The organism is Xanthomonas pisi DSM 18956, from assembly GCF_001010415.1.
Lineage (GTDB): Bacteria > Pseudomonadota > Gammaproteobacteria > Xanthomonadales > Xanthomonadaceae > Xanthomonas > Xanthomonas pisi.
In genome coordinates this window covers 1-45762 of record NZ_JPLE01000008.1, presented here as the reverse complement: position 1 = coordinate 45762, position 45762 = coordinate 1, and the positions used below count along the sequence as shown (strand labels likewise).

At 65.3% G+C, this 45762-nt stretch carries 40 protein-coding genes and 1 pseudogene; 22 read left to right on the top strand and 19 right to left on the bottom strand.

Annotation, left to right across the window (positions count from 1 at the left end):
* Positions 1 to 610: 610 nt before the first annotated feature.
* The 9 genes from Y887_RS01690 to ccmA all read right to left on the bottom strand — a co-directional run bounded on the left by Y887_RS01690 (position 611) and on the right by ccmA (position 7732).
* The gene (locus Y887_RS01690; protein WP_046962707.1) at positions 611 to 1624 is read right to left on the bottom strand and encodes a tetratricopeptide repeat protein; all 1014 of its coding nucleotides are present in this window, start codon (positions 1622 to 1624) and stop codon (positions 611 to 613) included.
* Complete coding sequence (locus Y887_RS01685; RefSeq protein ID WP_046962704.1) at positions 1624 to 2058, bottom strand: cytochrome c-type biogenesis protein; 435 nt, start codon at positions 2056 to 2058, stop codon at positions 1624 to 1626. The genes Y887_RS01690 and Y887_RS01685 overlap by 1 nt, the downstream gene beginning before the upstream one ends.
* On the bottom strand, positions 2055 to 2657 hold the full coding sequence (locus Y887_RS01680) for a DsbE family thiol:disulfide interchange protein (RefSeq protein WP_046962703.1): 603 nt from the start codon (positions 2655 to 2657) through the stop codon (positions 2055 to 2057). Before Y887_RS01680 ends, Y887_RS01685 begins: the two co-directional genes overlap by 4 nt.
* Positions 2650 to 4587, bottom strand: a complete 1938-nt coding sequence (locus Y887_RS01675; protein WP_046962702.1) for a heme lyase CcmF/NrfE family subunit — start codon at positions 4585 to 4587, stop codon at positions 2650 to 2652. The genes Y887_RS01680 and Y887_RS01675 overlap by 8 nt, the downstream gene beginning before the upstream one ends.
* A 324-nt stretch (positions 4588 to 4911) precedes the next feature.
* Positions 4912 to 5370 carry a cytochrome c maturation protein CcmE gene (gene ccmE, locus Y887_RS01670; protein WP_046962701.1) on the bottom strand — a complete coding sequence of 153 codons (459 nt, stop codon included), beginning with the start codon at positions 5368 to 5370 and terminating at the stop codon, positions 4912 to 4914.
* Positions 5367 to 5537: a heme exporter protein CcmD gene (locus tag Y887_RS01665; protein ID WP_046962700.1), complete on the bottom strand. Its 171-nt coding sequence runs from the start codon at positions 5535 to 5537 to the stop codon at positions 5367 to 5369. Before Y887_RS01665 ends, ccmE begins: the two co-directional genes overlap by 4 nt.
* A complete protein-coding gene (gene ccmC, locus Y887_RS01660; RefSeq protein ID WP_046962699.1) occupies positions 5534 to 6283 on the bottom strand; it encodes a heme ABC transporter permease CcmC in 750 nt (249 codons plus the stop codon). The genes Y887_RS01665 and ccmC overlap by 4 nt, the downstream gene beginning before the upstream one ends.
* Positions 6284 to 6395: 112 nt before the next feature.
* Positions 6396 to 7091 carry a heme exporter protein CcmB gene (gene ccmB / locus Y887_RS01655; RefSeq protein ID WP_046962698.1) on the bottom strand — a complete coding sequence of 232 codons (696 nt, stop codon included), beginning with the start codon at positions 7089 to 7091 and terminating at the stop codon, positions 6396 to 6398.
* A complete protein-coding gene (gene ccmA / locus Y887_RS01650) occupies positions 7088 to 7732 on the bottom strand; it encodes a heme ABC exporter ATP-binding protein CcmA (RefSeq protein WP_046962697.1) in 645 nt (214 codons plus the stop codon). Before ccmA ends, ccmB begins: the two co-directional genes overlap by 4 nt.
* Positions 7733 to 7928: 196 nt before the next feature.
* Here ccmA and Y887_RS01645 point away from each other — a divergent pair, with 196 nt between their 5' ends.
* Positions 7929 to 9077, top strand: a complete 1149-nt coding sequence (locus Y887_RS01645) for a pyridoxal phosphate-dependent aminotransferase (RefSeq protein WP_046962696.1) — start codon at positions 7929 to 7931, stop codon at positions 9075 to 9077.
* A 145-nt stretch (positions 9078 to 9222) separates the two neighbouring features.
* On the top strand, positions 9223 to 10023 hold the full coding sequence (locus Y887_RS01640; protein WP_046962695.1) for an amidohydrolase: 801 nt from the start codon (positions 9223 to 9225) through the stop codon (positions 10021 to 10023).
* A gap of 86 nt (positions 10024 to 10109) precedes the next feature.
* On the opposite strand, the gene Y887_RS01635 is transcribed toward Y887_RS01640, so the two are convergent.
* Entirely contained in the window at positions 10110 to 10880 is a 771-nt protein-coding gene (locus tag Y887_RS01635; protein WP_245879425.1) for a glutaminyl-peptide cyclotransferase, read from the bottom strand.
* Between the two features lie 162 nt (positions 10881 to 11042).
* Here Y887_RS01635 and Y887_RS01630 point away from each other — a divergent pair, with 162 nt between their 5' ends.
* Positions 11043 to 11480, top strand: a complete 438-nt coding sequence (locus Y887_RS01630; protein ID WP_046962693.1) for a hypothetical protein — start codon at positions 11043 to 11045, stop codon at positions 11478 to 11480.
* Between the two features lie 345 nt (positions 11481 to 11825).
* Here Y887_RS01630 and Y887_RS01625 read toward each other — a convergent pair whose 3' ends face one another.
* From Y887_RS01625 to Y887_RS01615, 3 genes are read right to left on the bottom strand one after another with little or no spacing between them, the layout of a single operon-like run.
* A complete protein-coding gene (locus tag Y887_RS01625) occupies positions 11826 to 13463 on the bottom strand; it encodes a pseudouridine synthase (RefSeq protein WP_046962692.1) in 1638 nt (545 codons plus the stop codon).
* Complete coding sequence (gene scpB / locus Y887_RS01620; protein ID WP_046962691.1) at positions 13456 to 14658, bottom strand: SMC-Scp complex subunit ScpB; 1203 nt, start codon at positions 14656 to 14658, stop codon at positions 13456 to 13458. Before scpB ends, Y887_RS01625 begins: the two co-directional genes overlap by 8 nt.
* A gap of 13 nt (positions 14659 to 14671) precedes the next feature.
* The gene (locus Y887_RS01615; protein WP_046962690.1) at positions 14672 to 15577 is read right to left on the bottom strand and encodes a segregation and condensation protein A; all 906 of its coding nucleotides are present in this window, start codon (positions 15575 to 15577) and stop codon (positions 14672 to 14674) included.
* 366 nt (positions 15578 to 15943) lie between these two features.
* Here Y887_RS01615 and Y887_RS01610 point away from each other — a divergent pair, with 366 nt between their 5' ends.
* The 10 genes from Y887_RS01610 to Y887_RS01565 all read left to right on the top strand — a co-directional run bounded on the left by Y887_RS01610 (position 15944) and on the right by Y887_RS01565 (position 29967).
* On the top strand, positions 15944 to 16243 hold the full coding sequence (locus tag Y887_RS01610) for a YciI family protein (RefSeq protein WP_046962706.1): 300 nt from the start codon (positions 15944 to 15946) through the stop codon (positions 16241 to 16243).
* Positions 16240 to 16509, top strand: a complete 270-nt coding sequence (locus Y887_RS01605; protein ID WP_046962689.1) for a BolA family protein — start codon at positions 16240 to 16242, stop codon at positions 16507 to 16509. The genes Y887_RS01610 and Y887_RS01605 overlap by 4 nt, the downstream gene beginning before the upstream one ends.
* A 402-nt stretch (positions 16510 to 16911) precedes the next feature.
* Positions 16912 to 17934: a LacI family DNA-binding transcriptional regulator gene (locus Y887_RS01600; protein WP_046962688.1), complete on the top strand. Its 1023-nt coding sequence runs from the start codon at positions 16912 to 16914 to the stop codon at positions 17932 to 17934.
* Between the two features lie 103 nt (positions 17935 to 18037).
* Positions 18038 to 21025: a TonB-dependent receptor gene (locus Y887_RS01595; protein ID WP_046962687.1), complete on the top strand. Its 2988-nt coding sequence runs from the start codon at positions 18038 to 18040 to the stop codon at positions 21023 to 21025.
* A 102-nt stretch (positions 21026 to 21127) separates the two neighbouring features.
* Complete coding sequence (locus Y887_RS01590) at positions 21128 to 22747, top strand: glucoamylase family protein (protein ID WP_046962686.1); 1620 nt, start codon at positions 21128 to 21130, stop codon at positions 22745 to 22747.
* A gap of 3 nt (positions 22748 to 22750) precedes the next feature.
* Positions 22751 to 24115 (top strand): sugar ABC transporter substrate-binding protein, encoded by a 1365-nt coding sequence (locus Y887_RS01585; RefSeq protein ID WP_046962685.1) that lies wholly within the window; start codon positions 22751 to 22753, stop codon positions 24113 to 24115.
* A complete protein-coding gene (locus tag Y887_RS01580; protein WP_074052444.1) occupies positions 24112 to 24996 on the top strand; it encodes a carbohydrate ABC transporter permease in 885 nt (294 codons plus the stop codon). The genes Y887_RS01585 and Y887_RS01580 overlap by 4 nt, the downstream gene beginning before the upstream one ends.
* Positions 24993 to 25829 carry a carbohydrate ABC transporter permease gene (locus Y887_RS01575; protein WP_046962684.1) on the top strand — a complete coding sequence of 279 codons (837 nt, stop codon included), beginning with the start codon at positions 24993 to 24995 and terminating at the stop codon, positions 25827 to 25829. Before Y887_RS01580 ends, Y887_RS01575 begins: the two co-directional genes overlap by 4 nt.
* A gap of 26 nt (positions 25830 to 25855) precedes the next feature.
* Positions 25856 to 28993 (top strand): discoidin domain-containing protein, encoded by a 3138-nt coding sequence (locus tag Y887_RS01570; RefSeq protein ID WP_046962705.1) that lies wholly within the window; start codon positions 25856 to 25858, stop codon positions 28991 to 28993.
* Between the two features lie 134 nt (positions 28994 to 29127).
* A complete protein-coding gene (locus tag Y887_RS01565; RefSeq protein WP_425445628.1) occupies positions 29128 to 29967 on the top strand; it encodes an endonuclease/exonuclease/phosphatase family protein in 840 nt (279 codons plus the stop codon).
* A 117-nt stretch (positions 29968 to 30084) separates the two neighbouring features.
* On the opposite strand, the gene Y887_RS01560 is transcribed toward Y887_RS01565, so the two are convergent.
* From Y887_RS01560 to ykgO, 6 genes are all read right to left on the bottom strand, one after another.
* Positions 30085 to 31317, bottom strand: coding sequence for a TraB/GumN family protein (locus tag Y887_RS01560; protein WP_046962682.1), 1233 nt, complete (start codon positions 31315 to 31317; stop codon positions 30085 to 30087).
* Complete coding sequence (locus Y887_RS01555; protein WP_046962681.1) at positions 31310 to 31837, bottom strand: GNAT family N-acetyltransferase; 528 nt, start codon at positions 31835 to 31837, stop codon at positions 31310 to 31312. The genes Y887_RS01560 and Y887_RS01555 overlap by 8 nt, the downstream gene beginning before the upstream one ends.
* A 4-nt stretch (positions 31838 to 31841) precedes the next feature.
* Positions 31842 to 32726 (bottom strand): carbon-nitrogen hydrolase, encoded by an 885-nt coding sequence (locus Y887_RS01550; protein WP_046962680.1) that lies wholly within the window; start codon positions 32724 to 32726, stop codon positions 31842 to 31844.
* A 112-nt stretch (positions 32727 to 32838) separates the two neighbouring features.
* A complete protein-coding gene (locus Y887_RS01545) occupies positions 32839 to 33873 on the bottom strand; it encodes an agmatine deiminase family protein (RefSeq protein WP_046962679.1) in 1035 nt (344 codons plus the stop codon).
* 229 nt (positions 33874 to 34102) lie between these two features.
* Entirely contained in the window at positions 34103 to 34444 is a 342-nt protein-coding gene (locus tag Y887_RS01540) for a hypothetical protein (protein ID WP_046962678.1), read from the bottom strand.
* A gap of 211 nt (positions 34445 to 34655) precedes the next feature.
* On the bottom strand, positions 34656 to 34781 hold the full coding sequence (ykgO, locus tag Y887_RS01535; protein ID WP_005913193.1) for a type B 50S ribosomal protein L36: 126 nt from the start codon (positions 34779 to 34781) through the stop codon (positions 34656 to 34658).
* A 172-nt stretch (positions 34782 to 34953) separates the two neighbouring features.
* On the opposite strand from ykgO, the gene cmk reads away from it, so the two are divergent.
* The 9 genes and pseudogenes from cmk (at position 34954) to Y887_RS01490 (ending at position 45523) form a co-directional block, all read left to right on the top strand.
* Complete coding sequence (cmk, locus tag Y887_RS01530; protein ID WP_046962677.1) at positions 34954 to 35637, top strand: (d)CMP kinase; 684 nt, start codon at positions 34954 to 34956, stop codon at positions 35635 to 35637.
* Positions 35638 to 35820: 183 nt separating this feature from the next.
* Complete coding sequence (gene rpsA, locus Y887_RS01525) at positions 35821 to 37506, top strand: 30S ribosomal protein S1 (protein WP_016903550.1); 1686 nt, start codon at positions 35821 to 35823, stop codon at positions 37504 to 37506.
* An 86-nt stretch (positions 37507 to 37592) separates the two neighbouring features.
* Entirely contained in the window at positions 37593 to 37904 is a 312-nt protein-coding gene (locus Y887_RS01520; protein WP_046962676.1) for an integration host factor subunit beta, read from the top strand.
* Positions 37905 to 37971: 67 nt separating this feature from the next.
* A complete protein-coding gene (locus tag Y887_RS01515) occupies positions 37972 to 38277 on the top strand; it encodes a lipopolysaccharide assembly protein LapA domain-containing protein (protein WP_005992290.1) in 306 nt (101 codons plus the stop codon).
* 6 nt (positions 38278 to 38283) lie between these two features.
* A complete protein-coding gene (lapB, locus tag Y887_RS01510; RefSeq protein ID WP_039409755.1) occupies positions 38284 to 39462 on the top strand; it encodes a lipopolysaccharide assembly protein LapB in 1179 nt (392 codons plus the stop codon).
* A 266-nt stretch (positions 39463 to 39728) separates the two neighbouring features.
* Positions 39729 to 40680, top strand: a pseudogene (locus Y887_RS01505) (MraY family glycosyltransferase).
* Between the two features lie 13 nt (positions 40681 to 40693).
* Positions 40694 to 42601, top strand: a complete 1908-nt coding sequence (locus tag Y887_RS01500) for a polysaccharide biosynthesis protein (protein WP_046962675.1) — start codon at positions 40694 to 40696, stop codon at positions 42599 to 42601.
* Complete coding sequence (gene galU / locus Y887_RS01495; RefSeq protein WP_046962674.1) at positions 42601 to 43494, top strand: UTP--glucose-1-phosphate uridylyltransferase GalU; 894 nt, start codon at positions 42601 to 42603, stop codon at positions 43492 to 43494. Before Y887_RS01500 ends, galU begins: the two co-directional genes overlap by 1 nt.
* Positions 43495 to 43666: 172 nt before the next feature.
* Positions 43667 to 45523, top strand: a complete 1857-nt coding sequence (locus tag Y887_RS01490) for a monovalent cation:proton antiporter-2 (CPA2) family protein (RefSeq protein ID WP_046962673.1) — start codon at positions 43667 to 43669, stop codon at positions 45521 to 45523.
* Positions 45524 to 45762 lie beyond the last annotated feature (239 nt).

Below are 45762 nucleotides of genomic sequence, written 5' to 3'. Positions count from 1 at the left end.
GTGATGCCGGGCTTCGGAGCGGCGGATCTGCGGCTTGGTTGCAGTGCCCTTGCGCGCCCACCATCGCGGGACACGCTGCAAGGACGTCCCTGTAAGCTCTTACGCGGCATCCATGCCGCGTCAGGTCCCGCGACGGTGGGCGCGCAAGGACCAGTCGGAATGGTCGGTGTGCAAGTGAAAGCAATGCATGAACCGCTTTGCCAATCGGACACTTCGATTGCTTTCCTTGTTTTCCTGCAATAGCGCCGTAGTAGCAAGCCCACACGACATGTGCTGTGACCGCTTTGGGTTGGCTGCCGACCAACTGTCTGGTGCGGGGTCCTTGCCGATTGGGGGACCGTGGGGCGGCATGGATGCCGCCATCGAGTCCCCAGTGACGGGTTCACGGCGTGTCCCGCGAGCGGTGAGGGCACCGCGCACTCGACCTGCGCGGCTTGAAACCATCCAAATGACGTTGACAGCGGCCGACACAACGAAGGCGCAGCCGCTACTCGGTGCTGCGCGTAACACTTCAATTCCTTCGCGGCGTCCACAGCTGCGACTGCGCGCTAGGTTTTGTAGCCGCTCTGCGTCCATTGGCCCAAGCGTCGCAACGAAACGTGGCGAGCACTCAGCGCCCGATCACCAACTCCACTGGCGCATCGGCAGGCAGTTCCACCATTACGGGTACGCTTTCCACATCATCGGCCTGGCGCATTGCATTGCCGCTGCGCGACACGCGTGCCAACACCTGCACCTTGTCCAGCGACGACAGCGTGCGTGTCGGCATCGGGCTGTCGCCATCGTCCAGGGTGATGGTCAACGGCAATTCGCTCAGCGCGTGTTTTTCCACCGCTACCGGCATCGGGGTGTCTGCTGCGCGGGCGATGACGAAGACGCTGGTATCGCCAGGCAAGCCGGCGCGTTTGGCAAGTTCGGCATCCAGCGTCACGCGCACCTGGAGGCGTTTGCCGCTGGCTGCATCGGTTGCAGGCGCCGCCGGTGCCTGGATCGGTTCCAGCTTGGCTTCCTGTCGCGCAGCGTTGATCTGTTCGAGCAGACCGGGCCGGGTGGCGGCATCGACCACGCTCAGCAACGGTTCCCAGGTTTCGCTGGCCTTGGCCGGTTCACCGGCCTGGCGCTGCACCACACCCAGAAACCAGCGAGCGCGCTGATGGTCCGGCTGCACCGCCAGCGCGTGTTCGAGCAGGCGCATGGCCTGCGGGTCCGGGCGCCCGCTGTCGTCGGCGAGCATGCGCGATTGCGCTGCCGCCACCAGCACGTCCGGCTCGTCCGGGCGCAGCGCCACCGCACGCGCAAACGCATCGCTGGCCTCGGCGAATTTCTGCTGGCTGGACAGCGAGCGCCCCAGCAACACCCAGCCTTCGGCCTGCTCGGGGTTACGCGCCAGGGCGCTGCGCAGTTGCACGATGGCCTCGTCCAGGGTGCGTGGCGTGACCGGTCGGTCGGCCACCTGCTCGATTGCCGACGGTGTGCCGACCAGCCAGTACAACGACGCGCTTGCCGCCAGCAACAGCAGCGCCACACTGGCCGCCAGGCTGCGCGTCTGGTGCCACAGCGGGCGCAGCGCCACGCCGAAGGCGAGCAGCGCGATCACGGCAACCGCCAGGACGAAGCCGACCATCACCACTCCTGCTCATCGGCGGGCAACGCGGGCGCGGCAGCGCTGCGTCGGCGCACCACCAGGACAACCGCGGCCGCCCCCAGCAGCAACACCAGCAGCGGGCCGAACCACAGCAGCCAGGTGCGCGATTCCACCTGCGGGCGATACAGCACGAACTCGCCATAGCGGGCGACCAGGAACTGCCGGATCTGCGCATCGCTGCGGCCTTGGTGCATCAAGGCCAGCACCTCGCGGCGCAGGTCCTGCGCGATCTGCGCGTTGGAATCGGCCAGCGACTGGTTCTGGCACTGCACGCAACGCAACTCGGCGGTCAGCGTGTGGAAGCGCGCTTCTTCGGCCGCCGAGCGGTACTGCAGCGGCGCCGGGTCGCCGACCGGTTGGGCCAGGGCCAGCCAGGGCAAGAGCAGCAGCGTCAGCAGCCAGGCGCGCTTCATGGGTTGGCGTGCAGGTCCGGGGCGGCGCTGGGCGAGCGCTCGATCTTGCTCAGCACCGGAATCAGCTGGGTGTCGATGATGGATTGGGTGAGCATGCCGCTGTACTTCCAGCGCACCACGCCGCGCCCGTCGACCAGAAAGGTTTCCGGTGCGGCGGCGATGCCGAAATCGATCGCGGTACGCCCGTCTTTATCGGCCACCACCAACAGATACGGATTGCCCAGTTGTTCGAGCCAGCGCAAGGCATCGGCGCGCTCGTCCTTCCAGTTGTAGCCGATCACGCGCACGCGCTTGGTCAGCGCAAAGCGGCTCAGCACCGGATGTTCTTCGCGGCAGGCCGGGCACCAGCTGCCCCACACGTTGATGATGTACGGGGCGCCGCGCAGCTCGCGCGCATACACCACGATGCTGGGGTCGTGCAGCAGCGGCAGCGCGAACTCCGGTGCCGGCTTGCCGATCAGGGCCGAGGGCAGGGCATCGCGATCGTCCTGACCGGAGCGCACCACCGCGTAGACCAGCAGCGCTGCCAGCGCTAGCAGCAGCACGATGGCGCCCACGAGTACCGCAGTGGGCAGGCGGGGCGAACGTGACTCAACCATCTTGGATCTCCGGAGAACGACGAAAACGCCGGTCGGCCGCAGTGACCAGGCCACCGAGCGCCATCAGCAGCGCCCCCAGCCAGATCCAGCGCACGAACGGTTTGAGGTGGACGCGGACCGCCCAGGCCTGATTGCCCAACGGTTCGCCAAGGGCGACATACAGGTCGTCGAATGGACCGGGGCGGATCGCCGCCTCGGTCAAGGTCTGTCCGCCGCTGGCATAGCGCCGTTTTTCCGCATGCAGCACGCCCACCGGCGCATCGTCCTTGAACACCTGCAGGTTGGCGCGGTCGGAGACGTAATTGGGCCCGCGCAGTTCTTCCAGGGTGTCGAAATGCAGCGCGTAGCGGCCGATCTGCACCTGCTGGCCCGGCGCCAATGCGACCTCGCGCTGCAGGCTCAGCGACTCCACCAGCAAGGCGCCGGCCAGAAACACCGCAACGCCCAGGTGGGCCAGCACCATGCCCAGCATTTCGGCAGTGAACTTGCGCCCCTTGGCCGCGCGACGGGTCCACAGGAAGCGTGCCGTGCCAAGCATCACCCATGCCGCACCGGCCACGCCGATGGCGGCTTTCAGCTGGCCTTGCGGCGCCATGACCCAGGCCAGTGCGCCTGCGGCAAGCGCCAGGCCTGCCCACGGTGCCAGCAACGCCAGCGGCCGCGAGGCCTGTTCGCGCTGCCAGCGCGTGAGCGGGCCGAACGGCAGCAACGCCACCAGCGGTGCCATCAGCACCACGAACAAGGTGCCGAAGTAGGGCGGCCCGACCGACAGCTTGCCCAGGCCAAGTGCATCGGCCAGCAAGGGATACAGCGTGCCCAGCAGCACCATGGCACAGGCGCAGGTAAGCAGCAGGTTGTTCAACAGCAGCAAGGTTTCGCGCGAGCTGCCGGCAAATGCGCGGAGCGGGTCGTTGCTGGCGGACATGCCCGGCGCGCGGATGGCATACAGCAGCAATGCGCCGCCGACCACCACCAGCAGGAACACCAGGATGAACAGCCCGCGTGACGGGTCGGCGGCAAACGAATGCACGCTGGTCAGCACGCCCGAGCGCACCAGAAAGGTTCCCAGCAACGACAACGCAAAGGCGGCAATGGCCAGCAGCAAGGTCCAGCTGGCGAAGCTGCCGCGCTTTTCGGTGACCGCCTGCGAATGCAGCAAGGCGGTGCCCACCAGCCACGGCATGAAACTGGCGTTTTCCACCGGGTCCCAGAACCACCAGCCGCCCCAGCCCAGCTCGTAGTACGCCCACCAGCTGCCAAGTGCGATGCCGACGGTGAGCATGGCCCAGGCCACATTGGTCCACGGTCGCGTCCAGCGCAGCCAGCGCGCATCCATGCGGCCTTCCAGCAACGCAGCGATGGCGAAGGCGAACGGCACCGCAAAGCCGACATAGCCGCAATACAGCATCGGCGGATGGATGATCAGCCCCGGGTCCTGCAATAGCGGATTCAGATCGGCGCCTTCCAGCGGCACCGGCAACAAGCGCGCGAACGGATTGGAGGTGAACAGCAAAAACGCCAGGAAGCCGATGCTGACCAGCGCCATCACCCCGAGCACGCGCGCCACCACCTGCGCGGGCAACTGCCGCGACCACAGCGCCACCGCCCCGGTCCACAGCGCCAGCACCAGCGTCCACAGCAGCAATGAGCCTTCGTGCGCACCCCACACCGCCGAGTAGCGATACATCACCGGCAGCAGGCTGTTGGAATTCTCGGCGACATAGCGCACCGAAAAATCCTGCACCAAGAACGCATGCGTCAGCAGCGCGAAGGCCGCAGCGATCAGGCCAAGCTGCACCAACGCCGCCGGGCGCGCCACCGCCATCCAACTGTTGCGCCCGCGCTGCGCGCCGGCCAGCGGCAATGCGGCCTGCACCAACGCGACCAGCAAAGCCAGCACCAGCAGGAAGGTACCGAGCTCAGGCAGCATGGAGAACTCGCGAATGGCAGCAGAGCATCGCAGCGCGGTGCCGGGAACCGGCAATCAAGCGCCGGAGAAGGCCGGATACAGGGGCGATAGCAAAACACGTGCTGCCAGTCGTCGCGCCGTGCCTGCTGTTGGAATCCGCCCCTGCTGTCGTCGTGCCAGGTTCTTTGGTCTGCGCGCCCATGCAGCGACGTGCTGCCGGGCGCAAGCAGAGCGAGAGCATCAATGGCCGGCAAGCCGGCACCGGGGCACGATCCGCGCCGATGCGATGCGGCTCGATTGCCTGCGTTTGCCGGTCTTCCTGTCGGCCGCCACCGCATCCGAACGTCACTGCATCACCTTGCCCGGGGCCACCTGATGCTTGCGATGCGCGCTGCCCATCTTGTCGGCTACTTCCTTCGGCATGTAGGTCTCGTCGTGCTTGGCCAGCACGTCTTCGGCCACGAACACGCCTTGCTGCATGCGACCGGTGGCGACCACGGCCTGACCTTCGCGGAACAGGTCCGGCAGGATGCGGTCATAGCGCACCGGTAGCTGCGCATCGCCGTCGGTGACGCGGAACTGGGCTTCCAGCGAGCCGGAAGCGCGTTTGAACGAGCCTTTCTCGACCATGCCGCCGAGCCGGAACCGGGCGTGGTCGCCGGCGTCGCCGCGCAGCACCTCCGACGGCGTGTACAGATACGCCACGTTGCGCTGCAGGGCCATCGCCACCAGCGCGGTCGCCAGCCCGGCGGCCAGCACCAATGCCAGCACCAGCCACAGCCGGCGGCGGCGTTGCGGGTTCATCGGGTCAGCTCCACATCGCTGGGCACGCTGCGCTTGCGCTCGCGCAGGCGGCGCGCCTGCGCGATCTTCAGGGCGCGACGCACCTGCCAGCGGCCGGCGATCAGGTCCCACAGCAGCACCAGCACGAACACCGCGTAGGCAGCGATCACATAAGGCAGATAGCTCATGCCGCGCCCTCGGCGTCGCGCACGATCCAGGCCTTGCCGGCCTCGCGGCGCAGGTTGTCGGCGCGCGCGCGGGTGAGCAGCGACCCTGCGAACCAGAACTTGGTGCCGATCACCATCAACCACAGCGGCAGCAGCATGCTGGCATCGATGGTGGATGGGCCGAGCAGACGAATGCTCTGGCCCTGGTGCAGCGAGTTCCACCACACCACCGAGTAGCGGATCACCGGCAGCAGCGCCACCCCGACGATCGCCAGCAACGCCGCCGCACGTGCCGCCTGGCGACGGTCGTCGATGGCGTGATACAGACCGATCACGCCCAGATACAGAAACAGCAGGATCAGTTCGGTGGTCAGTCGCGGGTCCCAGTCCCACCAGGCGCCCCACATCGGCTTGCCCCAGATGCTGCCGGTGAGCAGCGTGATCACGGTGAATGCCGCGCCGATCGGTGCGCAGGCCATCGCCAGGATCTCGCACACCTTGATGCGCCAGATCAGCGCGATCGCCGCGTACACCGCCATCAACCCGAACACGAACAAGCTCATCCACGCGCTCGGTACATGGATGTACAGAATGCGGAAGCTGTCGCCCTGCTGGTAATCGGCCGGCACCGCAAACAGCGCCTGCCACATCCCTGCGCCCAGCAACACTGCGGCCAGCGCGTAGCACCACGGCGCCCAGCGCGCGGTAAATCGGTCGAAGATCGGAGGAGAGGCGACTTGATGGAACCAGCGGACGACGACATTCATGCGATGGCGATGGCTCTTGGCATGGCGATGGCTTCTTGCATGGAGACAGCTCTCGGGACGACACCGCCGTACGACCTACGGTGTCCCATCAACGGCGCATCTGCAACAGCGATCAGCTGAGCGAAATCCGGATCGCCGCCGCTGCCGCCAATGGCGCCAGCACGATACCGATCACCAATCCGGCGCCCAGCAACAACAACGCACCCACCGCATCCTGCCCTTGCCCGCTGGCCGCAACGCTGCCGGCGCCGAACACCAGCACCGGCACATACAGCGGCAATGCGAGCAACGCCACGAGAATACCAGAGCGTTTCATCGTCACCGTCAGTGCCGCAACCACGGCGCCGAGCAGACTCAATAAGGGTGTGCCCAGCGCCAACGATGCCAGCAGCACCGGCAGTTGGTCATGTGGCAGGTGCAGCAATTCGCCCAACAACGGTGTCACTGCGATCAATGGCAGCGCGCTGGTCGCCCAATGCAGCAGCACGCGCACCGCGATCAGCCACGCCAGCGGTACCGGTGCCAGCAACCATTGTTCCATCGAGCCGTCTTCCACGTCGCTGCGGAACAGTGCGTCCAGCGACAACAGGCCGGCCAGCAGCACCGACAGCCACAGCACCGCCGGTGCCGCCTGCGCCAGCAGGTCGGGGCGGCCGCCCAGGCCCAGCGCAAACAGCACCACGATCAGCAACGCGAACAATGCCGGCTGCAGGGCATCGCTGCGACGGCGCCACAGCAATTGCAGATCGCGGCGCAGCAGCGCGCGCGCGGCCTGCAGCAACGAGGGTTGTGGCGACGGCGCGCTCATGCCGCAGCCTCCAGGGTGAGCATGCGGGTGCGCACCGGCGGGGCCGCATAGGCGCCATGGGTGGTGACCAGCGCTGCGCCACCACCGCGCAGATGCGCGGAGATCATCCGGTTGACCAGGGTGATGCCGTCCAGGTCGAGGTTGGCATAGGGCTCGTCCAGCAGCCACAACGGCGCAGGCGACAGCCACAGTCGCGCCAGCGCCAGGCGCTTGCGCTGCCCGGCCGACAACTGCCGCACCAGGGCATCTTCGTAGCCGGCCAGCCCGACGATGGCCAGCGCGCTGCCGGGCATCTGCTTGGCACGCCGGCCATGCAGTCCGCACAGGAAATGCAGGTTCTCCAGGGTGCTCAGATCGGCCTTCAGCCCCGGCAAATGGCCCAGATAGGCCATGAAGCGGCTGCGGTCGCCGCGCCGGGCGGTCTTGCCGTCGATCTGGATCTGGCCCTGTTCCACATGCAGCAGGCCGGCCAGCACGCGCAGCAAGGTGGTCTTGCCGGCGCCGTTGTCGCCCTGCACGAGCAGGGCCTCGCCGGCATCGACATGGAAATCCAGCGGGCCGAACACCGGCTCTTCATTGCGGCTGAAAGCCAGCGCGCGCGCCGCCAGCAGCGGCGGCGCAGTGTGCAGCGGTTCGATCATCGGCGCAGCGGGCTCCCGTCGCAGGACGGCATAAGGAAGGACGGACAGGGCGCGCATTGTAGCGACGATGGCCGCGGCACGGGCGCACCGCAGCGGCGCGATGTGTCCGGGAACGCTGTTTTGCGCCAGGCCTGGCGCACCCGCGCGGCCGCTTTGCGTACACTCGCGGTCCCCGATTGCTGACCGGACAGGCGCGATGCCCCTCACGACCAAGCTGCCCAAGGTGGGCACCACCATCTTCACCGTCATGTCGCAACTGGCGGCCGAGCACGGCGCGGTCAACCTGGGGCAGGGCTTTCCCGATTTCGCGGTGCCGCAGCGCCTGGTCGATGAGCTGGAGGCGGCCATGCGCGCCGGCCACAACCAGTACCCGCCGATGACCGGCGTGGCGGCGCTGCGCCAGGCCATCGCCGGCAAGGCGCAGCGCTGCTACGGCGCGCAGGTCGATGCCGATAGCGAGATCACCGTCACCAGCGGTGCCACCGAAGCGATCTTCAATGCCATCCACGCGGTGGTGCGCGCAGGCGAGGAGGTCATCGTGCTGGACCCGGCCTACGACTGCTACGAGCCGGCGATCGACCTGGCCGGCGCGCGCGCGGTGCACGTGGCCTTGCACCCGCAGACCTTCGCCATCGACTGGCCGGCCTTGCGCGCGGCGATCACACCGAAGACGCGGCTGTTGATGATCAACTCGCCGCACAACCCGTCGGGCGCGATGCTGTCTGCCGAGGATATGCAGCGCTTGACCGAGCTGCTGCGCGGCACCGACATCTTCCTGCTGTCCGACGAGGTCTACGAGCACATCGTGTTCGATGGCCGCCGCCACGAATCGGTGCTGCGCTGGCCGGAATTGCGCGCGCGTGCGTTCGTGATTTCCAGCTTCGGCAAGACCTATCATTGCACCGGCTGGAAGATCGGCTACGCCATCGCGCCGCCGGCACTGAGCGCCGAGTTCCGCAAGGTGCACCAGTACAACACCTTTACCAGCTTCGGCCCGGCCCAGCATGCGTTCGCGGCGATGATCCGCGACGAGCCCGAGCACGACGAGCAGCTTGGCGCGTTCTATCAGGCCAAGCGCGACCGTTTCCGCGAACAGTTGCTCACCACGCGGCTGACGCCGTTGCCGGTGCCCGGCGGGTATTTCCAGCTGGTCGACTATTCGGCGATCAGCGATCTGCCCGACACCGAATTCGTGAAGTGGCTGACGGTGGAGAAGGGCGTGGCCGCGATTCCGCTGTCGCCGTTCTACGAGCAGGCACCAGCCGGTCAGCGACTGGCGCGGCTGTGCTTTGCCAAGAACGATGCGACGCTGGATGCGGCGATCGCGCGGTTGCAGCAGCTCTGACGCGCTGGGATTCGGGAATCGGGATTGGGGATTCGTCACGGCGGTTGGTCGTTTGTTGACGAGTTCGCAGAGTGCCGATGACAGGAAGCCACCCGAGACCCGCCGTTCGAATCCCCAATCCCCACTCCCGACTCCCGAGTTTCCAATGCACGATCTGCGCATCTCCCTGATCCAAGGCGACACCCGCTGGCATGATCCGGCCGGCAATCGCGACTATTACGGTGCCTTGCTGCAGCCGCTGGCCGGGCAGACCGATCTGGTGATCCTGCCGGAGACCTTCACCAGCGGGTTTTCCAACGAGGCCATCGACAAGGCCGAAGGCATGGATGGGCCGACCGTGGAGTGGGTGCGCGCGCAGGCGGCGCGGCTGGGTGCTGCCGTCACCGGTAGCGTGCAATTGCGCACGCCCGAAGGCGTCTTCAACCGGCTGCTGTGGGCCACGCCGGACGGAGCGCTGCAGTATTACGACAAGCGCCATCTGTTCCGCTTCGGCAACGAGCATCTGCGTTATGCGGCCGGGCGCGATCGCCTGTGCGTGGAATGGAAGGGCTGGCGAATCAATCCGCAGGTCTGCTACGACCTGCGATTCCCGGTGTTCTGCCGCAACCGCTTCGATGTCGAGCGGCCCGGCCAGCTGGATTTCGATCTGCAGTTGTTCGTCGCCAACTGGCCGTCGGCGCGCGCCTATGCCTGGAAGACGCTGCTGCGCGCACGCGCCATCGAAAACCTGTGCTTTGTGGCGGCGGTCAACCGCGTCGGCGTCGATGGCAATCAGCTGCACTACGCCGGCGACAGCGCCGTGATCGATTTCCTCGGCCAGCCGCAGGTGGAAATCCGCGAGCGGCCGCACGTGGTCACCACCACCATCAGCGCTGCGGCCCTGGCCGAGCACCGCGCACGCTTCCCGGCAATGCTGGATGCCGATGGATTTGTGATACGGGATTAGGGATTAGGGATTGGTACAAGCAGGAAAGCCCCAGCTGTCCGCTCGCCTGCCTTTGCGAATCCCCAATCCCCAATCCCCAATCCCGTCTACTCACCCAACTTGATCTCGTAGATCTTCGGCCAACGCTTGCCGGTGACGAACAGCCGATCGTGCTTGGCGTCGTAGGCGATGCCGTTGAGCACATCGTTGCTGGAATCGGTGAGCGTGTCGGCATCGGGCACCAGCGCCTTCAAATCGATCCAGGCGATGACCTTGCCGTTGGCCGGGTCGATCCGCGCAATGCGGGTGGTGAGCCAGACATTGGCCCACAGCTCGCCCTTGACCCATTCCAGTTCGTTGAGATTGTCCAATGGCTTGCCGCGGGCGGTGACCTTGATGGTGCCGATCTGTTTCAAGCTCTGCGGATCCAGCCGGCGGATGTTGGCCGTGCCATCGCTCATGTACAGGTTGCGCCCGTCGCTGGTCAACGCCCAGCCTTCGCCGGCATAGGCGAAGTGCGAACGCGGTGTCAGCGTTGCCAGGTCGTAGACGAAGCCTTGCTGGTTACGCCAGGTCAACTGGATCAGCCGGTCGCCCCAGGCCACGATGCCTTCGCCGTAGTAGGGCGCGGGGATGTCGGCTTGCTGCAGCACGCGGCCGGTCTCCAGCTCGACCTTGCGCACGCTGGACTGGCCCAGCTCGCCGGTGCTCTCGTACAGGTACCCATCGAGATAGAACAGGCCTTCGGTATAGGCGGCGGTGTCGTGCGGATAACTGTTGACGACGGTATAGCCCCGGGTCGGAATCGCCTCGCCGCAATGTGCGAGCGACGGCAGCAGCAGGGCAGCGAAGATCAGTCTGTAGGCGATGCGTGACATGCACGAATGATCCCATGCCGGCGCTGCTTCTGCAGCGCGCGGCCAGGCGCGCGCCGGGATAATCATTCGCTGAACGCGCGTTGGAGAGCCGTCGTGACCTTGTCGCGGCTGCTACATCGGCGCTGCTAGTCTCGCGCCACGTCCACCACCGGCTACGCACGCATGATCAAGTCACTGTCTCTTTTTGCCCTGCTCGGCGCGGCAACGCTGGCGCCGCAGGCGCAGGCCGCCGGCAATATCGATTGCCAGCTGAAGTTCAACCTGTCCGGTTGGTCGGTGTTCTACAAGACCGCCAGCGGCACCGGCACCATCACCTGCGATAACGGCGCGGTCATTCCGGTCAAGATCTCCAGCAAGGGTGGCGGCCTGACGGTTGGCAAATCCAAGATCACCGGTGGCCGCGGTTCGTTCTCAGGCGCCTACAGCCTGAACGATCTGTTCGGCACCTACGCCGCTGCCGAAGCGCATGCCGGCGTGGTCAAGTCCAGCACCGCGCAGGTGGTCACCAAGGGCGATATCTCGCTGGCCCTGGCGGGCACCGGAGAGGGCGTCGATCTGGGCATCAACGTCGGTAACTTCGTTATCGAACGCCGCAAGTAAGCGCAGCCGGGAGCCTGCTGCGCCTGGTGTCGGATGGGCGCGGCGGCTCCGCAGGATCTGAGCTGCTCTGCAGGTCTTTGCGCCAGGCGCGCATGTCTGATGGTCGATGGTTGGCGCTGTGCCTTGCGCCAGTTCACGCGCTTGCGCATCGTGCCAGTGGCGCGCTGCGCTCGGCGGCTGCCTGCGTCGATGCGATGGGCCTGGCAAGTCCGAGCCACATCGGGTGGAGGGCGAGGTCATCGTCGCTTTCACTGCCGCTGCAATCGAACATGATGCGCGGCGCCATTGGGTGCACAAACAAAAACGGCCCTTTGCAGGGCCGTCTTTTATTGCGCATGCCGTAGCTTAGCGACCGCGATTGCCGCCGCCTGGCGGACGACGATTGCCGCCGCCCGGCGGGCGCCCACCCGGGCCGCCTGCGCCACGCGGTGCGCCGCCCGGGCCACCGGGACCGCGATTGCCGCCCGGACCACGGTTACCCCCCGGGCCGCCAGCGCGTGCGCCGGTCGGACGACCTGCCGGACGCGCCGCGCCATACGGGCTGAAGCCCGGATTGGCGTGATCGGACGGAAAGCTCGGTGCATTGCCCGGGTGTCCATACGGATGTTTGCGCTGTCCCTGACCCTGCGACTGGCCCTGTCCACCACCGGCACCGCCGCGCCCTGGGCCACCTGCGCCGGGACGTGCATTGCCTGGGCCGCCGGCACCTGGCCGCGCGCCACCCGGACCCTTCTTGGCATAAGGACGCGCCTGGCCGGTGCCGGGGCCGCTGGGGCCGGCATTGCGGTGACCGCTCGGGCCGGTGCTCACGCCATCGGGTACATACCAGCTACGGAATGCGGCCGGGTTGCCGTCCGGCAACGAGCGGTCACCCTTGGCCGGGCCGCGTTGCTTGAACGGGCGCTGCTGCGACTGCTTGGCGGCCGCTTCGCCGCTGACGGTGAGGCCGCCCTTGAAGCCGCCGGGCTTGCCGCGACCGCGGCCGCCACGATCTTCGCGCAGGTTGTCGAAGCGACGCAGTTCGCGGCCTTCGTCGGCGCCGGAGGTCTGGCCATTGACGTAGGCGTTGCTGCGGCCATCGCGCGAGACGTGCACGGTGGACTTGGCAGCGCGACGCTGGCCGATCACCGGCTGCAGGGTCAGTGCAGACGGCGCGCCTTCTTCCAGCTTGAGTTCCGCACGCAGGGCGTCGACCTTGTCCTGCGCCACTTCCACCGACTGCCCACGCAGCAGTTCGCGCGGCAGCGAGATCTTGCCGTAGCGGCTGCGCTTGAGGCGACTGACCTGGCAGCCCTGCGATTCCCACAGGCGGCGCACTTCGCGGTTGCGGCCTTCCTTGACCACCACGCGGAACCAGTCGTGCGAATCGGTGCCGCCGATGCGTTCGATCTCGTCGAATTTGGCGCCGCCGTCCTCCAGCAGCACACCGCGCGACAGGCGCTCGATGATGGCGTCGGAAACCTTTTCTTCGCCTTCCGGGGCGCGCACGCGTACCACGTATTCGCGTTCGACCTCGTAGGAGGGGTGCATCATCGCGTTGGCCAGCTCACCGTCGGTGGTCAGCAGCAACAAACCGGTGGTGTTGATGTCCAGGCGGCCGATGGCGATCCAGCGCGAGCCTTTCAATGCCGGCAGTGACTCGAACACGGTCGGGCGGCCTTCGGGATCTTCGCGCGTGGTCACTTCGCCTTCGGGCTTGTTGTAGATCAGTACGCGCGAAGGTTCGGTCAGCGCGCTGGCGACGAAGCTGCGGCCGTCCAGCTCGATCTTGTCGCCGCTGCGCACCGACATGCCGGTCTGCGCGACGGCGCCATTGACCTTGATCAGGCCGTCGGCGATGCGCTGTTCGAGCGCGCGGCGCGAGCCCAGGCCGGCCTGGGCCAGCACCTTGTGCAGGCGCTCTTCCAGCTTCGGCGCTTCGGGCGCGCTGTCGCGCTTGAGGGAAAGCTTGTTCAACGACAGCTTGCGGGGGGTGTCACTCATGTGTCTGGCTCCGGCCGACGCGCTCTGGGTCGGCCTCTGGGTCGGAATCGGCTTCGTCAACAGCCACGGTCGTCGTCGCGACGGCGTTGTCTTCGTCTTCGTTCACTGCATCCGCGCGCGTGCCCGGCGCGGTGTCGGGGTCGCCCTCACGGGCGTCGTCTGGGTCCAACGTGTTCGGGTCCTGCGGTACTTCATTACCCGGATCATCGGCGCCGGCGCGGTCATTGGCCTTGTCGTCGTCGTGGTCTGGTTGGTCACTCGATGCGGTCGCGGTGCTGGCTGCATGATCGTCAGCATCGGCATCGGCATCGACAGTGGTTTCAGTAGCGGGGTCAACCTGCGTCTGGTTTTCGGTGTCGCTGGTGACTTCGGTCGTGCTGCCCGGGTCTGGCAAGGCGTCGGCGTCGCGGTGTTGCGGCGCGTCGTCGCCTTGGTCGGCATCCGCGCCAGCGCCAACATCCGCTGTCGACTCCGCATCCGCATCCGGGCCAGTCGCGGCAGCCGTGGCTGCATCGGTGTTGGCGCCATCCGCGTCGTCCGTCCGTGTACCCGTGTCCGCATCCGCATCCAAGTCAGTGTCGTCGCTTGCTGTCTCCATCGCCGCCGATGCCGGCACCGCGCCATCCAGCTGACCGTCGCGGTCCAGCGGCAGCTGCGGTTCCAGCTCGGCAATGTCCTTCAACTCAGACAATGGCGGCAGCTCGTCCAATCGCTTGAGCCCGAAGTAATCCAGAAAGCCCTTGGTGGTGCCGAACAGCGCCGGCTTGCCGGGTACGTCGCGATGGCCGACCACGCGGATCCATTCACGTTCTTCCAGTGCCTGGATGATGTTGCTGCTGACCGCCACGCCGCGCACCTGTTCGATCTCGCCGCGGGTGATCGGCTGGCGGTAGGCGATCAGCGCCAGGGTCTCCAGCGTGGCACGGGTGTACTTGGTGCGGCGTTCGGTCCATAGGCGGGCGACCCAGCCGTGCACATCGGCCTTGACCTGGAAGCGGAAGCCCGAGGCCACCTCGACCAGTTCCACGCCGCGCTCGGCGCAGCCTTCGCGCAGCAGTTCCAGCGCGCGCTCGACGCTGCCGGGCGGCGCCGGCTCTTCTTCGGGAAACAGCCCCTGCAGCTGCGCCAGCGTCAGCGGCTGGCTGCTCGCCAACAGGGCGGCTTCGATGATGCGGGTGATCAGCGCTTGATCCATTCGGTGATCGGCTTCAGATAGGTTCGTTGGCAGCGTCGCTGTCATCGAATTCGCTGGAGAATTGCAGCGGCGCATTGGTGTTGCCCAACGCCAGCGACTTCACGTAGATCGGCGCCAGCGGCGCTTCCTGCACGATGTCCAGCAACTGCTCCTTGGCCAATTCGAGCAGCGCCAGGAAGGTGACCAGTACGCCGAGCTTGCCTTCTTCGGCAGTGAACAGCGATTCGAAACGGTAGAACTTGCCGTCGTCCAGGCGACTCAGCACATCGCCCATGCGCTGGCGCACGCTCAGCGCCTCGCGTTTGATCGCATGGCCGGTGAACAACTCGGCGCGCTTGAGCACGTCGTACAGCGCCATCAGCATTTCTTTCAGTTCCACCGGTGGCGGCAGCTTGACCGCTGCGCGTTCGGGCAGGTGCGCCTGCACCGGGGCGCTGTCGCGGCCCATGCGGGGCAGGGTGTCCAGGTCTTCGGCGGCCTGCTTGAAGCGCTCGTATTCCTGCAGACGGCGCACCAGCTCTGCGCGCGGGTCTTCTTCTTCGCCGTCCTGGCTGGGTGGGCGCGGCAACAGCATGCGCGATTTGATCTCGGCCAGGATCGCGGCCATCACCAGATATTCGGCCGCCAGTTCGAAGCGCAGCTCCTGCATCACATTGATGTAGTCCACGTACTGCCGGGTGATCTCGGCGACGGGGATATCCAGGATATCGAGGTTCTGGCGGCGGATCAGGTAAAGCAACAGGTCGAGCGGACCTTCGAACGCATCCAGAATCACTTCCAGCGCATCCGGCGGGATATACAGATCCTGGGGGATCTGCAGTACCGGTTGCCCATGCACCACCGCCAGCGGCATTTCCTGCTGCTGTGGATGAGCGCTTGCGGCTGGCGGAGTCGCGACGTGCGCGAGTTCGGAATTCATCAGGTCGACATCGGGTCTTACGGTCGCCGGCCGCGGTCTGAGCCGCGCCTGCAGGGCTTTGCCTTGAGTTATTGCGATCAATGTCGTGCCTGCTTCGGCACGATCCCACAAATCCACATCCGCCGGTCCGCATATCATCAGGCGCCGCGTGGCAGGCGGCGACGGAATAGCGGGGAGGTCGTCTACGCGAGCCGGCGGTGGGCAGCGAATCGGTCGTCGAATGAGGCATGGGGCCTGGGCCGACGGGCCGCTGCGTCCGGTTGCGTGTGCAGTAGCGTCAAGGGTAATGCGTGCGCGGGGGCGGTGTCCAGCGCTGACGCGGCTAGAATCCCGGCGGTGATCTTCAAGTCCTGGATGAGGTGGCATGTGTGGTACGTAATCGAAGGGTATGACGGGGCCGATGCACTGGCCGCGCGGCAGCAGGCGCGACCGGCGCATCTGGCGCGACTGCAGGCGCTGGCGGCGGCGGGGCGGTTGCTGGTGGCAGGCCCGTGCCCGGCCATCGACGCCGAAGATCCGGGTCCGGCCGGCTTTAGCGGCAGTGTGGTGATTGCCGAGTTCGACGCCTTGCAGGACGCACGCGCCTGGGCCGATGCCGACCCCTATGTGGCTGCGGGCGTTTACGTGCGCACGGACGTGCGGCCGTTCCGCCGGGTGTTGCCATGAGCCGGGTCGAGCGGATTCGCGAAGCGTTGCAGGCGGCATTGGCGCCGACCGAGCTGGAGGTGGTGGACGACAGCCATCGGCATGCCGGCCACGCCGGTGCCCGCGACGGCCGCGGCCATTTCAATGTGCGCGTGGTCAGCGCCGTCTTCGCCGGCAAGCCGCCGCTGGCGCGCCATCGCGCGGTCTATGCCGCGGTTGGAGAGATGATGCAGACCGACATTCATGCCTTGTCGATCGAGGCAATCGCGCCGGGCGAGGCGGGGTAAACCGAACCCCAGAAACCAAACCGCCGTCGTAGGAGCGCGTCCGGGCGCGACGGGCTTTTTCGGTAATGCCCGTCGCGCCCGGGTGCACTCCTACGGGTGAGGTGTTGCCGCCCCCCGATAGCGCACTCGAGCACCACCGCCTGACGGGCAAGTCCCATTGCCTGAGCTCCCAATCGATGCAGCAGGCCCAACCACCCCAACCGTGATCGCCGTTCACCTTCGTTTGCGGAAACGTGGGCGCGGATTTGTTGCGCCGCAGCACATTCATTCACGCATTCATCACTCGCAGACGCTTGATCTGTAAGCGTTTTCACGGGCGTGAAGACAGGGGTTTACGCCCGCTTATGAAAACGCTTACAGTCCGCGCCAGTTTTGGGAAGTCGGTCGCGGAGGGCGACACGAATGGCCAAGGGTGCGGTCACCATCAAAGATGTCGCTCGGGAAGCACAGGTCTCTGTCGCCACCGTGTCGCGTGCGCTCAACGGTCACGACAACGTTGCCGGGCCCGTGCGTCAGCAGGTCATGGACGTGGCCGAGCGGCTGCGCTACAGCCCGCATGCGGCAGCCCGTAGCCTGAGCAGCCGGCGGTCGCAGACCCTGGGCGTGGTGCTGCCCGACCTGTATGGCGAATTCTTCTCCGAGTTGATCCGCGGCATCGACGGCGCCGCGCGCGCTGCCGGCCAGCACTTGCTGGTGTCCAGCTATCACGGCGACCCGGAGGCCCAGGGCAGGGCGCTGCGGTCGATGCGCGGGCGCGTCGACGGCCTGCTGGTGCTCTCTCCCTACGCCGAGCAGCCGGGATTTCTCACCGACAACCTGCCGCAGTCGCTGCCCACTGTGCTGATCAATGCGCATCTGCCCGGCGCCGGTTATCCGGTGCTGAGCATCGATGACCATGCCGGCGCCATGGCCATGACCGAGCATCTGTTGGGCGCCGGCCACCGGCGCATCGCCTTCATCGGCGGGCCCTCGCTCAATTTCGATGCGCGCGAACGCCTGCGCGGTTTCCGCGACGCGATTGCCGGATTCGGCGACCAGGCGCAGGGAATCGAGTATGCCGGCGACTTCGACGAAGCCTCCGGGCATCGTGCCGGGCTGGCGATGCTGGCCGCCGACGCATTGCCCGATGCGGTGTTTGCCGCCAACGACATGACCGCGCTCGGCTGCCTGTACGCGTTTGCGCAGGCCGAGGTGTCGGTACCTGGCGATGTGGCATTGGCCGGCTTCGACGACATTCCGCTGGCGCGCTTCGTCCACCCGGCGCTGACCACGATGCGGGTCAGCATCGCGCGCCTGGGCGAACAGGCGATGACCCGATTGATGCGGCTGGTGGAACTGCCCGGCCATGACGACGGTATCCGCCAACTGCTCACGCCCGAGCTGGTGATACGGACTTCCTGCGGCGCCGGCGAGCCCGGTCCCTGACTTTCGCGGACGTTCTGTCCGCTCCCGCTGCTCCCCCGCAGCGGTCGTTCCTGCTGGTTTGCAACACCACAACAACAATCTGTACCGATCCCTGGAGGGACCAATGCGCCACCACCACCCCCATTCCGCCCGCCCGGCGCGCAAGCTGCTCAGCTGTGCCCTGGCCAGCTGCCTGCTGCTGGGCGCCGCGCCTGCATTTGCACAGAGCACTGCCGCGACCATCCGCGGCCAGGTCAGCGTCGACTCCGCTCCCGCCGCCCAGGCGCAGGTGACGGCCACCAACGTGGCGACCGGCCTGACCCGCACCGTGCAGGTCAGCAACGGCGGTTACTCGGTCGGCGGCCTGCCGCCGGGCTCGTACCGCATCGACGTCACCGCCAATGGTCAGACCAGCTCGCAGAATGTGACGGTGCAGGTTGGCCAGACCGCGACCTTGAACCTGGGCGTCGGCGGCGAGCCGGCCACGGCCGAAGCTGGTAACGCCACCACGCTGGACGCGGTGCAGGTCAAGGCGCCGCCGGTGCTGGTGGAAACGCGCACCTCCGAGAACGCCACATACATTTCCAACGTGCAGATCCAGAACCTGCCGCGTGCCACGCGCAACTTCCTGGAACTGGCCGACACCGTACCGAACGTCCAGTTCACCCGCGACGCCAACGGCACCACCAAGGTGCGCACCGGCGCCACCTCGGCCGAAGGCACCAACGTCTACATCGACGGCGTGAGCCAGAAGAACTACGTGCTGACCGGCGGCGTCAGCGGCCAGGATTCCAGCCGCGGCAATCCGTTCCCGCAGTCGGCGATCGGCGAGTACAAGGTCATCACCTCCAACTACAAGGCCGAGTTCGACCAGGTCAGCGGCGCGGCCATCGTGGCCTCGTCCAAGTCCGGTACCAACGATTTCCACGGCAGCTTCTTCTGGGATACCAGCAACGACGGCTGGCGCGAAGAAAGTCCGCTGGAGAAGAAGGCCGGCGTGCGCGACGACTTCGAAGAAACCCAGTACGGCGCCACCTTCAGCGGCCCGATCCTCAAGGACAAGGCGCATTTCTTCGTCGCCTATGAAGCCAAGGAATACACCACCCCCAACGTGGTGATTCCCGGCTCGATCTATTCGGACCGCGTCGACCAGTTGCCGGCGCAGCTGCAGCCGCTGGTGGCCACCTACAGCACCCCGTTCAAGGAAGATCTGTACTTCGCCAAGATCGACTGGACCATCGGCGACAACAACCTGTTCGAACTGAGCGGCAAGTACCGCAAGGAAGACGAGCTCAACGACGTCGGCGGCACCTCGACCTACGAGCACGGCAGCATCAACGGCCAGGAAGAAAAGCGCGCCAACCTGCGCTGGCAGTACAGCGGTGAAAGCTTCCTCAACGAAGCCAACTTCAGCTACGAAAGTGCATTCTGGAACCAGGCGCCGATCAACAACGGCACCGGGTACGTGCTCAGTTATGCGCCGGTACGCGGCATCGAGGACGAAGTGCTCTCCGCCGGTGCCGGCGGCAGCTTCCAGCGCAAGGGCCAGAAGGGCTGGACCTTCCAGGACGATTTGACCTTGAACAGCCTGGAGTGGCACGGCGCGCACACCGTCAAGATGGGCGTGAAGTTCAAGAGCATCGATCTGGATTCAACCCAGTTCAACCCCGCCAACCCGCAGTATTACTACAACATCCTCGGTGATCTCGGAACGCCGTACCGGGTGCGCTTCGGTGCGCCGCTGGTCGAAGGCGGCGGCTCGGTGGTGTCAAAGAACAAGCAGTACGGCATCTACCTGCAGGACGACTGGGAGGTCAACGAGCACTGGACCCTGAACCTGGGCGTGCGCTACGACTACGAAGAAACCCCGGCGTTCCTGGACTTCGTCACGCCGTCCGATGTGGCCGGTGCGTTGCAGAACTGGCCGAACTTGCAGAACGCCAACTACAACATCAACAACTTCATCAGCACCGGCAACAACCGCAAGGCGTTCAAGAACGCCTGGCAGCCGCGCCTGGGTGCCTCGTACGACCTGTTCGGCGATCAGGCCCACGTGATCTACGGCGGTGCCGGGCGTGCCTACGACCGCAACATCTTCGATTACCTGGCGCTCGAACAGCTCAACAATTCGTTCAAGTCCTATAGCTACTACTTCACCAACCCTAACGCCCAGAACGGCCAGGCCTGCCTGGGCGACCCGTGCACGGCATGGAATCCGGCTTACAACACCCAGGAAGGGCTCGATGCACTGGCGGCGACCAGCGCTGGCGGCGGCGGGCGTGAAATCTATCTGATCGACAACAACATCAAGACCCCGTACTCCGACCAATTCAGCATCGGCATGCGCAACATGGTGCCGCTATGGGGCCAGGACTGGTTCACCGACGTGACCCTGAGCCGCATCGAGAGCCATGATGGGTTTGCCTTCGTGCGCGGCAACCGCCTGCCCGACGGGTCGTTCTTCCAGCCCGGCACCACCTCGGGCGCACCGACCGACGGCCCGGACGGCTACAGCGCGATCGTGCTGGGCACCAATGGCGTGGAAACCCGCAACAACCAGCTCGCGCTGCAGATCGAAAAGCCCTTCGACGAAGAGTCCGGCTGGGGCCTGACCGTGGCCTACACCTATTCCGATGCCAAGGAAAACCGCCAGTTCGGCGAGCACTACGCGCTGGATCGCGAGCGCGTCCAGGACTACGGCTGGCGTGAAGCCGGCGGTATCGCCAAGAACCGCCTGGTGGTCACCGGCATCTACGAGCTGCCTTACGAGGTCAAGCTGTCCGGCAAGCTGTCGCTGGCCAGCCAGACCGCGCGCTACGGCCAGAATTGCCTTGCCGGCAACGACCAGTGCGACATCATCCAGTTCAAGCCGGATGGCACGTTGGGCTACAAGGAGTTCAGCATTGCCGCCAACAAAGAATGGGATACCGGTGCAGGTGTCAAATTCAACGTGCGTGCGGATATCCTCAACGTGTTCAATTGGGTGAACTACGCCAACTTTAACGGCGAGACCGGGACACTGGACGACTTGAACACGGCTTACGGCACACCGACCGGTGTGCTGGCGTCGCCGATGCGGACCTTCCGTCTGGCCTTTGGCCTGAACTGGTGAGGTGCTCGACCGCCCTGGCATGAGGTCAGGGCGGTCGAACTCGGCGCTTGGATAGGGTAGGTTGGCGTGCGGGATGTAATCGATTACACAAGTGGGGGGCGGATGGACAGGGGCAACACGTCGCGTTGGTTGACGATTCCACTCTTGCTGGGTGCGCTGGTACTGGCGTCCTGCAAACAGGCAGAGGAACCCAAGGTGGCCGAAAAGAAGGCGCCAGTGAAAGTGATCCTGATCGAGGCGCAGTTGCCGCCCAAACCGGTCAAGCCACCGCTGCCGCCGCTGTTTTCGGACATCGAACGCCGCACCTTCCAGTTTTTCTGGGACACCACCAACGAGCTCAATGGATTGGCCCCGGACCGGTTTCCATCGCGTCCGTTCGCCAGCATCGCCTCGGTGGGGTTTGCGCTGACCGCGTATCCGATCGGCATCGAGAACGGCTGGGTCAGCCGCAATCAGGCGATCGACCGCACCCTGACCACACTGAAATTCTTCCGCGATGCGCCGATGGGGCCGCAGCGGACCGGTAGGGCCGGCTACAAGGGCTTCTACTATCACTTTCTGGATATGCAGCAGGGCAACCGCTACGACAGCTGGGTTGAGCTGTCGAGCGTGGACACCGCGCTGCTGATGATGGGCGTCTTGTTCACCCAGTCGTATTACGACGGCGACGACCCGCGCGAAAAAGAGATCCGCCAGATCGCCGACACGCTGTACAAGCGCGTGGACTGGCGCTGGCTGCAGCAGCGCGCACCGCTGATCTCGATGGGCTGGTTCCCGGAGAGCGGCTTCATCGACCACGACTGGATGGGCTACAACGAAGCGATGATGCTGTACATCCTCGCGCTCGGCTCGCCTACCCACGGCGTCGACCCGGAGGCGTGGACCAGCTGGACGCGGACCTACAACAACGACTGGGGCGTCTACCAGGGCCAGGAATACCTGTCCTTCGGCCCGCTGTTCGGCCACCAGTACAGCCATGTCTGGATCGACTTCCGCGATATCCAGGACCAGTACATGCGCGAACGCGGCATCGACTATTTCCTCAACAGCCGCCGCGCCACCCTGGCCCAGCGCGACTACGCCATCGACAACCCGATGAAGTGGAAGGACTACGGCGAGAACGTCTGGGGCCTGACCGCGGGCGACGGCCCGCAGAACACCAGTCAGGAATATCGCGGCGAGCAGCGCCAGTTCCGCCACTACTCCTCGCGCGGCGCCGGCCTGCGCGAGAACTTCGACGACGGCACCATCGCCCCGACCGCGGCGATCTCCTCGATCGTGTTTGCCCCGGAAGTGGTGATTCCGGCCACCGAAGAAATGCACAAGCGCTATGGCGACTATCTGTACTCCAGCTATGGCTTCCTGGATTCGTTCAACCCCAGCTTCAATTACGACATCCCGCTCAAGACCGGGCGCATGGTGCCGAACCGCGGCTGGGTGGCGGGCGATTACATCGGCATCGACCAGGGTCCGATCCTGACCATGATCGCCAACTACCAGACCGAATTTGTCTGGAACGTGATGAAGAAGAACCCCTATATCCGCGCCGGTCTGGAACGCGCCGGCTTCACCGGTGGCTGGCTCACCCCCGAAGGCGAGCCGCAGCCGCTGCCGCAGAAGGATGAGCAGAAGGCCGCCGCGCGCGCGCTGGGCATGGCCGAATCGCGTGCCGCCGCCGCCCAGGCCCAGCAAGACCCCTCGCAACGCCAAAAACCCGAGTAATCCGTGCGCCTTTTGAAACTGTTGATGTTGGCCGCCGCCCTGTGTGCAGGTGCGGCGGGATGCGACCGCTCCGATCCTGCCAAGACCACCGTGCGCTTCTGGGCCATGGGCAAGGAGGCCGAAGTGGTGGCCGAGCTGGTGGCCGACTTCGAGAGGCAGAACCCGGACATCCAGGTCGATGTGCAGAACATCCCGATGACGGCGGCGCACGAAAAACTGCTGACCGCCTTCGCCGCCGACGGCTTGCCGGACGTGTGCCAGCTAGGCAACACCTGGCTGCCGGAATTCGCCCTGCTGGATACGCTGGAGCCGATGCAGCCCTTCGTGGCGCGCTCCAAGATCGTCGACCCGGCCGACTACTTCCCCGGCGTGTGGGACACCAACGTGGTCGATGGCACCCTGTACGGGGTGCCGTGGTATGTGGACACACGGCTGCTGTTCTATCGCAAGGACCTGCTGCGCGAGGCCGGCTACAGCGAAATGCCCAAGACCTGGGCCGAGATGGAACAGGTGATGGCCGCGATCAAGCGCAAGGTCGGTCCCGACCGTTACGCCATCCTGATGCCGCTCAACGAGTTCGAGCAGCAGCTCTCGTTCGCGCTGCAGCAGGACGACCGCCTGCTGCGCGACCACGACAATTACGGCAACTTCCGTGGTCAAGGCTTCCGCAAGGCGCTGGCGTTCTACGACGGCATGTACCAGAAGGGCTGGGCGCCGAAGGTGTCCGAAACCCAGGTCTCCAATGTCTGGTACGAGTTCTTCAACGGCTATTACGCGTTCTATCTGTCCGGCCCGTGGAACGTGCGCGAGTTCAAGCTGCGCCAGCCGCCGGGCATGGAAGGCAAGTGGGGCACCGCGCCGCTGCCGGGACCCAACGGCCTGGGTGCGGGCATTGCCGGCGGTTCCAGCCTGGTGATCTTCAAGTCCTCGCAGCACAAGGACGCCAGCTGGAAGCTGATCGAATACCTGTCGCAGCCCACGGTGCAGGCGCGCTTCCACGCCATCATCGGCGACCTGCCGCCGCGGCGCAGTACCTGGAAGCTGCCATCGCTGGCCAACGACGAACTGGCGCATGCCTTCGGCGACCAGCTGGAACGGGTCAAGGCCACGCCAAAGGTGCTGGAGTGGGAGCGCATCGTGCAGGAAATGCGCCTGGTGACCGAGCGCGTGGTGCGTGGCGGTCAATCGCACGAGGCGGCCGTGCAGGAACTGGATAAACGCGTGGACGACATCCTGGCCAAGCGCCGCTGGATCTTCGAACAGGAAGGCGGGCGTGTCGGCCCGGCAGGCCCGTCGGGCATGCCTGACAGTGCGCCCGCGCCGGACGCAGCAACGGCTGGATCCAGCGGCAAGGGAGCGGCACCATGATGAAGCGCAATTCCGTCGCCGGCTGGGTATTCGCCGCGCCGTCGATCATGGTGCTGGGCATGTTCTTTGGCGTGCCGGTGTTCGCCGCGCTGGTGCTCAGCGTTACCGACTTCGACCTGTACGCGCTGGCCGACAGCAGCCACCTGCGCTTCGTCGGCCTGGGCAATTACATCGAGCTGCTGCAGACGCCGCTGTTCTGGAAGTCGTTGTGGAACACCACCTACTTCGTGCTGCTGGGCGTGCCGATGTCGATCGGCGTGTCGCTCGGTGCGGCCTTGCTGCTCAACGCCAAGGCCTCGCGCTTCAAGGCGCTGTTCCGCACGGCCTTGTTCGCACCGGTGGTCACCACCCTGGTGGCGGTGGCGGTGATCTGGCGCTACCTGTTCCATATCAAATATGGCCTGGTCAACTTCGGCCTGAGCCACCTGGGCATCGCCCCGATCGACTGGCTGGGCGACCCGCGCTGGGCGATGCCCACCATCATGCTGTTCGCGGTGTGGAAGAACTTCGGCTACAACATGGTGATCTTCCTGGCCGGGTTGCAGGCGATTCCGCAGGACCTGTACGAGGCCGCGCGCATCGACGGCGCTTCGCGCTGGAAGCAGTTCCTGCACATCACCTTGCCGATGCTCGGCCCGGTGCTGATGGTGGTCGGGGTGATCACCATTTCCGGCTACTTCCAGCTGTTTGCCGAGCCCTACGTGATGACCCGCGGCGACCCGCTGCAAAGCACCGTCAGCGTGCTGTATTTCATGTTCGAGGAAGGCTTCAAATGGTGGAACCTCGGCCGCGCGTCGGCAGTGGCGTTCCTGTTGTTCCTGATCATCCTGGCGGTGACCACCGTGATGCTGCGCTTCGGCCGCAAGAAGGACCTGATATGAGTCGTGATGTCGGCGAATCGCGCTGGAACGGCGTGCTGATCAACGGCGGTTTGCTGGTGTTGGCCTTGATCAGCCTGGCACCGCTGCTGTGGATGCTGTCGGTGTCGTTCATGCCCACCGGCGAGGCCAGCCGGTTTCCGCCGCCGATGCTGCCGTCGGCTTTCACCCTGGCCAACTACCACGAGCTGTTCGCGCGCACCGGCATGGCGCGCAACTTCGCCAACAGCCTGCTGGTGTCCGGGCTGATCACGCTCGGCTCGCTGCTGATCAACACCATGGCCGGCTATGCCTTCGCCAAACTGCAGTTCGTCGGCCGCGAGCGCATCTTCAAGATCCTGATGGCCGCGTTGGTGATTCCGGCGCAGGTGGCGATGCTGCCGCTGTTCCTGTTGATGAAGCAGCTGCACCTGGTCAACAACATCGGCGGGGTGGTGGTGCCGGCGCTGGCCACGGTGTTCGGTATTTTTCTGGTGCGTCAGTACGCGCGCAGCATTCCCGATGAGTTGATCGAAGCCGCCCGCATCGACGGCGCCAGCGAGATGCGGATCTTCTTCCAGATCGTGTTGCCGATGCTCAAGCCGGTGCTGGTCACCCTGACCATCTTCACCTTCATGGGCTCGTGGAACGACTTCATGTGGCCGCTGATCGTGCTGACCGACCAGGACCAGTACACCTTGCCGGTGGCGCTGGCGGCGCTGTCTCGCGAACACATCATGGACGTGGAACTGATGATGGCCGGCGCGGTGGTGACGGTGATTCCGGTGCTGCTATTGTTCCTGGCGCTGCAGCGTTACTACATCCAAGGTCTTCTGCTGGGGAGTGTGAAGGGGTGAAACCGGTGTTCCTGCGACTGTGTGCCATGGCCGCTCTCGTCACGTCTGCGGGCGTGGCGCAGGCACAGGAGCGCGTGCTCGACGGCTTCAACGACATGAGCGCCTGGCGCCTGGTGGTGTCCAACCAGGTCAGCGGCTCGCTGCGCCCGGTGGCCACACCCTCCGGCGGGCATGCGCTGTGCCTGGATTACAACTTCAACGGCGTTTCAGGCTACGTCGGCATCCGCCGCGCGCTGCCGCTCGACTACCCCGAGAACTACCGCATCGGGTTTTCGCTGCGCGGTGAATCCCCGTCCAACGATCTGCAGCTCAAGCTGATCGATGCCAGCGGCGACAACGTGTGGTGGGTCAACCGGCCGGGCTTCAATGTCCCGAAGAACTGGACCACCTTCAACTACCGCAAGCGCAACATCGAAAAGGCCTGGGGACCCGGTGCGGACAAGCAGCTGCGCAGCAGCGCGGATGTCGAGTTCACCATCTACAACAAGGTCGGAGGCAAGGGCACGGTGTGCTTGGACCGCCTGACGCTCACCCCATTGCCGCCGGAAGACACCTCGCCGCTCAAGGCCGAGGCGATCACCGACACTGCGCCGGCACTGGAACAGCGTCTGGCCGATGGCAAGCCCGACACCTTCTGGCTCAGTGGCGCGGTGAAGCAACAGACCGTCACGCTGGATCTGGGCAAGGTGCGCGAATTCGGTGGCGCGGTGGTGCAGTGGGTGCCCGGCCTGCAGGCCTCGCAGTACGCGGTGCGTGCATCGGCCGATGGCCGCAGCTGGCGCGATCTGCGCACCGTCACCGCCGGCGCCGGTGGTACCGACTGGCTGGCCTTGCCCGATACCGAAGCACGCTATTTGCGTTTCGACCTGAAAGACGGCCCGAACTGGCGCTACGGCATCAAGGAGGTCCAGTTGCAGCCGCTGGCATTTGCCGCAACGCCCAACGACTTCATCAAGTCGCTGGCCGCGCAGCTACCGCGTGGCAGTTACCCGCGTGGCTTCTCCGGCGAGCAGCCGTACTGGACCATCCTGGGCCTGGATGGCGGCACCGAGCAGGGCCTGATCGGCGAGGACGGCGCGGTAGAAGTGGGCAAGGGCGGTTTCAGCATCGAGCCGTTCGTGGTCACCGGCGGCAAGGTACTGCACTGGTCCGACGTCAGCAGCGAGCAAAGCCTGCAGGACGATTACCTGCCGATCCCCAGCGTCGACTGGCATCACGACCTGATGAACCTGCGCGTCACCGCGTTCGTGCAGGGCACACCCGATCAGGCGCAACTGGTCGCGCGCTACCAGCTGCACAACACCGGCAAGCAGGCGCGTGATTTCACCCTGGCCCTGGCGGTGCGTCCGTTCCAGGTCAATCCGCCGGCGCAGTTCCTCAATACCCTGGGCGGCGTCAGCCGGATCGAACAACTGGCGGTGGACGGCAGCCAGGTCAGCGTCAACGGCAAGCCGCGTGTGTTCGCCGTGCAGCGGCCGGACGCGGGCTTCGCCAGCGCCTTCGACAGCGGCATGGACGTCAGCCATCTCACCGCCGCCACGCCGCCCACCGTCACCCAGGTCAAGGACGAAACCGGCCTGGCCTCGGGCGTGCTGCTGTATCGCTGGAAGCTGGAACCCGGCCAGAAACGTGAAGTGGCCTTGGTGATTCCGCAGACCGGCACCGCGCAACTGCCGGCCGGCTTCGATGCCGACCAGGCACAGCAGCAGGTGGCCCAGCAATGGCGCGGCAAGCTCGATCGCGTGCGCATCAGCGTGCCGGCCGAAGGCAAGCCGGTGGTCGATACGCTGCGTACCGCGCTGGCGCACATGCTGATCTCGCGCATCGGACCGCGCCTGCAGCCGGGCACGCGCTCGTATTCGCGCAGCTGGATCCGCGACGGCGCGATGATTTCCGAGGGCCTGCTACGGCTCGGCCGCGAAGACGTGGTACGCGATTACGTGGACTGGTTCGCGCCGTATCAGTTTGCCGATGGCATGGTGCCGTGCTGCGTGGACGACCGCGGCAGCGATCCGGTCCCGGAAAACGACAGCCATGGCGAGCTGATCTACAACATCGCCGAGTACTACCGTTACACCGGCGACAGGCCGTTCCTGGAGAAGATGTGGCCGCATGTCACCGGCGCCTTCGACTACATGGAAAAGCTGCGCGCCAGCGAGCGCACCGAAGACAACTTCATGCGCAACCCGGCCTTCTACGGAATGATGCCGGTGTCGATCAGCCACGAAGGCTATTCGGCCAAGCCGGTGCATTCGTACTGGGACAACTTCTGGGCACTGCGCGGTTACAAGGACGCCACCGTGCTGGCCGGCGCGCTCGACAAGCCGGAGGACGTCACGCGTTTCAGCGCTGCACGCGACGAATTCAGCGGCGACCTGATCGCCTCGCTGGGTGCGGCAGTGCGCGAGCACAAGATCGATTTCCTGCCCGGTTCGGCCGAGCTCGGCGATTTCGATGCGACCTCGACCACCATCGCGCTGACGCCGGGCGGCGAGCAGCAGCGCCTGCCGCAGGACCTGCTGACCAACACCTTCGAACGCTATTGGAAGGAGTTCTCCGACCGCCGCAACGGCAAGCGCGAGTGGAAGGACTACACCCCCTACGAATGGCGCAACGTCGCCGCATTCGTGCGGCTGGGCTGGCGCGAGCGCGCCTGGGATGCGACTGCATTCTTCTTCAAGGATCGCGCGCCGCAGCCCTGGAATCAGTGGGCCGAGGTGGTCTCTCGCACGCCGCGCACGCCGTTCTTCGTCGGCGACCTGCCGCATGCCTGGGTGGCATCGGATTTCGTCCGCTCGGTATTGGACATGTTCGCGTACACGCGCGAATCGGATCAGAGCATCGTGATCGCCGCCGGCACGCCGACGCGCTGGTTCGAAGGCAAGGGCATCGGCATTGCCGAATTGCGCACCCCGTACGGCCGCCTCAACTACACCTTGCAGCGCACCGAAAAGCAGCTGTCGCTGCAATTGCAACCCGGCCTGCTGATGCCGCCGGGCGGCGTGGTGTTTGTCTGGCCGTATCAGGGCGAACCCGGCAGGGCCAGCGTCAACGGCGAAACCGTGGATTGGCAAAATGGCGAGCTGCGGATCCAGCAGATGCCGGCCACCGTGCAGATCGATGTGCCCAGCGCGGTGCGGCGGGCCGAGCGCGCCACGCAATGACGCCTGCGCCTTGGCCGGTATGGGCAGGGCCAAGGCGCCACGCCGTCCTGGGTGCCGCGGTCGTCGCACTGGCGGTGTGCTGCGCACACGCGCAGGCAGACCAGCCTCGTCAGGCTGGCCCATCATCCGCTGCCGTGCAGTCCAGGCAGGGCGGCGCTACGGCAGCCAGCGAACCGGCAGGGCAGGCAGTTTCAGTTCCATCTGCGCGCGAATTGTCCCTGGTCACGCTCAACCTGCATCACGATCGCGAAGACTGGCCGGCCCGCCGCAGCTACATCGCCAAGGAGCTCAGGCAACTGGCGCCGGATGTCATCGCCTTGCAGGAGGTCATCGAACGTCGCGGCAGCGTGGAAAACCAGGCCGCCTGGCTGGCGCGCAAGTTGGGGTACGCGGTGATCTTCGCCTCGGTCGATCCTGCCGGCGCCCCGAAGCGCTACGGCAATGCGTTACTGAGCCGGCGCAAGGTACTGGCGCGGCATCAGCGCCTGCTGCAACCGCTGGACGACTACCGGGTTGCCGCGCACCTGCAGGTGGATGTGGATGGCCAGCCGGTCAACGTCTACGTCACCCATCTCAACGAGCGCACCGATGCGCGCGGTACCGCAACGCGCACGCGCCAGGTCGGGGACCTGCTGGACTTCATCGCCTCCACCAGCGCGCAGGCGCCGGTGGTGATCGCCGGGGATTTCAATACTGCCGCCGACGCACTGGACCTGGAGGCGCTACGCAAGGGCTATGGCGACAGCTATGGCAGCGTGCACCGCAACAGCGATGCCACGGTCAGCACCTTGAATCTGCATGTCTTCGACACGCCGGCGCGCATCGACCACGTCTTCTTCCAGCAGAACCGCCTGCTCGCCCGCGAGGCCCGCATCCTGTTCGACACGCCTTACGCCGAAGGCCGCTGGGCATCGGATCACTACGGGGTGTGGGTGCGCTTGCAGCTCGCACCCGATCAGCCGGCTGCCCCGTAACGCCAACCATGTAGGAGCGCACCCGGGCGCGACGGCATGACCAGTAACGCCCCTCGCGCCCAGGTGCGCTCCTACGAGGCATCTACATGCCGCATTGCGTTGAAAAAGCCTTCTCAATCACCCATGCAGGCGATTGAAGATCTGCACGCCGGCCAGCCACACCCCGGCCATGCTGCCGAAGTTGGTCAGCAGGAACGTCAGCACCACCCGCGACACGCGATTGCGATACCAGCCGCGCAGGGTCTGCGCATCGTCGCGCAGCGACAGGAAATCCCCATAAGCCGGCTTGCGCATATGCACTTCGACCAAGGCTGCGAAGGCACCGGTCGGCACGCTCAACCGGAACGGTTTGAACGGTGCCACCACTGCTGCGGTCAGGATGCTCAACGGGTGGCTGCCGGCCAGCAGACAGCCCAGTGCGGCCAGGCCGCCGGTGTACATCGCCCACTGCAGCAACAGGTCGGCGCCCATGCTCAGGCCGCCGCGCCAGAAGCCGATGCCGATGCCGGTAATGATCACTGCCAGGATGCCCAGCGTGATCCAGGGAACGCGCTTGCGCTGCTGCACGTATTCCAGCGACTCGCGTAGCGGGCCGGGCGCATCGGTGTCCTGTTCCAGATGCCGCGCCAGCCCGGCAAGATGTCCGGCGCCGACGACCGCCAGCACTTCGTGCTGCCCGCTACCGGCTTCTTCGCGCAGGCGCGTGGCCATGTAGCGATCGCGCTCGGCAATCACCGTCTCGTAAAGCTCCGGGCTTTCGCTGGCGAAATCGCCGAAGCTGGCCTCCAGCATGTCGCCTTGCTTGAGCTTTTCGATTTCCTCTTCGCCTACTTCATCGGCGGCGAACAGGCCGCCGAGCAGGCCGCCGGCAAGTTTCATCTTGCCGAAGAATCCCAACCGTCCGGACGCACGCTTGAAGGTCAGCCCGACTTCGCGATCGATCAGGTGCACCGGCAGCCCCTGCGCACGCGCCAGATTCACCGCTTCCTTCAATTCAGCGCCCGGCTCGATGCCGAGCTGTTTGGCCAGCCGGCGCTGATAGGCCGCCAGCGCCAGGTTGGCGGCAAACAAGGCCACGCGCCCCTTGCGGATCACCTGCACCAGATCCAGGCGGGCCAGCGCATCGGGGTCGCTGAGCGCCTGCAGGCGTTGCGCGTCCAGTTCCACCGCTACCGCATCGTAGCGGCCGCTGCCGATCGCCCGCTGTACCGCGGCGACGCTCGCCAGCGAGACGTGGGCAGTCCCCAGCAAGGTGTAGCGCACGCCATCGCGTTCGACGATGCGGTGCGGCTGGCCGGACAGCGCATCGTCCAGAACGTGGGTGGTCTGCTCAGTCATGGGGTCATTCATCAGAAGGAGGGGCGGTGTTACCGGAGCCGAGTTGACGCTGCATCTGCACGCCGTCCAACCAGCGACCCTGTTTGCGGCCGATACCGGTGAACACTCCGACCGTGCGAAATCCAAAACGTTCATGCAGCCGCAGCGATGCCAGGTTGCCGGCATCGCCGATCACCGCAATCATTTGCCGATCGCCGCGCTGCTCGCAGCGCGCGATCAGCTCGCCCAGCAGCGCCTTGCCGATCCCGCGGCCCTGCATGTCGGCAGCGAGATAGATCGAATTCTCCACCGTCCAGCGGTAGCCCGCACGTGCGCGATAGGCGCTGGCATAGGCATAGCCGACGACCGCACCGGCATGTTCCGCCACCAGATACGGGTAGCCGGCATCCACGATCGCGCGCATGCGCGCATGCATTTCCGCGCTCGACGGCGCGCTGTATTCGTAGGTGTTGAACCCGGCGATCTGCTCCGCATAGATCGCGGTGATCGCCGGGATGTCCGCATCGCGGACTGCACGCAGCTCGACGGGCATGCGATCAGTCGATGTAACGCTTGAGCAGGTCGCCGTACGCGTCGATGCGACGGTCGCGCAGGAACGGCCAGATGCGCCGCACATGCTCGCTACGCTGCAGATCGATATCGCAGATCAGCACGGTCGGGTCCTGGCCGGCTTCGGCGATGAACTCGCCCTGCGGTCCCAGCACGTGGCTGTTGCCCCAGAACTGGATGCCGGACGCGCCCAGCGGCGAGGGCTCATGGCCGACGCGGTTGCACGACAGCACCGGTACGCCATTGGCCACCGCATGCCCGCGATGGCTCAGGATCCACGCATCGCGCTGACGCTCCTGCTCGGGCTGCTGGTCGTCCGGATCCCAGCCGATCGCGGTGGGGTAGAGCAGCAGTTCCGCACCAGCCAGCGCCATCAACCGCGCCGCTTCCGGATACCACTGGTCCCAGCACACCAGCACGCCGAGACGGCCCACCGAGGTGTCGATCGGCGTGAAGCCCAGATCGCCCGGCGTGAAGTAGAACTTCTCGTAGAAGCCCGGGTCGTCGGGGATGTGCATCTTGCGGTACTTGCCGAGCAGGCGGCCGTCCTTTTCGAACACCACCGCGGTGTTGTGATACAGGCCGGCGGCGCGGCGCTCGAACAACGAGGCGACCAGTACCACGCCGTGCTGCCTGGCCAGCGCACTCAGGCGCTCGGTGCTCGGGCCGGGAATCGGCTCCGCCAGATCGAATTCATCCACCGACTCGTGCTGACAGAAATACGCACCGTTATGCAGCTCCTGCAGCAGCACCAGCCTGGCGCCCTGTGCGGCGGCTTCGGCCACGCGCGATTCGATGATGGCCAGGTTGGCCTCGGCGTCGCCGTGGTTGCGCTCTTGAATCAGCGCGACAGAAAGAACGTGACCGGACATGGCATCTCATCCTGCAAAGGTGCGCACTAAGGTAGCGCGCCATGGCATAACACCGGCCTGCCGGCCGGAACAAGAAACGACGCAGCATGTGCAGCCGCGTCGAACCCAACGTTTAGGCGGCGAGCAGGCCGGCCGGCAACTGCATGGTCAGGCAATGCAGGCTGCCGTTCTGCCAGATCAGCGCACGGCACGGCACCGGCACGATTTCGTGCTGCGGAAACGCTTCGGCCAGCACGGCCTGCGCGGTCGCATCGGCCTTGTCGCCATACGCCGGCATCAGCACCGCGCCGTTGACGATCAGGAAGTTGGCATACGAGGCGGCCAGGCGACGTCCCTGATCCAGGATCGGCTCGGCCCACGGCAGGACGAACAGGCGGTACGGCTGCCCGTCGGTGGTGCGCAGCGCGGCCAGCTCGTTGCCCATCGCCTGCAGTTCGGTGTAATGCGAATCGCTGGTCACATCGCAGCCCTGGTAGACGATCGCATCCGGGCCGGCGAAGCGTGCCAGCGTGTCGATATGCGCATCGGTGTCGTCGCCTTCCAGATAGCCGTGATCCAGCCACAGCACGCGGTCCTGCGACAGCCATGCAGCAAGATCGCTGCTCAGCGACTCGCGCGTGCGCTGCGGGTGACGCTCGTGCAGGCAGGTCCAGGTGGTAAGCAGGGTGCCGGCGCCGTCGGTCTCGATCGCACCGCCTTCCAGCGCAAAATCCACCGTCTGCACCGGGGCGGGCACGAACACCTGTGCCGCATCCAGCGAGCTCACCAATTGGTCGTCCAGGCTGGCCTCGAACTTGCCGCCCCACCCGGTGAAGCGGAAATCCATCAAGCGGAAGCCGCCATCCTGGCGCAGCGTGATCGGGCCGGAATCGCGCAGCCAGGTGTCGTTGTAGGCGGCGATCACAAACCGCACGCGCGTCATGTCCACCCGCGCCGAACGCAGCCGCGCTTCGGCATAGATCTGCAGATCGTCATCGGCCGCGCAGATGACCACCGGCTCGAAGCGGGAGATCGCGGTGACCAGCGCGATGTAAGTCTCTTCCACATCGGCCAGGCGCTCGGCCCAATCGGTACCGGCATGCGGCCACGCAAGCAGCACGGCGGATTGGGGTTCCCACTCGGCGGGAAAGCGAAGACGGTCGGTCATGCCAGGCAATACTCATCTTGGTGTCCGGACAGCGGCCCGGACGTTCATCGATACCCCGCACCCGAGTGCAGGCTCTTGCGATCCTGGCGCACGTTGCCGCGCCAGGCATTGATGCAGATTCGCAGCAACGCATGTCCAAGTGCTGACGGACCAGCGACGTTGCGATGCGAAGCGTTGGGCCGGACCTGCAGCGCGATGTCTGCAAACCGGCCGAGGTGATCTCCAGCTGCTACCTGATCGGCGGCTTCGGCCCGATCTCGTTGGCGTCTGCCTGATTGGCCACCACGTCGATCACCTTGCTTTTTTCGAAGTACACGGTGAATGCCGGATACACCCAGCGGTGGATCGTCGGCCACTGGCGCTTCTGGCCACCGCGCGGGTCGAGCTTTTCCTGCGGCGCACCGTAGCGGCCTTCGACCTGGCTCATGCTGTCGCCGCGCAAGGGCAGGGCGGCGGCGGGCTTTTGCTGTACGCGATCGACCAGCAGCGTTTCGGCAGACGCGGCGGCACTGATCCCCATCAGTGCGATTGTCAGCACAATCGGCGGCATCACAAACAAACGGTTGCGCATGTCATCTACTCCCCAGTGGACAAGATTCGGACGGTGATTACAGCAAAAAACCACAACAGACGTCGGCGCGGTGCATAGCGATCGGGCGGCCGGGTCAGCGTGTGGCCGCAGATCGCGTCTCAACGCGCCAGGGACGGCGGCGCATCAAGCATCGGCCAAGAAAAAACCGCCCGGAGGCGGCTTTCTCGGGTCTGGCACGCGCAGCAACGACTTAGCGCTGACGCGCCTTGAAACGCGGGTTCGACTTGCAGATCACGAAGACCTTGCCGCGGCGGCGGACCACCTTGCAGTCGCGGTGACGGGTCTTCGCAGACTTCAGGGAGGACAGGACTTTCATGGCACACCTCGGCGTAAACGGTTGGATTCGATGGAAGAGTGCGCGCGATCGAGGCTGCACCCGGAATTAAGCCGGCAATTCTAACCGGCTTTTCGTCGTGCTTTCAAGTGGTTGCATCGCAATCGCTGCGAGCGGCGCTACACTACCGCCTGATGACCTTCCGGAAACCTGAATGACCGACCTTTCGCCCGTCCTCACCATCGATGGTCCCTCCGGCGCCGGCAAGGGTACAGTCAGCCGCATCGTGGCTGCCCGGCTGGGCTGGCACTACCTCGATTCGGGCGCGCTGTATCGCGCGGTGGGCGTGGCGGCGAGCTGGGCCGATCTGGACGTGTCCGACCCGGCTGCGCTGGTGCGTTGCACCTTCGATACCAGGGTGGAGTTCGACGACGCGGGCGAGGCGGGGCTGCGGGTGCTGGTCAATGGCGTGGATGCGACCGGCGAACTGCGCCTGGAAACCACGGGCGCCCTGGCCTCGGCGATTGCGGCGATTCCCGAGGTGCGCAGCGCCCTCAAGGAGCGCCAACGCGCATTCAGGCGCGCTCCCGGCCTGGTTGCCGACGGGCGCGACATGGGGACGGTGATCTTCCCGGATGCCGCATTTAAGGTTTTCCTGACCGCCAGTGCCGAAGAACGTGCGGGCCGTCGCCATAAACAGTTGATGGAAAAGGGTGTTTCGGTTATCTTTGACGACCTGCTGCGCGAGATCATGGCCCGAGATGCCAGAGATGCGCAGCGGGTGGTGGCGCCATTGCGGCCGGCCGAAGACGCCGTGCTGATCGATACCAGTGGCATCGGGATCGAGGATGTCGTCCAGCGTGTGGTCGGGGTGTTGTCCGCCCGCACGTCGTCGTAAGCGTTCCGCAAGCGGGCAGGTCCCGCCGACCGTAAGGCGTTCCAAAGCTCCGTCGCGCATCCTGCGTGGCGGTTCTACTACTTCTAAACCGACTCGTTGTTGGGGTCGACCAACAGGCTGGGCGGTCCGTCTCTGTCGCAACCCGACGACCGGCGCCCGTGTGTTCAACTGAGTAAAATCCAAATGACAGAATCTTTTGCTGAACTGTTCGAAGCCAGTCAAGCCAATCTGGCGAAGCTGAAGCCGGGCTCCATCGTCACCGGTACCGTCGTGGAAGTGCGCGGCGACGTGGTGGTGATCAACGCTGGCCTGAAGTCCGAAGGCATCGTGCCGATCGAGCAGTTCCGTAACGACGCTGGCGAGATCGATGTGGGTGTGGGCGACCAGGTCAAGGTTGCGCTGGACTCGATCGAAAACGGCTTTGGCGAGACCGTGTTGTCGCGCGAGAAAGCCAAGCGCGCGATGGTGTGGGACGAGCTGGAAGAAGCGTTGGAAAAGAACGAAACCATCACCGGCCGCATCAGCGGCAAGGTCAAGGGTGGTTTCACCGTGGACATCAAGGATGTCCGCGCGTTCCTGCCTGGTTCGCTGGTGGATGTGCGCCCGGTGCGCGACCCGGCCTACCTGGAAGGCAAGGAGCTTGAGTTCAAGCTGATCAAGCTGGATCGCAAGCGCAACAACGTCGTGGTGTCGCGTCGTGCCGTGGTCGAGAGCGAGCACTCGGAAGAGCGCGAGCAGCTGATGGACAAGCTGCAGGAAGGCGCGATCCTGAAGGGTGTCGTCAAGAACCTGACCGATTACGGCGCATTCGTGGACCTGGGCGGTATCGACGGCCTGCTGCACATCACCGACATGGCCTGGAAGCGCGTGCGCCATCCGTCCGAAGTCGTCAACGTCGGCGACGAGCTGGACGTGCGCGTGCTGAAGTTCGATCGCGAGCGTAACCGCGTCAGTCTCGGCCTGAAGCAGCTGGGCGAAGATCCGTGGGACAACATCGCCCGTCGTTACCCGGCCAACAGCCGCGTGTTCGGCAAGGTCTCCAACGTCACCGATTACGGCGCATTCGTCGAAATCGAGCCGGGCGTCGAAGGTCTGGTGCACGTTTCCGAGATGGATTGGACCAACAAGAACGTCAATCCGTCCAAGGTTGTGCAGGTCGGCGACGAAGTCGAAGTGATGGTGCTGGATGTCGACGAGGAGCGTCGCCGCATCTCGCTGGGCATGAAGCAGGTTGCAGCCAATCCGTGGGAAACCTTCGCTGCCACCCACAAGAAGAACGACAAGGTGTCCGGTCAGATCAAGTCGATCACCGACTTCGGCATCTTCATCGGTCTGGACGGCGGCATCGACGGCCTGGTGCACCTGTCCGACATCAGCTGGAACACCACCGGCGAAGACGTCGTGCGCAACTACAAGAAGGGCGACACGCTGGAAGCCGTCGTGCTGGCAGTGGACCCGGAACGCGAGCGCATCAGCCTGGGCGTCAAGCAGCTGGAGCAGGACCCGTTCGGTCAGTACATGGCGTCCAACCCGAAGGGTTCGAAGGTCGAAGGCGTTGTGCGTGAAGTGGATGCCAAGGGCGCCACGATCGACCTGGCCGACGGCATCGAAGGCTACGTCGCTGCACGCGATATCGCCAACGAGCGCGTCGACGATGCGACCCAGCACCTGAAGGTCGGCGACAAGATCGAAGCCAAGTTCGTGGGCATGGACCGCAAGGGCCGCACCCTGCAGCTGTCGATCAAGGCCAAGGACGATGCCGAAATGCGCGAGACGCTGGAGGAATACCAGTCCTCCGCTGCGTCGGGCGGCATGACTCAGCTGGGCGCGCTGCTGCGTGCACAGTTGAACAGCAACAAGTCCGAGTAAGCGCGTAGCGCTCTGTCGAGCGTGATGGATCGGCCCGGGCTTGCCCGGGCCGATTCCGATGTGTCAGTCGAAAAAAGCAAGTTCCCATGACCAAGTCCGAATTGATTGAAATCCTGGCGCGACGCCAAGCGCATCTGAAGTCGGACGACGTGGATCTGGCGGTGAAGTCACTGCTGGAAATGATGGGGCAGGCGCTCTCCGATGGTGATCGGATCGAAATCCGCGGGTTCGGCAGTTTTTCGCTGCATTACCGTCCGCCACGTCTGGGTCGCAATCCCAAGACCGGGGAATCGGTTGCACTGCCGGGCAAGCATGTTCCGCATTTCAAGCCGGGCAAGGAATTGCGCGAGCGTGTCAGCTCCGTGGTCCCGGTCGATCTGGCCGATGCCGCCGAGTGACGACGGCTCTAGCGCTGCGTTTATGTCGGCTCAGTTAAGCTAGGCGCCTTCCCGACGGAGTCGCGCGATGAAGGTGTTTCGCTTGCTGGTGATGCTGGCGTTCCTGTTGGTCGGCCTGATTATCGGTGCGGTCAATTCCCAGGACATCACTCTCGATTTCCTGTTTTCCAGTGTGCACACCAGTTCCGGGGTGGCGATCATTGTCGCGCTGCTGGTCGGTGTGTTGATCGGTGCCGGCATGGTGCTGGTCAGTGTGGTCATTCCTCTCTATTCCAAGCTGCGTCAGGCCAACAAGGCTGCTGCGGTCAGCCGCGCCGATGCAAGGCCCATCACGCCTGCCGCAGTCGAGCCGCGCCCTCTCGATGGACTCTAAGCACGTATGGACTTCCTGACCGAGTGGTTCTGGTTTTTCCTGTTTTTACCGCTGGCGGCGCTCAGTGGCTGGATCGTCGGCCGCCGCGGTGGTCAGCGTCATGGCGATACCCAGGTCAGCCGACTGTCCAGTACCTACTTCCGTGGTCTGAACTACCTGCTCAACGAGCAGCCGGACAAGGCGATCGAGCTGTTTTTGCATATCGCCGAGCTGGATAAGGAAACCTTCGAGACACAGGTCGCGCTGGGCCATCTGTTCCGCCGCCGCGGCGAGGTCGATCGTGCCATCCGGCTGCATCAGGGACTGGTACAGCGCGCCGACCTGACCGACCAGCAGCGTGTGCAGGCCTTGCTTGCGCTGGGCGAGGACTATATGAAGTCCGGTCTGCTGGATCGTGCCGAGACGGTCTTTACCGAGCTTGCGCAGCTGGATCAGCGTGCGCCGCAGGCCCTGCGTCACCTGATCGGCATCTACCAGGCCGAACGTGACTGGGAAAAGGCGATCGACAACGCCACCCGCTACGAAGAAGTCACCGGCGAGCCGATGGGCAAGCTGATCTCGCAGTTCGAATGCGAGCTGGCCGATCGCTACCGCGGCCTGGGGAAGGCCGATGAAGCCTTGCAGGCGATCGCGCGTGCGTACCAGGCCGACGGCACGTCCGTGCGCGCCGGCATCCTGGAGGGGCGCATCGAAGCCGAGCGCGGCCATGACGAGGCCGCCGTGCGCGCCTTCGAGCGTGCCGCACGCCACGACCCGGAGTACCTGCCGGAAATCATTCCTGCCTTGATGGCCGCCTATCGGCGGGTCGGCGACATCGCCGGTGCACGTAATTTCCTGTCGGAGATGACCGAGCACTATCGCGGTATCGCGCCGGTGCTGGCGCTGACCCAGTTGATGGAAGCGCAGGACGGGGTTGCGCCTGCGCTGGCCTATCTCGGCCGTCAGCTCAAGGACCGCCCATCGGTGCGCGGCGAGTCGGCGCTGATCGATCTGACGCTTGCCGAAGGCAGCGATCCGGTGGGCACCTTGAACGATCTCAAGCACATCACCGATCAGCTGTTGGTGCGTAACCCCAGCTACCGCTGCACCCGCTGCGGGTTCGGCGCAAAGACCCACCATTGGCAATGCCCGAGCTGCAAGGAGTGGGGCACCGTCAAGCCGCTGTTGAATTACGCGGTGGTGTGAGGCGTGTCTTTGGTTTTGCGGCAATGTGCATCGAGTCCGATCGCCCCTGCGTTGGTGCGTCTGTGCAGCTTGCGTCGGTGGCGGTCACACTGCGCCGTCGACCGCAGATTCGCGGCGCTGCAGATGCGGTCGCGCTGGCCATGCCGTGGTCTGCCCAATGACCTCACGCCTGGCCGGGCCGGCTTGCAGCGGTGCTCCTTTTCGTTGCCTGCGTCGACCATGCGGCAATCCTGTGCCCATGCTTTCCCAAGCGGTGATCGGCGCTGATGCCTCACCTCTGGCTCTGGTGCGCCTTGCACGTGAGCGTTGCGGCGCTTGGAACGTGGCTGCTGCGCCGTTATGCATTGCATCGTCGTCTGCTCGATCAACCCGGTGAGCGACGCAGCCATGTGGTCGCCACCCCGCGTGGCGGTGGCATGGCGATCGTCGCTGCCATTCTGGTGGGGTGCGTGGCGGGCAGCCTGCTGTGGCCAGCGGCGCGCGTGGTGGTCGGGTGGTTCGCGATCGGCTTGATCCTGGTGGCGGGCGTGGGTTGGTGGGACGACCATCGGCCGTTGTCGGCCAGGCTGCGGTTTGCAATCCATCTGGCCGCCTCAGCTTCGCTTGGGTCGCTGGTCACCTATTCCACGGGCAACGTCGTGGACGGTGTTCTCAGCGCGGTGGCGTCGGTGGTGTTGATCAATGTCTGGAATTTCATGGACGGCATCAACGGGCTGGCCGCCAGTCAGGCCGCGCTGGCCGCCCTGGCATTCGCGTTGGTGGTTCCGGCGGGTTGGTCGTTGGCCGGCCTGGCGGTGGCGGCGGCGTGCCTGGGGTTTGTTCCGTTCAATTTTCCGCGCGCGCGCATCTTCCTCGGCGACGGTGGTAGCGGTGCGCTTGGCTACGTGTTGGCTGGGTTGCTTGCGCTGGGCGTGGCGGGGNNGGCTACCACTGACGGCATTCCTTGTCGACGCCGGCTTCACGCTGCTGTCTCGCATGCTCGCCGGGCAGCGTTGGTGGGAACCCCACGCCCAGCACGTCTATCAGCGCCTGGCGCGCCGACTGGGGACGCACGTTCCGGTAACCGCTATTTATTTCGCTTTCAGCCTCGCTGCCGTCTGCTTGTATGTGTTACTTCGTCATGATGTGTTCGGTCAGCAAGTCTGGGCAGCATTGGTGTGGGGCCTGGGCGCGAGTGCCAGCTGGTATCTTCTGCGCGATGGATTGCGCAATTCTTGAATAATGGATTCCTATGATTTCCTGGCGTGACCGTTTGACCAAGGCGCTGCCGCAAGTGGCAGTCGTGGTACACGACCTTCTGATGGTCTGGGTGTGCTGGCAGCTGCTGCATGCGGGTCGTTACTCGATGTTGCGCGAGGCGCCGGATCTTCCCCTGTGGGACTGGCGCACCGCCGTCGTCCTGGTGGCGCAGGGCCTGGTGTTCTGGAAGATGGGGCTGTACCGCGGGCTCTGGCGCTTCGCGTCGGTGCCCGATCTGTGGAACATCTTCAAGTCGAGCTTCCTCGGACTGGTGGCGATCGTATTGGCGCTGTCGTACGACCGCCTGGATGGCGTGCCGTTGTCGGTGCTGGTGGTCTATCCGTTTGCGCTGTCGGCGCTGCTTGGGACGCCGCGCCTGCTGTATCGCGCCTGGAAGGACTACCAGATTGCGCACTCCGGTGATGCGGCGCAACGCGTGCTGATCCTCGGGGCCGGGCGTGCTGCCGAAGGTCTGGTGCGCGACCTTCGCCGCACCGGTACCTTCGTGCCGGTCGGCTTTCTGGACGATGCCAACAACCTGCATGGCGCAAAGATTCAGGGCCTCAACGTGCTGGGCAATCTGGATCAGGCCGCGTCGATCGCGAAAGAGACCGCCGCCAAGCTGCTGGTGATCGCGATTCCGTCGCTCGATGCATCCGGCATGCAGCGCGTGGTGGCGATCTGCGAGAGTACCGGCCTGCCGTTCCGGATGGTGCCCAAGCTGATCAATGTGCTGGAAGGCCGCTCGCTGCCTGGCGAATTGAAGGAAGTCGCCATCGAGGACCTGCTCAATCGCAAGCCGGTGACGCCGGACTGGCGCCTGATCCGCGACTGGCTGACCAACAAGACCGTGATGGTGACCGGCGCCGGTGGCTCGATCGGCTCGGAGGTCTGCCGTCAGTGCGCGCGCCATGGGGCGCGTCGCATCGTGCTGCTGGAAATCGACGAGCTGGCGCTGTTGACCATCGACTCGGACCTGCGTCGGTTGTTCCCGGATATCGAAGTGGTGCGGGTGCTCGGCGATTGTGGCGACCCGGCCGTGGTGGCGCACGCGTTGAACACCGCCGCTCCCGACGCGGTGTTCCATGCCGCCGCGTACAAGCAGGTGCCATTGCTGGAAGAGCAGCTACGCGAGGCAGTGCGCAACAATGTGCTGGCGACCGAGAACGTGGCGCGTGCCTGCCAGCGCGCACGCATCGAGACGTTCGTGTTTATCTCCACCGACAAGGCGGTCGAGCCGGTCAACGTGCTGGGCGCAAGCAAGCGCTATGCGGAGATGATCTGCCAGAGTCTGGACGCGCGCGATGCGCCAACGCGCTTCATCACCGTGCGCTTCGGCAACGTGCTGGATTCGGCCGGTAGCGTGGTGCCGTTGTTCCGCGAGCAGATCCGCCAGGGTGGCCCGGTCACCGTGACGCATCCGGATGTGACGCGCTACTTCATGACCATCCCCGAGGCCTGCCAGTTGGTGATCCAGGCAGCCGCCTCGGCCTCGCATGGCGCGATCTATACGCTGGACATGGGCGAGCCGGTGCCGATCCGGCTGCTTGCCGAGCAGATGATCCGCCTTGCCGGCAAGCAGCCGGGCAAGGATGTGGCGATTCTGTACACCGGGCTGCGTCCGGGCGAGAAGCTGCACGAGACCCTGTTCTACTCCGACGAAGACTACCGCCCGACCGCGCATCCCAAGATTCTGGAAGCCGGCGTGCGCGAGTTCTCGCACGAGCAGGTACTGCAGCTGGTGACGCGCCTGCGTGAGGCGGTTAACCGCTATGACGTCAAGGCAATGGAGACTGTGCTGGGCAGCCTCATGCCGGATTTTGCGGCTGCTCGACGGAAAGTCGACGCGCGATCTGATACGGTCGTTCCATTCCCCGCACGTGAGGTCAGAAGACTGTAATGAGCCAGCGTATTCGCAAGGCCGTATTCCCCGTCGCAGGTCTTGGGACCCGCTTTCTTCCGGCGACCAAGACGGTGCCGAAGGAAATGCTGCCAATCATCGACAAACCATTGATCCAGTACGCCGTCGACGAGGCCATCCAGGCCGGCTGCGATACGTTGATCTTCGTGACCAACCGCTACAAGCACTCGATCGCCGACTACTTCGACAAGGCCTACGAGCTGGAGCAAAAGCTCGAGCGCGCAGGCAAGCTGGAGCAGCTCGAGCTGGTGCGGCATGCGCTGCCCGAAGGGGTCCGCGCCATTTTCGTGACGCAGGCCGAGGCGCTGGGCCTGGGTCATGCGGTGTTGTGTGCCAAGGCCGTGGTCGGCGATGAGCCGTTCGCGGTGCTGTTGCCCGACGATCTGATGTGGAACCGTGGCGACGCCGCGCTGACCCAGATGGCCGATGTGGCCGAAGCATCCGGTGGTAGCGTCATTGCCGTGGAAGACGTGCCGCACGACAAGACCGCCAGCTACGGCATCGTGTCCACCGACGCATTCGACGGCCGTAAGGGTCGCATCAATGCGATCGTCGAAAAGCCCAAGCCGGAAGTGGCCCCGAGCAATCTGGCCGTGGTCGGTCGCTATGTGCTCAGCCCGAAGATTTTCGAGCTGCTCGAAGCCACCGGTGCAGGCGCCGGCGGCGAGATCCAGCTGACCGATGCAATTGCCGAGTTGTTGAAGAAAGAGCAGGTCGACGCGTTCCGTTTCGAAGGCCGTCGTTTCGATTGCGGCGCGCACATCGGTTTGATCGAGGCGACCGTCCACTTCGCGCTCGAGCATGAGAAGCATGGTGGGCCGGCGAAGGAAATCCTGCGCAACGCATTGGCCCAGGCCGACGCGCGCGGCTGATCGCGCCACCCATGTTTCATCGCGAACGACGCCACCCGGCGTCGTTCGTCGTTTGGGCGTCACCGATCAAGGGTGGGCGAGGCCCCGGTGGAAACGCTGGCGCCCGGGCTGGTCAGCGCAACAAGCAAGCAGATGCAAGGCGTCGGTGCGCACGTGTCGTTAGAATCCAGGCATGAGCCAATCTGCGCACGCCAGTGAACTGATCAACGTTGTCGCTCTGCTGGGCGCTGCGGTGGTTGCCATCCCGCTCTTCCGACGCTTGGGCCTGGGTTCGGTGCTTGGCTACCTGGCAGCGGGGCTGGCGATCGGGCCCTTCGGACTGGGCCTGTTCGACGACCCGCAGGCGATCCTGCATGTCGCCGAATTGGGCGTGGTGATGTTCCTGTTCGTGATCGGGCTGGAGATGCGGCCGTCGCATCTGTGGAGCCTGCGCAAGGAAATCTTCGGCCTGGGCACCGTGCAGATCTGCCTATGCGCACTGGTGCTGACCGGTATCGGGATGTTGCTGGGTTTTTCGCCACCGGTGGCCTTCGTGGCCGCGTCCGGTTTCGTGCTGACCTCGACGGCGGTGGTGATGCAGTTGCTGGCCGAGCGCGGCGACGTGGCCTTGCCCTCGGGGCAGAAGATCGTGGCGATCCTGTTGTTCGAGGACCTGCTGATCGTCCCGTTGCTGGCGATCGTGGCCTGGATGGGGTCCAGTGGCGACCCGCAGGCCGCGTCGCAGCGCTGGCACGACATCGGCATCGGCCTGGCCTGCATCGTCGGTCTGCTGGTGGCCGGGCGCTGGCTGCTCAATCCGCTGTTCCGGATCCTGGCTGCGTCCAAGGCGCGCGAGGTGATGACGGCCGCGGCGCTGCTGGTGGTACTGGGCGCGGCGCTGCTGATGCAGGTAGGTGGGTTGTCGATGGCGATGGGCGCGTTCCTCGCCGGGGTGCTGTTGTCCGAATCCACCTTCCGCCATCAGATCGAAGCGGATATCGAGCCGTTTCGCGGCATCTTGCTGGGCCTGTTCTTCCTGGGTGTGGGCATGAGCCTGGACCTGCGCGTGGTCGCCGCCGACTGGCGACTCATCCTGGTCGGCGTGTTGGCACTGATGGTGGGCAAGGCGGTGTGCATCTATGCGGTGGCGCGGGTGATGGGCAGCGATCATCGCCAGGCATTGGACCGTGGTGTGCTGATGGCGCAGGGCGGCGAGTTTGCCTTTGTGTTGTTTGCCGCGGCCTCGGCATCGGGCGTGATCGATGCGCAGGTCGATGCCACCCTCACGGCCATCGTGGTGCTGTCGATGGCGCTGACGCCGTTGTTCGTCCTGTTGCAGCGGCGTTTGACGCCCGCGCCGGAGGTGTCGCTGGAGGGTGTGGAAGCGGCCAACGGTCAGACCGGTAGCGTGCTGGTCATCGGCTTCGGCCGCTTCGGTCAAGTGGCCAGCCAGTCGCTGCTGGCGCGCGACGTGGACGTGACCATCATCGATAACGACATCGAGATGATCCAGAGCGCGGAGGAGTTCGGTTTCAAGATCTATTACGGCGATGGCACCCGGCTGGATGTGCTGCATGCCTCGGGCGCGCACAGTGCGCGCGCCATCGCGGTGTGCATCGACGATCGCGAAGCGGCCAACCGCATCGTCGAGCTGGCGACGCGCGAGTTCCCGCATGCGCGCCTGCTGGTGCGCTCGTTCGATCGTGAGCATTCGCTGCAGCTGATCGCGGCCGGTGTGGATTACCAGATCCGCGAAACCTTCGAGTCGGCAGTGACCTTCGGCCAGGTGGCGCTGGTCGAGCTGGGCGTGGATGAGGACGAGGCCGGCATGATCGCGCGCGAGATCCGCCGCCGCGATGCGGAGCGGCTGGAGCTGGAAATCGCCGCCGGTAATGTGCGTGCCGGGGCAGGATTGATGTTCGGTAACATCACACCGACGGTGCCCAGGCCCACGCCGTTTACGCCGCCGCGACGGGAGAGCCGGTCGCTCAACCGCAATGCGTTGCCGCAGGCCAGCGAAGAGACTGCGGAAGAGACCAGGGGCGACTGACACCACCACGCAATCGTCGGGTGAGGGTGGAGGGCTGCGCAGGAACCGATTGGGCGGGTGTGAGATGTCGCGCCGGCTTTTCGGTGGTGCACCTGTCTGGTGTCCCTTGGCGTCAGCGCAGTGGTCATGTCGCGTGGTCGAGTGCATGGTGCGCTCACCGCTTGCGGGACGCGCTGTGCATCCATCCATGGACCCTGTGGCGGCATCCATGCCGCCACAGGGTCCCGCAAGCGGCGAGG

Bases quoted from the DNA above. Each gene is read 5' to 3' on its own strand.
- Y887_RS01600 (WP_046962688.1), top strand. From the start codon at position 16,912: ATGGCCAAGGGTGCGGTCACCATCAAAGATGTCGCTCGGGAAGCACAG.
- ccmE (WP_046962701.1), bottom strand. From the start codon at position 5,370: ATGAACCCGCAACGCCGCCGCCGGCTGTGGCTGGTGCTGGCATTGGTG.
- scpB (WP_046962691.1), bottom strand. From the start codon at position 14,658: ATGGATCAAGCGCTGATCACCCGCATCATCGAAGCCGCCCTGTTGGCG.
- Y887_RS01625 (WP_046962692.1), bottom strand. From the start codon at position 13,463: ATGAGTGACACCCCCCGCAAGCTGTCGTTGAACAAGCTTTCCCTCAAG.
- Y887_RS01545 (WP_046962679.1), bottom strand. From the start codon at position 33,873: ATGACCGACCGTCTTCGCTTTCCCGCCGAGTGGGAACCCCAATCCGCC.
- Y887_RS01500 (WP_046962675.1), top strand. From the start codon at position 40,694: ATGATTTCCTGGCGTGACCGTTTGACCAAGGCGCTGCCGCAAGTGGCA.
- Y887_RS01550 (WP_046962680.1), bottom strand. From the start codon at position 32,726: ATGTCCGGTCACGTTCTTTCTGTCGCGCTGATTCAAGAGCGCAACCAC.
- Y887_RS01690 (WP_046962707.1), bottom strand. From the start codon at position 1,624: ATGGTCGGCTTCGTCCTGGCGGTTGCCGTGATCGCGCTGCTCGCCTTC.
- Y887_RS01630 (WP_046962693.1), top strand. From the start codon at position 11,043: ATGATCAAGTCACTGTCTCTTTTTGCCCTGCTCGGCGCGGCAACGCTG.
- Y887_RS01570 (WP_046962705.1), top strand. From the start codon at position 25,856: ATGGCCGCTCTCGTCACGTCTGCGGGCGTGGCGCAGGCACAGGAGCGC.
- Y887_RS01560 (WP_046962682.1), bottom strand. From the start codon at position 31,317: ATGAATGACCCCATGACTGAGCAGACCACCCACGTTCTGGACGATGCG.
- Y887_RS01615 (WP_046962690.1), bottom strand. From the start codon at position 15,577: ATGAATTCCGAACTCGCGCACGTCGCGACTCCGCCAGCCGCAAGCGCT.
- Y887_RS01640 (WP_046962695.1), top strand. From the start codon at position 9,223: ATGCACGATCTGCGCATCTCCCTGATCCAAGGCGACACCCGCTGGCAT.
- galU (WP_046962674.1), top strand. From the start codon at position 42,601: ATGAGCCAGCGTATTCGCAAGGCCGTATTCCCCGTCGCAGGTCTTGGG.
- Y887_RS01590 (WP_046962686.1), top strand. From the start codon at position 21,128: ATGGACAGGGGCAACACGTCGCGTTGGTTGACGATTCCACTCTTGCTG.
- Y887_RS01605 (WP_046962689.1), top strand. From the start codon at position 16,240: ATGAGCCGGGTCGAGCGGATTCGCGAAGCGTTGCAGGCGGCATTGGCG.
- cmk (WP_046962677.1), top strand. From the start codon at position 34,954: ATGACCGACCTTTCGCCCGTCCTCACCATCGATGGTCCCTCCGGCGCC.
- ykgO (WP_005913193.1), bottom strand. From the start codon at position 34,781: ATGAAAGTCCTGTCCTCCCTGAAGTCTGCGAAGACCCGTCACCGCGAC.
- Y887_RS01540 (WP_046962678.1), bottom strand. From the start codon at position 34,444: ATGCGCAACCGTTTGTTTGTGATGCCGCCGATTGTGCTGACAATCGCA.
- Y887_RS01575 (WP_046962684.1), top strand. From the start codon at position 24,993: ATGAGTCGTGATGTCGGCGAATCGCGCTGGAACGGCGTGCTGATCAAC.
- Y887_RS01685 (WP_046962704.1), bottom strand. From the start codon at position 2,058: ATGAAGCGCGCCTGGCTGCTGACGCTGCTGCTCTTGCCCTGGCTGGCC.
- ccmA (WP_046962697.1), bottom strand. From the start codon at position 7,732: ATGATCGAACCGCTGCACACTGCGCCGCCGCTGCTGGCGGCGCGCGCG.
- Y887_RS01490 (WP_046962673.1), top strand. From the start codon at position 43,667: ATGAGCCAATCTGCGCACGCCAGTGAACTGATCAACGTTGTCGCTCTG.
- Y887_RS01665 (WP_046962700.1), bottom strand. From the start codon at position 5,537: ATGAGCTATCTGCCTTATGTGATCGCTGCCTACGCGGTGTTCGTGCTG.
- Y887_RS01520 (WP_046962676.1), top strand. From the start codon at position 37,593: ATGACCAAGTCCGAATTGATTGAAATCCTGGCGCGACGCCAAGCGCAT.
- ccmC (WP_046962699.1), bottom strand. From the start codon at position 6,283: ATGAATGTCGTCGTCCGCTGGTTCCATCAAGTCGCCTCTCCTCCGATC.
- Y887_RS01595 (WP_046962687.1), top strand. From the start codon at position 18,038: ATGCGCCACCACCACCCCCATTCCGCCCGCCCGGCGCGCAAGCTGCTC.
- Y887_RS01645 (WP_046962696.1), top strand. From the start codon at position 7,929: ATGCCCCTCACGACCAAGCTGCCCAAGGTGGGCACCACCATCTTCACC.
- Y887_RS01515 (WP_005992290.1), top strand. From the start codon at position 37,972: ATGAAGGTGTTTCGCTTGCTGGTGATGCTGGCGTTCCTGTTGGTCGGC.
- Y887_RS01580 (WP_074052444.1), top strand. From the start codon at position 24,112: ATGATGAAGCGCAATTCCGTCGCCGGCTGGGTATTCGCCGCGCCGTCG.
- Y887_RS01555 (WP_046962681.1), bottom strand. From the start codon at position 31,837: ATGCCCGTCGAGCTGCGTGCAGTCCGCGATGCGGACATCCCGGCGATC.
- rpsA (WP_016903550.1), top strand. From the start codon at position 35,821: ATGACAGAATCTTTTGCTGAACTGTTCGAAGCCAGTCAAGCCAATCTG.
- Y887_RS01680 (WP_046962703.1), bottom strand. From the start codon at position 2,657: ATGGTTGAGTCACGTTCGCCCCGCCTGCCCACTGCGGTACTCGTGGGC.
- Y887_RS01635 (WP_245879425.1), bottom strand. From the start codon at position 10,880: ATGTCACGCATCGCCTACAGACTGATCTTCGCTGCCCTGCTGCTGCCG.
- Y887_RS01675 (WP_046962702.1), bottom strand. From the start codon at position 4,587: ATGCTGCCTGAGCTCGGTACCTTCCTGCTGGTGCTGGCTTTGCTGGTC.
- lapB (WP_039409755.1), top strand. From the start codon at position 38,284: ATGGACTTCCTGACCGAGTGGTTCTGGTTTTTCCTGTTTTTACCGCTG.
- ccmB (WP_046962698.1), bottom strand. From the start codon at position 7,091: ATGAGCGCGCCGTCGCCACAACCCTCGTTGCTGCAGGCCGCGCGCGCG.